The sequence below is a fragment of the Pseudazoarcus sp. NS36 genome, assembly GCF_059703705.1.
The window spans coordinates 170405-223887 of sequence record NZ_BAAKJA010000006.1 but is presented as its reverse complement, the minus strand read 5'-3'; the positions used below and the strand labels follow the sequence as shown (position 1 = coordinate 223887).

The window sequence follows — 53483 nt, the reverse complement described above, 5'->3', positions numbered from 1 at the left end:
TGCCGAAAGCTTGAGCATGGATTCGTCATTGACGACCTGCCCCGAGTTGGAGCCGCCACCGAAGCCGCCCCAGCCTTCGGGGTCGGTCAGGGTCAGCTGGCCCGTGAGTGCCATCCACGCAGACCGGATGCGGCCGGGCTTGCTGACGGCAGCAGTAGGTTTGCGGCGGGCAGTCATCACAGGATCGGGGCTCTCAAGAAGTCTTCAATCGAATCGCCATCGTCAGGCTTGGAAGCCCGCGACAGCGCCATGACCAGCGCAACCACCGGATCAATGCGCCCGCGACGCGAGCGCTTTTTGTCCGGCCTGAAGTTTCCATTGGTGTCGAACAGCAGCGAGACGTTGCCAGCGCAGTGCCGCAGCATCAGGTTGCCGCCGTGGCGCAGGCGCTTGCCATACACGAGCTCTTCCAGTTTCTTGCTGCCGGGGTACATCCCGCCGGTGTTCTGCGGGATCTCGACCATCAGCAGCCCTTCGTCTTGCAGCTCGGTCGACAGCTGCGTGGCGTTCCACACGTCGAAGCCGACCGACTCGATCTGGTACAGCTTCGACGCCTCGACAATGGCCTGCTTCACCGGGCGGTAATCGGTGACATCGCCCGGCGTGGTGGTAAGCCAGCCGGCAGCCGCGCACTTACGGTACGGCGCGGCGTCGTCCGCTTCGGCATCAAGCTTGGCCTCGGGGCACCACGTCCAGCTCAGCACGTGCCACTCGCCATCCTCAGCATCGGGCGGGAAGGCCAGCGCGAATGAGGTGAGATCGCGCACGCTGGCCAGGTCGAGCCCGCCGTAGCACTTACGGCCGAGCAGCATGTCGAGGGCAAACTTGCGCTTTCCGGCGTCCCACACGTTCAGATCAAGCCAGCCCTCGGCATCGTTGCGCCAGAGGTTCAAGTCCTTGACTTCAAAGTTCACCCGCGCGCTGGGTAGCACCCGCGCCTTGCGCGCCATGTCGCGCATGTACTGCAATGTCTTGATGGTGCCAAGACCCGGGTTGGCCTTAAGCCAGATGCGTTCATCGAACGGATCGTCCCCGGCGTCGAGCGTGTAGGCATAGCCGAAGAATGAATCGTCCTGGATATCGCCGCGCAGCAGGCGCACCAGGTAGTCTTCCATCTCCACACAGATGCCGTCCTGCACATAGCCGGCCGTGGTGATGGCCGACATGAGCGGCTGGGCGCGGGCGCCAAGACCTGATTCCAGCACGTCCCACTGCTCGCGTGATCGCTGGGCGTGCAGCTCGTCGTACAGCACGGCGCTGGGGCTGTAGCCGTCCTGCGCATCGGCGTTCTGCGCCAGCGGGCGGAACACGCTGGTGCCGAGCGTCATGCGCTCCTGGTTCATGCCCTCGAACACGCTGATGCTACGCGCCAGCTTTGGCGAGCGGCGGCGCCACCGCTTCACGTTCTCGAAGGCTGGGCTGAACACCGTCATGGCCTGGGCGCGCGTGGTGGCCACCGCATACACTTCGGCGCCCTGCTCTCCATCCATCATCCACAGGTAGTTGCCCTGCGGACCAATCCAGGTGCTCTTGCCGTTCTTGCGGGCGATGCGCTCATATGCACGGCTGAACCGGCGCAGCCAGCGCGGCGCCTCGGGCTCGCCGTGGTTGCGCATCCACCCGTACTTCACCGCCGTCCAGAACTTCTGGAACGGCTCAAGCATGATCGGCTGGCCGGCCTTGTCACCCTTGATGTGTACGTGCCACCGCTCGATGAACTCGATCACGTGCCACGCGGCAGCTACATCAAAGCGCAGGGCCCGTGCTGCACACGTCTGCAGGTCGCGGTAGTGCCGCTCGACGGCCAGCAGCACCAGCTCGCCAACGAGGATCTGCCCGCGCAGCACTGGCACGCCGTACTCAACATCCCATTGCTGCCAGTCCGCCTCTGGCGGTATCAGTGCAAGCCGGCGTTTCGTGGGCCGTTTTGGCCGTGCTCCAGAAGATCGGCGAACAGGTCGTCCTGGTCTCCGCCCTGCTGGGTCTTGCTTTCCTTGAGGCGCGCCTCGATCTCGGCCATTACCGTCAGACATGCTTCGGGCAACTCCCTCTTGATCGACTCGCGCGCGGCACGCTCGTTGTAGCTGTGCGGCAGCTCGAACCGGTTGCCGTTCTCGCTCTTGCCGTAACGGCCTTCGCTGACAACCAGCTTCATGTCTTCGGTCCAGGACACCATGGTGTGCACCAGCATCGTGATCTGGATGCCCGCCGCGTCAATCTTCCGGCCGTTGCGCAGCAGGGCTTCGCAGATCCAGCGGTACAGCCGCCGACCCGTCGTGCTCAGCTGGGCGCCAGGTGGCGGCGACGGAATCTTGACGCCATCCACCAACCAACCCGCTTCAGTGTCACCACCCTCGGGCGGCGCGCTGCTTTCGTTCTCGCCGCTCATATGCGTCTAACTCCATCAATCGGTCGACCGCAGTCCACCGGCCTCAATCAAAGCCTCTCAGCCCCTCGCCTTCTGACCCCTCCCCCCACCCCCAAACCCGCCCCATGAAAATACGACTTGGCGGCCGGTCCTAGCGCGAAAGGGTGCTGACTTTTGCACCACCCCTCCCCGCCTGGGCTTCTCGGGCGGTCTTTGCGTCGTGGCAGGTTTTGCAGATGGCACGAAGGTTCGACGGATCATCCGACCCGCCTACCGCTTTGTTGGTGATGTGATCCACGATGCGGGCCGGGCGGTAACGGCCGTCAGCCAGGCACACCTGGCACAGCCCCTTGTCTCGAGACAGGATCTGCTTTCGCAGCTTCTCCCATTCCGAGTCGTAACCGCGTTCATGCCGGGTGCCGCGTGATGGGTCAGCGAATGACCCCGGCCGCACTGCCGGCTTGTGTTTCTCGCACCAGTTTCCACCACCGCGCACCAGCACGCCGCAGCCTGGACGGCGGCAGGGCTTGGGGGCGGACGATGGCATTGGGTTCCGGAAATGACGAAGCCCGGCAGGTTTTCACCTGGCCGGGCTTCTGAATTCTCGGGGCGCACCTCTCCCCGCAGGCCGAACACTACTCGCGCGAATTTTCCATGTCAACACCCTCGCGTGCAGTTTCCTCGGCGCACGTTGAATCCGGCACGGCGATATCGAACCTCACCGCATCCGATGGCAGCTCTTCACGGGTCGGCCAGTGGTCGAACTCAATGAGCAGGGATCTGCCGTCCGGCCAAGTGGCAATGACCTGCGCCTGAATGCCCATGGTCAGAACCTCACCTGCACGCCACGCCGCGGAAGTGCTTGCAGTAGCTGATCGTGCGCCTGGTCGAGCTGCTCTGCATAGTTGTCACGCGGGAAGCGGAACACCGCCGCGAGTCCATAGCACCGATACACCGCAGCCCGCTGAGCCGGGGTCAGGTCATCGATCGCAGCATCAATGTTCCGGTGCGTATTCCCGTCGACCTGATCGTACAGCGACTGAATGTCATTGGCCCCGGCGCCCGCAATTCGTTGCGCTGCGCGAGGGAAGCCCAGCTTGAGCTGATAGCTTCGGCTCCATTCGGCCCAGCCCTGCAACAATCCCTTGAGCCGATCCAGCGGCGCCATTGGTGTCGGAACCTGAACCGCCGCCCCAACCACCCGCACCCTCACCCGCCCTGCCTCGCACGCTGCCTTCATACCCACCTCCTCACAGATCCCACATGTTCACGGTGTTGCGCCCTTTCTTGCCGCGGAACGGGCGCACCGGCTGCACGGCCACGTGCCGCGCTTGCTCCGCCGCATACACCACATCCGGCCGGGCTCTCAGCTCGGCCAGCTTCATTTGCATCCAGCCCAGGCACGCGCGCAGGCCAGCCACGTTGGCGGCGTCGCGGTGCTCACGCACCAGCGCGTTCAGCTCTTCGATGTCATCGCGACTCCAGTCATCCGCCGCAAGCAGCGGCGATAGCGCCCGGAAGGCCTCGCGCAGATCGTTGAGCAGCTGCTGAATCTCCTCGCTCATCCGTCCAACCCCTCAAAACACAGGTTGGACGGCGAGGTTAGACGGCTGAAACCCTTACCCCTACTGCATCCGTCTAACCGTCTAACCTCGTCCAAGGGAAAACAGAACAATGAAACAAGCCTGCTGCGCTCTTGCCACTCGTGCACACGTGTGCACGCGTGCGCGCGCGTGTGCGTGCGCCTGCGGGCGGCGAGGTTAGACAAGGTTGGACGGTTAGACGGGCCCAGCAACCACGCGGGTTTTCGCCGTCCAACCTCGCCGTCCAACCTTGCGCAAACAGGTTGGACGGCACCCGCCGCACACCCCACCAACCCGCCCTTTTCCGGACGCACAGCCTTACGGCGCGCACCGATCCCTGGGTGAAAGTCGGTTGAGGTGTAGCGGCGGGCGTTCATCATCAGAACCCCGGCGGCACAGGGCCGCCCGGTGCCGGCTCGTCGGCCTCAGGCTTCGCCGGCACCGGCGCAGCAGGCGCAGTGCCAGCGGGCTCCTCGGGGCGGTGGTACTTCCATTCGCGCGCACCGGACGGGTCGCGGCGGTGAGGCCAGCCCAGCTGCTGCATCAGCATGCCAATGCGCGTGCTCTCGCCTCGCGTGCCGCTGATGCGGTTGCAGTCCATGCCAATGGCGCGGGTCAGCAGGTCAAGCGACGTGAATGCGTCCTCTTTCTTCAGCACGCGCTCGGCGTCGTACAGCCACTCACGCAGCCGCACCAGCCACGGGTCTTGCACCTGGCGCGCCTCTTGTTCCGGCCGGATCACGCGAAACTCTTCCTCGCGCCCCGGTCGCGGCACATGCCCTTCGCGGTACAGGGCCAGCGCCTGGGCGTACAGCTGGTCACGCCACGCCTTGAGCTTTTCCGTATCAATCAGCCCCCGGCAGCGCACCGGCCAAAAGCGCCGAGCGCCCGTCGGGTCTTTGAAGTACTGCCCCTGGTTCGTCGTGCCCGCAAAGGCCGTCTGCCGGGGGCGCACCACCATGCGCCGGCCATATGGCGGGCGGTACTTGTCTGTCGGGCTGGTGACAAACGCCTTCACCGCCGTAGCCTCAGCGCGGTTGAAGCTGTCCATTTCGCCAATCTCATACAGCCACGAGCCATCGAGCTGCATGTAGGCGTCCTTGTCCCCCAGGTGCAGCTGCGTGTCCGAAAACCACGGCTCGGCCAGCACCCGCAGCGCGGTCGATTTGCCCCGCCCCTGCGCGCCCTCAAACACCGGCATGTAGTCCCACTTGCAGCCGGGCTGCATCACCCGGTGAATCATCCCCAGGATGAACAAGCGGCCCACCAGCGGCAGGTACTCTTCGCTCTGCGCCACCGCCCCCATGCACTCATGCAGCCAGCGGGCAAGCCGGTCGTCTCCATCCCAGGGCGGCAGGCTGCGCAGGTAATCGCGTATCGGGTGAAAGCGGTGGCGCATCGCCGCCATCTGCACGCCGGCCGTAAGCGTGCCCTCGCCCTTCACCAGAAAGCGGTGCTTCTGAGCCAGCCACAGGCCAAGCTCCAGGTCGTCCTCGCTGCTCCACTCGCCGGTCTTGCCGCCGGTGGGCGCGTCCTTCAGCTTCACCACTGCGCAGGTGAATTCGTCGTAGCCCAGCACCCCGCGCCAGTCCGGGCAGCGGGTCAGGAACAGGAACACGTTCTCCCGGCAGTCCTCCAGCGTTACCGGGAACACCTTCCAGATCAGGCTGCGCTTCCACGTTGGCAGTTTGTCATCCGCCGCTTCGGGCACATCGCCCGCGCCAGCGTGGTCGTCGGCGGGTGGCACTCCCGCCGCTGCCACCTCGGCTGCGCTGGGCCGTTGCCGCTTCAACCAGGCGCGCAGCGCATCAGCATCCGCACCCTCGCCCACCGCATCCGCCACGTCCCACCCGCCCGGCTTCTCGCCCGGCTCCGGTATCTGCACCAGGCGCACCCGCGCCGGCGGCGACAGGGCCAGCAGGTGTTGTGCAATCTTCTCCATCGCCGCCACGCCCGGCTGCTTGTGCTCGGGCAGCAGCGGCTTGCTATCGGCCGTAATGCCGGCGTCTTTCTCGTCCTTGGTCAGCTTCTCGCGCTGGGCGTCGCAGTCTGGCCACAGCGCCACCAGGCGGCCGGCCAGCGGCGTCCAATCCACCTTGTCGACGGCCTTGCTCCCGCCCGGCCAGCTCGCAAACACCGTATCCGGCAGCAGATCCACCGGCGCGTCGGCGCACTTCTCACCCTCCACCAGCACCACCGTCGCGTCAGGCTTCGCAGCCAGCCGGTCCAGCATGTACATGGGCCTCGGGTCGGCCCACTGCTGCCAGCGCCAGGCGCGCTTGCCGGTTTCCGGTGCCTCGCAAAAGGTCAGCGGCAACACCTCTTTGCCACCGTCGCTGCGCCGGAACCGGCACACATAGCCCAGCAGCAAGCCAGCGCCATCGCGGTACGTCCAGATGCTCTCCGGAACCCCGCGAAACTCATGCGCCTTCGGGCGCTCGGGCGCATCCTCCGGCACCGGTACAATCGGCACCCACACCGCCGGCTTGGCCTTCTCCGGTGCGGGCTTGGTGTCGGCCTTTTCAGGTTCGGCAGCAGGCGCCGAGGCTTTCGCTGCCGGCTTCTTCGCCGCAGCCTTGCCCCGCGCCTGCCTTCCACCCGCTTCAATCGCCTCCGGCACCCCCAGCTCTTCAGCCAGCTCCCGCGCGGCCAGGCCGTTGTCACCGCCGTGGAACAGGTACGCAAACAGCGCCACCAGATCCTTGCCCTTGTCCGGGGTCGCAAAGTCGCCCCACAGCCCGGTATTCACGTTCACCGAAAAGCTGCCGGCCTTCGAGTCCGCCCGCATCGGGTTCAGAGCCACCCACTCGGGGCCCACCCGCTTGCCATCCGGCAGCCACTCAGCAAGCAGGCTCTCCGCCTGCTGCAGCGCGCGGGCAGCAATCAGGTCAAAGTTGATTCGGTCAGCCATCAGCCCTTTGCCCCACCGTCGACACGGCCCTGCAGGTGTTCGAGCTGCTTCATGGCCTTGGCCAGCGTCATGGTCGCGTCATTGATCGCGCCCACCAGGCGCACCTGTTCATCCTCGGGCGCCTTGCGGTCCGGTCGGGCGTGCATCGTGTCGTCGCAGGCGAAGTACAGCGGGTCGTAGCGGTTGCAGAAGTTCATGGCCGCCACAATCTGGCCAAAGGTCAGCCGCTCGTCCTTGTCCGGGTTCAGGCACGCCTTGAGTCGCGCATACGCGCTCTCGGGCTTCAAGTGCGGGAACAGATACATCGCCACTTCCTTGATGCTCCGCTCGCTGTTGCTGATCATCAGCGCCAGCGCCTCGAACTCGTCGTCGTAGAACAATTTCGCCTGCATCGAACTTCCCCTAATTTCTAGGGGCACTTAGGGGTGCCCTCTTGCGGCCAAAAAAAGAGACTCCGTTCTGAGCAAAAAGAAGCGCCCGGCAGTTACCCGCCGGGCGCAAAGACTCAAAGGGAGTTCAACATGAACAGCACATTTCCGGCCATGTGCAATGGCACAACCCGCCCGCCTCGGCGAGCGCCCATCAACCCGCCCACGGAGGGAGAGCGGGTGGATTCGGTCAGGCAGCGCACGGCGTCGCCTCAAGCTCGTAAATGTCAGACAGCGAAAGTTCGCCGCCCGACGTATCAACCATCACTTTCGCAAGCTTCGGACGAGGCTGCCTCTCGCGATACCGATAGCTCTTCACGCGCCGCTCCGGCACACCCCACATTTCTGCGCAGGCGTGTATCCCGTGCTTATCGATGTAGTCAGGTAGGTCCATGCGCTCGGATTATCCACGTTTTGCGGATTTCTTCAACGAAAAAATCCACAACACGCATAAGCGCCGCTTTTTACCAAATTCCACAATGCGCGTATGGACGAGACTGAACTCAAGCGGCGGGTCGGGCAGCGACTTCTTGCTGCCATCAAGGCCGCCAAGACTACTCAGCGGGACCTGGCAGAGAATGTGCCGTGGCTCACAACGAGCACCCTTAATTCTTGGGTGAAGGGTCATCGCATGCTGCCGCTCGACAAAGCCATGATGCTGGCACCCTTACTCGGGTGCAGCGCCGCCTACCTGATGACACTGGAAGAGGCTCCGCTGGAGGATAAGAAGCTCGAGGCGCTCACGCAGCTGTACAGAAACAGCGACGAGCGCGGGAAAACGCTGATCCTCCGCGTTGCGGAGCAGGAATCGAACTACGGAATGAGCGATTCGGAGCAGGAAAAGAGCGCGTAAAATGCCAGCGCCATGCTAGGCTCCCAAGGGCAAAACCACATTTCTCAAGGGGTCACGGCACATGCCAAACGCGCGCCGAAAATCGAACCGCACAATCCAGGCGAGCTTGCCGCTGGCGACCATGATGGTCGCGCTCGCAATTCTCGCCTCGCCGCTGTCAATTCACGCTCAGCAGGCATCCCAAAAAGCAGCAGCACCCACCAACACGGCCATCGAGTTCGGAGATACCCCTCGTCAACGGCTCGGTATGGCTGTAGCAGTCATGGCCAGCATTACTATCGATGCCCGCGATTGTGAGTTCGACCTGAATGTCGGCCGCAGACTCGACCGCTGCGAGAGGTTCGCTAACAAGATCGCCAGCGGCAACGATTACAGCCAGGCGATGGAAACCCTCGAAGCACTGACAGACGCCGACGCCAACTTTGTGAGTCGCAACCCGGCCGACTTTGGCGCCGTCGTGCGCAACATTGACGAGATTGCACGCGTCAGAAACCTCCTCATTGTGCGGACCCGTTAGGGCCGCAAACCCAGCAGCGCCGCCTTCGGGCGGTTTTTTTGCGGCATACCGATCCGCGTTTTGTGTATTTTTTTATTGACACGAATACACGTTTTGTGGATTCTTGCCTCCGCAGCGTCCTAAACCGACCACCGGAGGCACCCATGCCCGACCTCATGCACCACGCGCTCCAGACCCTTGAGCGCTTCCTGGTAGCCAACCGCGCAGACGACAGCGCCCGCCGCCACGCCGAGCGCACGCTCACCAGCCGCGCCCCTGAGCTGCGCGACATCGAAGACATGCTGCGCCCCATCGTCGGCACCGGCGGGCTCGACATCGCCCAGGTCGACAGCGGTGACGACGGCGACCAGCCCCTGCAGATCCTCGCCGGCAGCACCAGCGCGCACGTCGATTACCGCCACGTCGCCGGCCTGCTGCGCGGCCTGATGATGCAGTGCTACACCCCCGCCCTCTGGAAGCACCCCAGCGGCTGGACGCTGCTCATCCACTGGCCCGACGACGCCCAGGCCCACCGCGTCATCGAGCCGGACGAGGTGGCGGCATGAACGTCATCACTCAAATCGCCGAGCGCTGCGAGCCCGCCATCAATCCCAAGCTGTGGCCCATCTTCACGCTTGATGGCACGGCGTGCGTGTGCCGCATGCATGTCATGGCCCAATACCGGCCGCTGCTCGAAGACACCCATAAGTACCCCGAGGCCACCAATGATCAGCGCCGCATGGTCGGGCGCATGTTCGACGAGCTGCAGGTCACTCGCCTCAACGGGGTGCGGCTGGAAACCCTGGACCTCGATGGGGCTCCGCAATGCACCGGGTACGAAGCTGCGGACGCACCCGCCCATGGCCCCGACTGCCATGCGTGCTGCGGCACCGGCGCAGCACGCCATCACCTAACAAAGATCGTCGGCAGCCACTTCTCCACGCGCTACCTGCGCCTACTGCGCGAACTCATGCCCAATGGCGTGATCGCGCCAGATCCTGCCCGCATTTACGCACCGGCGGTCTTCGAGTGCGGCGATGTCATCGGGCTGCTGGCCGCTTGCGTTCCTGCGGGGGTGCGTCGATGAACACCCCCCGCCTCCCCATCAGCCACCGCCGGGGCCACGACGCCAGCTACTACCACTTCCTCCGCTGCACCCCCACGGCGCAGCGGCACATCCCCTTTGCCCGCACCCGCCGCGAGCAGCTTCGGCAGCAGCTACGCCGGCAGCTGCGGCTCTTCCTCGACGCCCTGCTCGGCACGGTGCTGCTCGGGCTTTTCATCGCCCTGCTTGCGTTCGCCCCCGTGTGGGCCAGGTGGCTGCCATGACGCGCACCACCATCACCGCCGACATCCCGGCAGACATGGCTGCGCGCCTTGATCTGGTGATCGCCACCACCCTGCGCAACTACCCCGCCACCACCGCGCAAGACGTCATCAGCACCGTGCTGTGCGCCGGCATCGAAACGGTAGAGGGCAACGCCGCCATCGGCACCGCCTGCGCCCAACGCGATTCCTTCCGCCGCGCCCTGGTGCGCATAGGCAGCCTGCCCGAAGAAGCCCCCGCCCGCGAGGCCGTGTGCATCGCCCGCGCCATGGTGCCGGGGTGGTCGACATGACCTGGCGCCCCTGCCCGCCCGACTTCGACGGCCGCACACCCATCACCGTCATGGTCACGCCCGCGCAGCAAATGCGGCTTGAGCTGCACCTCGCCCAGGTGCGCGACACCGACCCCGCTGCCGACGACAACACCATCACCGACCTCATCTTTTCACGCGGCCTGGAGGCCGCAATGGAGACGCACATGGAGAGCATCAGCACCGCAGAAGCCACCACCACCGACGCCGACACCACCCCCGACGGCTTCGTGCGCCACCCGCTGCACATCCCCATCGAGCTGCACCCCGCCACACAGGATCTCATTCGCAACTTCGCCGAGGCGCTGGCCAGCAAGCTCAACGAGGCGCAGGAGAAATACGGCTGGTATGACGATTGGAGGTACGCAGACCCGGCCACTCTCAACGCCGAAATGGTGCAGCACATCAAGAAGGGCGACCCGCGCGACGTCGCCGCCTTCTGCGCGATGCTGTGGGCGCGGAAGGCCCCTTGCGAGGTGGTCGGATATGTGCCAGCTGGCGTGTACCAGGGCGACGTCAGTCAAGCATGGGCCGAGCAGAAGCGCGCCGCTGACAATTGCGGGCGGCTTGAGCGAACCCTGAAGGCCCAGCGCACAGCGATGGATAGCCTTGATCGACGGCTCGAAGCGAAGACCAGACGCATCCTGGATCTGGAGGAAGAGGCGCGCGCTGCCGGCGCCCAAATCCGAGCAGACGCCGAGCGCTGGACGGCCGACATCCAGCGCCTCACCACCGAGCTCGAAGCCGCCCGCTGCCGCTCCATCCCCGACGCCATCACCGTGCTGCAACACGCCATGTCCGAAACCGGCGCCAGCATCACCATCGACCAGCACCCACAAGCGGAAATCACCTACGCCGATGCCGCCGAATCCATCCGCGTGCCGGCCGCCGAGGTGCCCGAGGTCATCGAGTCGCTGGAATGCCTGCAGCACCACAAATGGGGCGGCGGCAAAACGCTGGCCGACATCACCGACGCGGAGGTGTGACATGGCCCATCGTGACCCCCGCGAACAGCTGCGCCAGGCGCACGTCATTGCCGCAGACCACCACTGCAAGATCGTCGAGCGCCCCACCCGCACCGGCCGCACCTACCTGCTCTACCGCATCGTCAGCGGCCGCCCCGTATTCGTCGGCAAACGCAGCAGCGAGAGCGGTATCCACTCGCTCGTCTGCAAAGCCTGCAACTTCCACTAAGCCGGAGCCCATCATGAAATTCGGTTACCACGAAATCCCCCTGCGCGAGCTGACCGGCTCGCCCACCAACCCCCGCAAGACCTTCCCGGAGAACGAGTTGGCCGAACTGGCCGACAGCATCCAGGAGAAGGGCGTCATTCAGCCCATCGTCGCACGCCCCTACCCGCACGGCGAATACAGCCACTACGGCGACCCCGGCGCGGATGTGATGTTCGAGATCGTCGCTGGCGAGCGCAGGTGGCGCGCCTCCAAGATGGCCGGGCTGGAGGCAATCCCCGTCATCGTCAAAGACCTCAGCACCCGCGACGTGCTCGAAATCCAGATCATCGAGAACCTGCAGCGTCGCGACGTCAACGAGCTGGAAGAGGCAGACGGCTACCGGCTGATGATGGATGAACATGGCTACGACGCCGACGAACTGGCCGAGAAGGTCGGCAAGTCCAAGGCCTACATCTACGCCCGCCTCAAGCTGTGCGATCTCAAACCGCACGGGCGCGAGGCATTGCTGGACGGCAAGATCAGCGCATCCGTGGCGCTTCTCATTGCCCGCATTCCCACCTTCGGCTTGCAGAAGCAAGCTGTCTCCGAGGTGGTCAAGGGCGAAATGTCGGCACGGCAGGCTGCCGAGCACATCCAGGGCCGCTACACCCTCAGGCTGGCCGAAGCGCCATGGGCGCTCGAAGACGCCACGCTCGACCCCGACGCGGGCGCCTGCGTCGGCTGCCCCCACAACACCAGCACCAACCGCGACGCCTTCGCAGACGCCCCTGCAGGCGTCTGCACCAGCCCTGACTGCTTCGCCACCAAACGCGCCGAGCACTTCAACCTCAAAGCCCAGCAGCTGGCCGCAGCCGGGCACGCCGTCATTCGCGGTGACCAGGCACGCGAGATCATGCGTTATGGGCCGGGGTGCTACATGGCGGGCTTCTCTCACATCGGGCGGCACGAGCAATGCCTGGCGGAACACCTGGTCAACGCGCCGCGCACGTACATCGAATATCACGGGGACGGGCAGCTGTACGAATGCGTCAGCTCGGAAGACATGCTCGCCGCACGCGCTGCGGCCAACGCAGCCAAACGCACCCCCGAGGAAATCGCCCAACTGCGCGCCGCGGAAGAGCAGCGCGCCCGCGAGGCCCAGGAAAAAGCAGTGTGGCGCGAACTGGAGGCGCGCTATCTTGAGATCCTGTTTGAGCGCACCCGCGCTGCCTATGTCGAAGCACATAAGGCCATCACCGGGCCCGCCAACGGGCTACGCACCCTGCTGCTGTGGCAGCTTGAAGACAGTGGCGGCACGGACGAAGCCATGCTGCCCTTCCACGCCCCCAACTACGTCGGCGGCGACAGCGCCGAGGCCGAGGAAGCAATCGATCGAGCGCTGGCGACCTACACCTTGGGCGAGCTGCTGACCTTCCAGCTCGACAGCAACCTGCTGCAAGAACTACGCGAACTACAGCAGCCCTGGCGCGCGGCTGGCGACCGCCAGATGTCGAACCCGCTGACCGACACCGCCCGAGCCTACGGCCTCGACCCCGAAGCCATCCGTGCCGAAGTGTTCCGCCCCGATCCAGCGCAGCCCCCTGCCGCCGAAGCCGCCAAAACCCCTTCTACCCCCGAACAGGCTGCGCCGGCGCCGGCCCTTCATGCGCCCGAAGAGCCCCAAACCCCCGCCACCCAACCCCCCGCGAAAAAAGCTGCGCGCGCGCCCGCCCCGAAGCCCGCAAAACCCAAGGCCAAGGCCACCCCCGCGCCGGCCAAGGCCACCGCGAAAAGCAGTAAATCGAGCAGCCGGGCAAGCCCGGCTGGAGGGAAGGGAAAAACCACCACCAGCCCTACCGCCAAGGCCAAGAAGAGCGCGGAGGTGGTGGCATGAGTACGCAGCCCGCACAAGATCTTGTCGACCACCACCTGGATGCGGTGCTGCGCGCCGCAGGGTCTGCGCTGCGCCACTACACCCTGCCGGGCCCCCTGCAGGACATGCGTGCGGCGATGGCGGGCGCGATGATGGCCGCGTGCAACAGCGCCCTGAGCGCCCAGGCTGCCGACATTGCGCACTCAGACGAAATGATCGAGGGCTTGGCTAAAACCTGCGCCGAGGCTGAGGCCGAAGTAATCGCACTCCGCCCCATCGCGGCCGCAGCGAAGGAGGCTTACGGGCACCTGTGGGCGGTCAATGAAGATCCCGGCACGCCCAACCAGTACAGCCACGTCGCGGCCATCAACGCAGCCCGCAACCTGCTACGGGACGCGCTGGACAAGCCAGACCAAGCGGGCGGCATTAAGGCTGCGCTGCAGGCGGCGGGGTTGATGGCATGAAGCGCCCGCAACTCGACACCTCCACTGGGGGCCGTTACGTCGAACGGATGCGGCTTCTCCCCCTCGCCCCGCACACGCGCCAGCGCTTCCTGCGCTGGCCACCTAATGCGGCATGCGAACCACCCGTGATCTGGCGCGGCCGCATCATCAACAGCACGCGCTGGATTCACCTGTACTGCACGCTCGGACACCCGGCGGGCGGCCATCGGGAGAGCACCCGGTCTCTGTTCCGCTACGTTTCTCGCAGGCTTCTCGGTCGGGAGTGCCGGCCCCGAGCGCCCCTCAGACCGAATCGTCGCGGCGACCTGCCGTTTTAACCAGCCACAGGAGCCTGACCATGGAAGCCCTGCTGATCATTGCGCTTGGAGCCCTCGCCGGCCTCGTCTTTTCCCTGGGGCGCCTGTTCTGGCGGTTGTACGGGCGCAGGACGCGCCTGGAAGACCATGCACTGCCAGCTGACGAGCACGAATCGTTCCCCGGCGACACAGCACGCGCGTGGCCTCCGGCGCCGCACCTCGCCTGCCGAAGCCAATTCGGCCCCGTCTGCTGTGACCGCACCCGCTGCCAGATCACCGGCATCTGCATTGCCGAAGAGGACGCCCAGCCATGAAACCTCACATCGCCGCCCTGCAACGCACACTGCTGCGCATCGTCCGCAGCACCGGCGCGGCCGGCATCAAGACCGAAGAAGCCAAATCAATCGCCGCGCTCGATCACCCCGGCTGCAGCGCCGGCACCATGGACCACACATTCACCACCATGATCCGCGCGAACCTGATCCACGGCACCGGCACCATGCGCCGCCGACGGTACGTGGCCACCATCAGCAACACCGAAGACCAGACCGCAGCGGCACAGCAAGCGCGCGCTGATATCCACGCCCCGCGCCCGCTCACCAGCTGGCCCCCGAAGTTCCAACCCCGTCCAGATCCAGACTGGATGCAATCAGCAGGGAGCCCGCGATGACCGAGCTGCTCGACGTCGCCCACAAGGCCGTGCAGCTCTATGCCGAGAGCCACCCCCGGCCGCTACCGGAACGGGCCAGGTAACGGCTACGCCACCATGCCAGCCGTCAACTACGTCACCATCGCGAAGTTCGAAGCGGAGTCGGGGTATACCGAGGACGCGGTGCGGACTAAGATTCGCGACGGCGTGTGGCAGGAAGGCGAGGTCTGGAAGAAAGCACCGGACGGCCGCGTGCTCATCAGCATCGAGGGATACAACGCATGGGTGGAGAGCGGCAGTTCGAAGGCGTTCGGGCGGCTTCGGCATCGACAATCGAGATCGACTTCTACTATTCCGGCGCGCGGAGGCGGGAGCGCATCAAGCTCAAGCCCAGCCCCGCTAACCTGAAGCGCGCGTTCCTGCACCGCGCCGCAATTCTCGACGCCATCGAAAACGGCACCTTTGACTATGCCGTGACCTTCCCCAATAGCGCAGCCGCCGCACAGTTCGCCGCCCGCGAACACCGCGCCGCCGCACTGCTGGGCGACTACCTGGACCAGTGGTGCGAGAGCAAAGCCCCGACCATCAAGGCCAGCACCGCCGAGGGATACCGCAAGATCATCAAGGGCGTGCTGCGCCCGCATGTCGGCACTATCCCCCTGGCGGACTTTCGCCGAGGCAACGCTCGAACCATGTGCGAAGCAATCGATGCAAGCAACAAGCGCATCGCCAATGTGCTCTCTGTTCTGCGTGCAGCCCTTGCCGATGCGGTCGGCGACGATCTGATCGACACCAATCCGGTGGCAGGCTGGACCTACGCGCGCAACGCACCGCCCAAGGAAGAGGATGAGGTAGATCCCTTCACGCCGGACGAACAGCGCGCCATCCTCGCGGCGCTACCGGATCAAGGCCGCAACCTGGTGCAGTTCGCCCTCTGGTCAGGCTTGCGCACGTCCGAGCTGGTCGCGCTGCAGTGGCAGGATATCGACTTCGCGCGCGGCGAAATCCGAGTCCGCCGCGCCACTACCCAAGCCTCACGCCGGCAGGTCGAGACCACCAAAACTCGCAGCGGCACCCGCACGGTCAAACTACTCGGTCCAGCTCGCGCGGCGCTTGAAGCACAGAAGGCCCACACCCTGCTGGCAGCCGCCCACATCTTCCACAACCCGAGAACCGGCGAACCTTGGGCCGGCGACCAACCCATACGCAAAACACTCTGGCAACCCGCTATGCGCCGCGCCGGCGTGCGCTACCGCGTGCCCTACCAAACCCGCCACACCTACGCCAGCATGATGCTCTCGGCCGGCGAACACCCCATGTGGGTCGCGCAGCAAATGGGGCACGCCGACTGGGCAATGATCCGCCGAATCTACGGCCGCTGGATGCCGTCCGCAGACCTCAGCGCCGGGGGCAGAGCAGAAGCCCTATTCGGTTCCGAAACGGGGAACAAAACGCCGCAGGAGCGAACTGGAAATGACTGAAGACGGTCAACATTTTGGTCAACATTCGCGAGAAACCCGCGCCGTTAAGCCAGATTCCGGGGGTTCAATTCCCCCCGGCTCCACCAATTCAAACCCCGGCCATGGCCGGGGTTTTCTTTTTGTTGCTTGCTCAGTTTCCCGCGAGCAACAACTTCAGATCAGCGGCGATGCTTTCTGCACTCTCGGCGTGCCGCACGTACAGACGCAGGCGCCCTTTCTGGTCAAAAATGTATGTTCCCGCGGAATGGTCGATGCTGTAGTTCGATCCACTGGTGTCGCCGCTCTTGGCGTAGAAGATGCGAAAGTCCTTGGCAACTGCAGCGGTTTCATCGAGCGTACCGAACAGCCCGACAAAGCGCGCATCAAAGGCAGGCACGTAATGGGCCAACAGCTCCTGCGTATCGCGCTCCGGATCGACCGTGATGAACAACACCTGTACACCGTCCGCATCCTCGCCAAGCAACTTCATCACGTCGCTCATGGTGGCCAGGGAGCTTGGGCATACGTCCGGACACTGGGTAAAACCGAAGAACACCGTGACCAGCTTGCCCTCGAAATCCGCAAGCGTACGACGCTGCCCGGTGTGATCAGTCAGCTCGAAGCCCTTCGCATAGTCAGCGCCGGTGATGTCGGTATTGCGGAACTGGGGCTTCTGTTCTGCGCCACACGCAGCGAGCAGAACTGCGGCACAGACAAACAGGGCAAGACGCAGGAAATACGGCATGTATGGCATCAGAAACGCACGTAGTGATCGACCAGCAACGCTGCGAACAGCAGGAACAGGTAGAGGATGGAGAAGCGGAATGTCTTGCGCGCCAAAGTATCGCTGTAGCTGCGGTAGAGCTTCCAGGCGTAAGCGATGAACACGCCCCCCAAAGCGACGGCCGACAGCAGGTAAATCCAGCCGCTCATGCGCGTTGCAAATGGCAACAGCGTTACGCCGAACAGAATCATCGTGTAGAGCAGCACCGACAGACGGGTGTACTCCGGCCCATGCGTGACCGGCAACATCGGCAAGCCCGCACGGGCGTAGTCTTCAGTGCGGTACAGCGCCAGCGCCCAGAAGTGCGGCGGCGTCCATGCAAAGATGATCAGAAACAGGATCAAGGCATCCGCGGTGACTTCACCGGTCGCAGCGGCCCAGCCCAGAACCGGCGGCATTGCACCTGAAGCACCGCCAATCACGATGTTCTGAGGCGTGCGCGGTTTGAGCATGACGGTATAGATCACGGCATAGCCGACGAAGGTCGCCAGCGTCAGCCACATCGTCAGCGGGTTGACCCACTGGTACAGAATCAGCAGGCCTGCCCCGCCCAGCACGGAGCCAAAAGCCAGCGTTTCACCCCCTGACAGTTCACCTGTTGAGCTTGGACGCGCACGGGTGCGGGTCATGCGCGAATCGACACCAGCTTCGAGCAGGCAATTCATGGCAGCAGCAGCACCTGCCACACAGGCAATACCAACCGTCGCAGCCAGTACGACAGCGGGATCGGGCAGCCCGGCGGGGATAGCCAGGAACATGCCGATAATTGCGCAGAACACGATGAGCGTGTTCACGCGCGGCTTGGTCAGCACATAGAAGGCTCGCAGCCGCCGACCGGCGGCCAGGCGTTCAAGCGAAAGAGCTCTCATGTCGTGCACGCTCATCCTGATGTCTCCCCTGTTCGAATACGGCCGCGCTCTGACCGACGCGGTAGTTGATGCAGACCATGATAACCACCAACAGCGCCGCCCCGGCATTATGCGCAGCAGCCAACAGCAAAGGCAGGCTCAGGAGGACGTTGGCAATCCCGAGCACGATCTGCAAGATCACAGCGCCAATCAGCAGATTTCCCAAACGCGCAGTAGCAGGCAGGCCACGCAAGGCCAGGGCTAGTCCGATCAGCGCCAGCCCGGCCACCAACGCACCGATGCGATGCATCCAGTGTATGGCCGTCAGCGCCTCGTGTGAAAGCAACTCGCCTTGCGCGGTCATGCCAAGTTCGCGAATGACGTGAAATGCATTGGAATAGTCAGCCGCCGGCCAGAAGCTTCCGTGGCAGGTCGGAAAGTCGGTACAGGCAAGTGCTGCGTAATTGGTGCTGACCCACCCTCCCAGCACGATCTGCAGCGCAAGGAGCATGAAGGAGACGCGCGCAAAGACGCGCAAGCCTGAACTCACTGGGGCTGCAGGGAGCGTATAGGCGCGGGCACACAGCCAGGCCAGGACCGCCAGCGTAGTCATGCCGCCAATCAAGTGCGCCGTGACAATGGCCGGTTTCAGCAGCAAGGTCACGGTCCACATCCCCAGCATTCCCTGAAACACCACTATTCCGATCAAGGCCGTCGATATCCCCGGAGCAGCAGCCGGGTCCTTGCGCTTGCGCCAGGCCAGGGCCGCAATCGCAATGATCAGCAATCCGACGATCGAGGCGATATAGCGGTGAATCATCTCCTTCCACGCCTTAGGCATGCTGACCGGCCCGTGCGGATTGGCCGAATGGGCTTCGAGAATCTGCTCCGAAGCATGTTTCGGCGTGATTTGGCCATAACAACCTGGCCAGTCCGGACAGCCAAGACCGGCATCGGCCAAACGCACATAGGCCCCAAAGACGACGACGACCGAAGTCAGAATCAGCGTAAAGAGAATGAGCTTGCGATAGAAATTCATGGTCACAGACGCGAATACTTCAGCAGACGTTGCAGATCCTTCATGACGCGTTTCGCATCGGGCTCGGGCGGAAAGCGCATCATCACGTTGCCCAGCGGATCGATGAGGTAAATATGGCGCCCCTGCTCACCCGCCGGCAAACGCTCCGTCCAGGCGTCGACCGATCTGGCCACCTTGAGGCCGCGCTGGTCCTCAAGGGCCTGCGGCGCCGGATCGGCCGCATCGGTCAACAACCAGAGACGATCGACACGACGCATTTCCTCCCCTTGAGCGAGCCAGCTCTGGCGCATCGTGTACAGCGCTTGCTGACAGTCCGCATCACAGGCCCCCGCGCCCGCAAACACCATCGTCCAGCGTCCGCGCAGTGAGGCGAGATCGACGTCTTCTCCACCTACTCCGCTGGCACGCGCTTCCGGCAGCGGGACAGGCCCGATCAACTGCCCGTAGTTGACGGTCTCGTCGGGCTGCCAGAAGTAGTAGGTCACGTATGAGGCGACCACCGGCAGGGTGCACACGACAATCAATGCGGTGAGGGTCAGCTTGGCGCTACGCTGCATGCTTGCGGAAACTCCTGAACACATAAAATCCGGTAAGGGCAACCGCCAGCGCGGCAAGCGAGAACCATTGCAGCGCATAACCACGGTGGGTGTCTTCTCCAAGTGCCGGCACAGGCCAGTCACGCACGAGTCCGTCGCCGACATCGGAGGTTTGCTGCACCACCCATGACGCGACAGGCACTCCGGACCACTCGCCATACGCGGCGGGGTCGACAAACTGCCACCTTGCTCCGTCTCGCGGATCGGAGCCCAGGGAGAACGGCTCATGTTCCGGCACGACCACCCTGCCCGTCAGCGCAACACTGCCGGCAGGCGTCGCCACTGCTGGCAACACATCCCGTTTCATTCCAGAAGCCACCCAACCACGATTGACCAGCACCGCCGAGCCGTCCTGCAATCGCAAAGGCATCAGCACGTGATACCCCGGGCGTCGCTCATACACGCGGTTGTCGTGATACATCACCGCTTCGGCAAGCCACTCGCCGACCAGGCTCACGCGTGACCATTCCTGAGGTGCCGCCCCCTTTACGGTCGGCAGGCGCTCGGCTTGCGACTCGGAGAATTGCGCAATACGAGCGCCGATCTCGCGTTTCTGCTCTGCGCGGCGAAGCTGCCAGTTGCCCAGTTGCACGGCAACCACGGCAACGGCCACGCCCGCAATCAGTGGGACTGGATGAATCCGGTCAAGAAAACGCATCAGGCGGCCGCTGGAAGTCCCAAAAAAACTCTGCTTCGCGCGACAATCCGGGGAAGCCTTCCGAAACCCGTCGCTGCAAGGACCTCACCCATGAAATTCATCGTCATTCTGTTCCTGGTGCTGATCGTGGCCAGTCTCGGGTCTGCCCTGTACTTTCTGATGCAGGACAAGGGGAAAGGCACTCGCACCGTCAAAGCGCTGGCGCTGCGCGTGGGCCTTTCCCTGGCCCTGTTCCTGATGCTTATGGGGGGATTCGCATCAGGGCTGATTACTACCCGTCTATAGCCAGTACACCACCACAAACAGCCCCAGCCACACCACATCGACAAAGTGCCAATACCAGGCCGCGGCCTCGAAGGCGAAATGGTTGTCGGGCGTGAAATGACCGGCAGCGGAGCGGAAGTACATCACCAGCAGCATGATCGCGCCAATCGTCACGTGCAGCCCGTGAAAGCCGGTCAGCAGGTAGAAGGTCGAGCCGTAGATGCCGCTCGACATGCGCAGGTTCAGGTCGGCATGGGCATGCACATACTCGTAGACCTGGAAGCCCATGAAGATCGCGCCGAGCAGGATGGTCAGCAGCAGGCCGGTCTTGAGCTGGCTGCGCTTGTTCTTAAGCAGGCCATGGTGGGCCCAGGTCAGGGTCACACCGGAGGTGAGCAGAATCAGCGTATTCATCGCCGGGATGCCCCAGGCGCCCATCGGCGTGAAGCCTTCAGCGTGCGGATTCGGGCCGTCGGTCGGCCACGCGGCATCGAAACCCTGCCACAGCAACGCTTCATTCTCACCTGAGCCCAGCCAGGGGACACTCAGCACGCGCGCATAGAACAGGGCACCGAAGAAGGCTGCGAAGAACATCACTTCGGAAAAAATGAACCAGCCCATCGACCAGCGGAAGGAGCGATCCACCTGCTTGCTGTATTTACCCGACTGGGACTCGCGGATGACGGTACCGAACCAGCCGAAAAGCATGTAGACCAGAATTGCGAGTCCGAGACAGAGCAGCACCGGACCGGCACTGATCTTGTTCAACCAGCTGACTGCGCCCGTACCGAACAGCAGCAAGGCGATCGAACCATAGATCGGAAACTTCGACGGCTCGGGAACGAAATACTTCTCCAGTGCGTGACTCATCGACTACCCCCCCATTGTTGAATGCCGCAGACCGCTCATGCGAACTGCTGGCAGCCTGCTGTTGTGCTTTCTGACGAAGCCCTTCTGCCGACGAACGGACCGATCATCCGTCGCCATTCTCTCTCTCCACCCTCCCTTCAGTCCGGGAGCACCAGCCTCACCACCGTCAAGATGACGAGTACGAAAACCGCGCCGGCGAACAGCCCGGCGACTACAACTGCCCGCGGGTCCAGCGAACGGGCGTCGTCCTGATACGCGCTGCGTCTGCGGATACCGACGAATGACCACAGCACTGCCCGGATCGTCGCCCAGAAGCCAGCGCGCTCATCACTCATCGCAGCAGCCCTGCCATCTTCAACTCCCGCCTGCCGCGGCCGGCGCCTGGACCGAACGGCCTGCGACACCGAAGAACGTATAGGACAGAACAATGGTATTCACGTCTTCCGGGAGCTCCGGATCAATCAGGAAGGCCACCGGCATCGTGCGGGACTCCCCGGCATTCAGGGTCTGTTGCGTGAAACAGAAACAATCCATCTTCATGAAGTAGCGCGCGGCCAGTTGGGGACCATAGCTGGGCACAGCCTGACCGGTCACCGCATGATCACGGGTATTGGAAACTTCATACTCAACTGTGACCAGCTCGCCAGGATGCACCTTGAGTACATTCTGCTTCGGCCGGAAACGCCACGGCAGTTCCTGATGGATGTTTGCGTCGAATTCGATGGTGACCAGCCTCGAACGATCCACCTGGGTGTTCGTCGGCGCGCTGTTCGCCTGCAACAGGTTGTTGATGCCGGTAACGTCGCAGATCTTCTCGTAGAACGGCACGAGCAGGAATCCGAAACCGAACATCACGACCGTTGCCAGCAACAGCCGCCGCAACATGCTGCGATTCTCGCGGACGCGATCAAGCATCACGCCAACCTGAACTTGAACAGTGCGTACATAAAGAAGAACACCGCAACCGCTGCCAGCAGCAGTCCCAATCGGAGGTTCTTCGCCCTTCTATCGTCACTCATGCGTGCATCCTGCAAGACTTCTGTTCCAGGCCTCCCGAGCGGCAGCACCGCCCGGGGGTCCCCATGCATCACTTGACGAGCGGCGGTTCCTCGAAGGTGTGATGCGGAGCGGGCGACGGAACGGTCCACTCCAGGCCATCTGCACTTTCCCAGGCCTTGGCTCCGGCCTTCTCACCACCACCACTGGCTGCCTTGATGACCACCCACAGGAAGATCAACTGGCTCAGGCCAAAACCAAAGGCGCCGATCGAGGCAAGCATGTTGAAGTCAGCAAACTGCAGCGCATAGTCCGGGACCCGGCGCGGCATGCCGGCCAAGCCAAGGAAGTGCATCGGGAAGAAGGTGATGTTGAAGAAGATCAGCGACGCCCAGAAGTGCACCTTGCCGATGCGCTCGTCAGGCATGCGGCCGGTCCACTTCGGCAGCCAGTAATAGGCCCCGGCAAACAGGGCGAACAGACTGCCGGCCACCAACACATAGTGGAAGTGCGCCACGATGTAGTAGGTGTCATGGATCTGGATATCCACCGGTGCGATCGCGCAGATCAGTCCGGTGAAGCCCCCCATCGTGAACACGAAGATGAAGCCGACCGACCACAGCATCGGCGTCTCGAAGGTCATCGAACCGCGCCACATCGTGGCGATCCAGTTGAACACCTTCACCCCGGTCGGAACCGCGATCAGCATCGTGGCGTACATGAAGTACACCTGCCCCACTGTCGGCATACCCGTCGTGAACATGTGGTGCGCCCACACGATGAAGGACAGGATCGCGATCGACGAGGTCGCATAGACCATCGATGCGTAGCCAAACAACGGCTTGCGGGCAAAGGTCGGGATGATCGCGCTGACGATGCCGAAAGCCGGCAGGATCATGATGTAGACCTCTGGGTGCCCGAAGAACCAGAAGATGTGCTGATACAGCACCGGATCACCGCCGCCTACCGCGCTGAAGAAACTGGTGCCGAAGTGACGGTCGGTCAGCAGCATGGTTACCGCCCCGGCCAGTACCGGCATCACCGCAATCAGCAGGTACGCCGTGATCAGCCAGGTCCAGGCGAACAGCGGCAGCTTCATCATGGTCATGCCCGGTGCGCGCATGTTGAGCACCGTCACGACGATGTTGATCGCGCCCATGATCGAGCTGATGCCCATGATGTGGACCGCGAAGATCGCCATGTCCATGCCCATGCCCATCTGGATCGACAGCGGCGGATACAGCGTCCAGCCTGCGGCGGTGGCGCCGCCCGGCACGAAGAACGAGCCGATCAGCAGCAGCGCCGCCGGCGGCAGGAGCCAGAAGCTCCAGTTGTTCATGCGCGCGAAGGCCATGTCGCTGGCGCCGATCATCAGCGGGATCTGCCAGTTCGCGAAGCCGACGAAGGCCGGCATGATCGCGCCGAACACCATCACCAGACCATGCAGCGTGGTGAGCTGGTTGAAGAACTCGGGCGCCACGACCTGCAGGCCGGGCTGGAACAATTCGGCCCGGATCGTCAGCGCCATCACGCCCCCCGCGAGGAACATGACGAAGCTGAAGATCAGGTACATCGTGCCGATGTCCTTGTGGTTGGTGGTCGTGATCCACCGCATCAGCCCGGTCGGGCCGTGATGATCGTGATGGTGATCGTCCGCGTGCTCTGGGGTAACCGCCGCCATGCTGCCTCCTTCTCTTGACCCCGCCGGTCTTGGTCCGGCCGGGATTGAGCTGTCGAATTCTGGATCAGGTGCGGCGCGTCGTGACTGTGCGACGCGCTCGCTCGAAGCTGGGCAAGTCAGCCCTATCGCGCTGCGGCAACGGCATCCGCGGTAACGGCGCCTGCGTCGTTACCCCAGCTGCTGCGCACGTGGGTCGCGATGGCTGCGATCTCGGCATCCGCGAGACGCCCGAAGGGTGCCATCGCAGTACCAGGCCGCCCTTTCAGAAGCACCTCGATAAGGCCGGCAGCATCTCCGACAACCACCGCGGAACCCGCCAGTGCGGGGAAGGCCGGCGGGAGACCATTCCCGTTAGGCTGATGACAGGCTGCGCAGTTGGTGGCGTAAAGCTGACTGCCGTCGGCAACCTGAGGCGCCGCTGCCGCTGCGGCCGGTGCAGTCTCCGCTGCCGGCGCTTCTGCCGTAGCAGGCGATTCCGGAGCCGACGCCACAACCTCGGCAACTGCGCTGCTGTCGCTTGAAGCCACCTCGACGGACTGCCTGGAGGCAACCCATTCGGAATAGGCTTGCTCGGACACCACATGCACTTCGATCGGCATGAAAGCGTGATCACGCCCGCACAGTTCGGCACAGACGCCGCGATACACGCCTTCCTTGTCTGCGCGGAACCAGGCGTCACGAATGAAGCCCGGCACAGCATCCTGCTTGACGCCCAGGGCCGGCACCCACCATGCGTGGATCACGTCGTTGGCCGCAAGCAGCACGCGCACCTTCTTGCCGACCGGGACAACCACCGGATGATCGACTTCAAGCAGGTAGTTGTCGCCCTTGGCCTCACGGTTCTCGATCTGGCTACGCGGGGTGGTCAGCGTGGACACGAAGCTGATGCCCTCACCCTCACCGACGACATAGTCATAGCCCCACTTCCACTGGTAGCCAGTCGCCTTGATCGTGATGTCTGCAGCAGACGCGTCACGCATGTCGATGATGGTTTTGGTCGCCGGCCAGGCCATGCCGACGAGGATGAACACCGGAATGATGGTCCAGAGTACTTCGACCGTGGTGTTCTCGTGAAAATGCGCCGCGACGGCGCCTTTGGATTTGCGGTGCGCGAAGATCGAATAGAACATCACGCCAAACACCAGGATGAAGATCACTAGACAGATGATCAGCATCAGGGTGTGCAGATCGTAGATCTGCGTCGCAACCGGTGTGACCGGTTCCTGAAGATTGTATTTCGCCTGAGCCAGCGCAGATTGCGCCGCTACAAGCATAAGGCCCGACGCTGCAAGGCGACCGAAAAGACTCATGCCCCAATTCCCCCGTGTAGACATCAACGCATTGCACGGAAACCGCTGTTCCGTTGCGTGTGATTCGTCGCCTATACGGCGGGCGGATCACAAAGAAGTACTACCGAAGCACGACCCCTAACCCACTTTCCGTCTTTCCAGGCCGTTCCCCGACTTCCTGACGCGATGGACTGGCTGCGCACCCTGTTTCGTTCGAAATCTTGTATTGGCGCGCTTTTCCGTATGCCGTGCCGGAGTGTGCCACAAGCACTTTCAGCGCGGCAAGGCGATTTTTCCAGCGCCTTCAATGATCCAGATCAAAAGTCGTGCACCTCGTCACGAACTTCCGAAATCAGCCACCAGAGCGGATCTGGCTACCGTCAAGAGGACGTTGCAGACATACGACGCCGTAACCAGCGGAAGACGACTCCAACACCTGGCAGCCGGGCATAAAGTTCCTCGGCCGGATCCCAGTAGTCGCGATGCATGATCACCTGATCGTCATTTCCGAAGAGCAGCACGCTCGCGCCATGCACTTCGAAACTGCGCCCGGACATGGCGAAGCAGAAGGTCCATTCCAGCGCCGCACGGCGGTCGGCACCCATCCGGGCCGTGACCACGAAGCGCGGCGATTCAAGATTGGCGAACATGTGCTCGAAGATGCGCGTGATGGCCTCATGGCCAACGACATCGTTGAACGGATCCTTGAAGCGGGCATCGGGTGCATACAGCGCCCGCAGCTCATCGAGCGACTCGGGCCGCAGGTTCTCGTAAAAGTTCACGAGGCGGTCAAGCGCGTCATTCATAGGCCGGTGATCTTCCGTATGAGAGGAAAGTAAAACCTGCGCGGCAGCAGCGAGAGCAACTTCAGCACCAGCGTGAAGCGGCGCGGGAAATGTATTTCGAAGCCACCCCGGGCAAAGCCCGAAATGATGCGCCGGGCCGCCTCAGCGGAAGGAATCAGGGCCGGCATGTGGAAATCGTTGTTCGCCGTCAGCGGTGTTTCGACGAAACCCGGATTCACCACGAACACGTTCACTCCGCGTGGTGCCAGATCCAGGTACAGCACTTCGGCGAAATTGATCAGCGCCGCCTTGGTCGGGCCATAGGCGGCCGCTTTCGGCAAACCGCCATAGCCCGCCACGCTGCCGACCAGGGCAATAGCCCCTTCGCCACGCTCAAGCATGCTGCCAGTCACGGCCGCCACGCCTTCCATGACGCCGATGAGATTGGTGTCGACCGTCTTGCGGATCGACTCTGAATCCAGCTCCCAGGCACGCATCGGCGTATAGGTCCCGGCATTGAAGATTGCCAGATCAATTTCGCCGAATGCACGCAAGACTTCGGCCGCAGCACGAGCGTGATCCGCGCTGACGGTGACATCCATGGGCACGACCAGCGCCCCGCCACAGCGCTCGGCGACCTCGTCGAGCGCCACCCGCGTACGGGCCGACAGTGCCAGACGCGCGCCTTGCGTCGCAAGCGCCTCGGCCAGCGCAGCACCGATACCGCTCGACGCACCGACGATCCACACCCGGCGGCCGTTCCAGTCGCGAATCGGACGGTTCAGCGACATCACGAATCCCGCTTGTAGAACGACAGCGTGACTTCGCCCAGACGCACGCCGAACTTGCTCATCACCGAGCGGTTCAGCATCACCCGCTTGTCCATCAGGAACATCCAGTCGTCGAAATCGACGTTGTACACCTTGTCACCCACCGGCAAGGCCAGAACGTAACGCCAGCGCAGAGCATTGCCGGCCGCCTCTCCGAGTGCCTCGCCGACCACATCGCCGGCCGTGCCGGTGTAGCGGCCTGCGTCGTGTCGCGTCACCGTCCACACGCGACGCTGGGTCGTGCCGTCGGAATAGGTGAAATGCTCGTCGAGCGTGCCGACGTTGCCCTCCCAGCTCGCCTCGATCAGCACGTGGAAGCGCTTCACGACTTCACCCGAACGATCCTGAAAAATGCCATGGGCATCGAGCGTACCGTTGAAATAATCGCGCAAATCGAGCACCGGCTCTTCCGCCGCGTAACGCTGCACGTCAACCGAACCGCAACCGGCCAAGCCGATCATGCCGGCCAGCATGCACAGGAGTTTCTTCATCGCAGTCGTCCTTCAAAATCGAGTTGATATCTGAGCCGCCAAAGCAAGGCCGCCGCCGCCAGCTTGGCCACGCAGGGCAAGCCGGCATACACCAGCGCGAGTGCGAACAATGACTCGCCCTGCCCGACGCCCGGCGCGTAGCCCAGCCAGCCGAGCAGCGGCAACGAAACACCGGCCGCAATCGCCAGATTCGCCTTGGTGACGAAGTTCCACCACCCGAACCAGGCCCCGGCCCGCGACGGCCCATGCCCGAAATCGCGGGCCAGCAGGTCGGCCAGCATTGCCGGCGGCAGAGCCAGATCCGCGCCCAGCGCAAAACCCGACAACACGCAGATCAGCCCATAGGCCAGCAGATCGCCGCTCCCCAGCGATGCCGCCCAGGCAAACACCAGCACCGACAGCAGCATTGACGCGAACCATGCGCTGAGCTTGCCAACGCGTCGGGCAATGCGCACCCAGAGCGGCAGACCCGCTGCTCCCGCGAGGAAGTACAGGACCAGAAAGCCCCCCGCCAGGCGCTCGGCGCCCAGCACGTCGGCAACAAAGAACAGCACCGTCGAGGCAGGAATCGCCGCAGCGATTCCGCTTGCCGCAAACACTCCGAGCAAGGCGGCGAAGGGCCGGTGGCGCAATGCGGCAAGCAAGTCCCGCAGCACGGGCGCAGAGCGGTTCGAAACGGCATCCGGTCGCGGCGCCAGCAGCAGGGTCAGCCCCGCGCACAGCGCCAGAACCGGCACGAATACCCACAGCAGACGTTGCAGGCCGGTCGCGCTGTCTTGCGCCAACACGGTCGGCAAGGCCGCCGCCAGCACCACCCCGAGCAACGCACAGGCCTCCCGGGCCGCCACCAGCCGAGTGCGATCGGCCGGCACCTCGGCCGCTTCGGCGCCCCAGGCGTTGTAGTTGATGGTGGCCAAAGAGAAACCCAGCGTAACTGCAATGATCGCGGCCGCCAGCCAACCAGCACCCGCGCCCTGTGGCGGGGAGAGCAGGGCAATCATGCCCAGGACCAACATGGGCAAGGCCAGCAAGATCAACAGCCGACGATGGGCATGGCGATCACTCAGCGCGCCGATCAAGGGGTCGGTGACCGCATCAACGGCACGCGCCAGCAACAGCACTGTGCCAACGGCGGCCAGCGACAGCCCGACCTCCCCCGCATAGAGCTGCGGGGCATGCACATAGATCGGCAAGGCGGCGAAAGCCAGCGGCAAGCCGAGCGCCCCATAGGCGACAACCCGACGCAGCGGCAGCGCCTGGGTGGCGGAAAACGGCAACTCAGCGTTCATCGGCCAGACCGAGCAGGCTCTGCCGCATGTCCGGCTCACGGGTGCGCTCGTCCAGCCAGATTGCGAAGAAGGCCTCTGCAAAGCGGGGATCGTCGATCTCGACGGTCAGCTCGCCACGATGAAAGAAGCGCACGCTCCCATCCGCCCGACGCAGCCCGATGATTGCATCGTCGCGTTCCACATCCGGAAAAGCCGCCTCGAGCAATGCGCGCCAGGACTGCACGAGGGCTTCGTCCGCCACATTCAGCCGCTGCATCTCTTCCAGGCTGACATCGACCAGACGTTGCGACTTGATTGCGCGCCCGTAACGGATCTCCAGCGCAAAGGTCGCGTCCGGCGACCAACCCGCGCCCGCCGGCACCCACAGGGCAGCGTCATAGATGCGCATGCCGAACCAGCGCATCCGCGCATCACCAAGCACCTGCCAACGCTCGGCCGCACCGGGCAGCACGGAAGGCGCGGACCACTTGCCCGATGCCGACGCGATGATCGGCACGCACGCGCACAACAAGACCAGCTCCCGGGCGAGACGGCCCATGCGCTCAAACCCGCAGGAATTCGTAGTGATGAACATCGATATCCCCCGAAGTAAAACCTGCCTCGCAGTACGAGAGATAGAAGCGCCACATGCGCATGAAACGCTCCGGGAAACCTTGCGCCCGAATCTCGTTATCGCGGGCATTGAACAGCGCGTGCCAGCGCGCCAGCGTGCGCGCGTAGTCACGCCCGAAGGCGAAATCACCGCAGGCCGCAAGGCCGGCCGCCTCGGCATGTCGCCCGACCATGACGGGGGACGGCAGCATGCCGCCCGGAAAGATGTAGCGCTGAATGAAGTCCGTACCACGCCGATACCGCGCAAACAGCTCGTCGGCGATGGTGATGGCCTGGATCACGCAACGGCCGCCCGGCTTGAGCAGTTCGGCAATGCGCGAGAAATACACCGACCAGTAGCGCTCGCCGACGGCCTCGATCATCTCGATCGACACGACGTGGTCGAACTGGCCGGCCACATCGCGGTAGTCGCACAGCTCGAAGCGCGCTCGGTCCTCGAAACCGCCCTGCTGCGCACGTTCGCGTGCAAACGCGAGCTGGGCCGGGGACAGCGTCAGGCCGTGCACATGGCAACCGTATTCGGTCGCGGCAATCTCGGCAAAACCGCCCCAACCACAGCCGATTTCCAGAATGGTCTGCCCCGGCCGTGCATCGAGCCGGTCGAGGATGCGGCGGTACTTGCGACGCTGCCCGTCAGCCAGAGACTCGTCTGCAGACTCGAACACCGCTGCCGAGTAGGTCATGGTCTCGTCGAGCCACAGTGCGTAGAAGTCGTTGCCGAGGTCGTAGTGCGCCTCGATGTTGCGGCGCGATCCGCGTCGGGTATTGGCGCGCAGCAGATGCCATGCCCGCGCGGCCATCAGTCGCAGCGCGCGGCCATACACCGCACGCCCGAGCACTGCACGATTGGACGACAGCAGTGTCAGCATGGCCGACAGATCATCGGTCTCCCACTGCCCGTCCATCCACGCTTCGGCCAAACCGATATCACCACGTGCCAGCACCGCTTCAAACACCGCGTGATCGCGCACACGCCAGTGCGCAAGCAGCCCGCCGTGGCCGACTCGCATCTGATGCCCGTCAGGCAGTTCCACCGCCAGCGCCCCACCCTGCAGGCCTTCGAGCAACTCCAGCGCCAGTCGCGTCGCGGACGGGATGCCGGCCGGTGGCGAGCGTGTATCGGCACCGATGATGTGTTCATTGGAAGTCATCGGGTCGTTTCCTCAAACGGGAGCGCGGGCTTGCGAAAGAAGGGCACGCGCTTCCACCACAATCTCATTGCCTGCCAGTGAATACGGGCGATCACGCCGAAGGTCATCAGCGGAAACCGGAGCAACCACTTGCGCATCATGGCTGCGGTGAGCGGCTCGCCGTGACCGGCGATACGGGTGGCCAGACGAAGTTCGTCATCAATCCAGTAGTCGATGGTCACGTAGCGCAGTGCGTCACGCTCACCGAAGCTGAAGCGGTATTCGCCCTCGACCTCGAAGAACGGCGAGACGTGGAACACTTTCTGGGCACGCAGACGATCACCGGACTTGATCGGACTCAGGTCGGGGTGATGAACCAGATAGTTGTGATGCTCACCAAAGGTGTTGCTGACCTCTGCCAGCACCGCTCGCAGCTGCCCCTGCTCGTCGTGGCAGTGAAAGAAGCTGACCGGGTTGAAGACGTATCCGAACAGCCGCGGCATGGTCTGCAGCACCACCTCTCCGCCCGTGCAATGCGCCAGGCCCTCGCGCGCCAGCAGTGCGCGGACCCAGGGCAGCAGCGGAGTGCCATCGCGTGGGCCGTGGTCGGCCGAGCGCAGCGAGAACACGGCGCGGCGATCAATGCCCAGCAGCGGCAGATCGCACTCGGCCAGACGCGACAGCGGCAAGCGCAACCACGCCATGCGGTAGACGAAGCGGTTGTGTGCCGGCTTCATGCGCTCGTGCATGACCGCACCGAAGTTCACGCTTGGATCAAAGGCCGCACTCATGCCACAACCGCCAACGGGGTGGTCTCAGCCACCCACGGCGCGCTGACGCCCAGGGCTTCGGCGACACGCAGCGCAGACTTGAGACCGTCCTCATGAAAGCCATAGCCCGTCCAGGCGCCGGCAAACCAGCTTCTGTTCACACCCTGAATGGCCGGCAGTGCTTCCTGTGCAGCTACCGCAGCCTGATCGAACACCGGGTGCGCATAGTCGAACTCGGCCAGGCGATGCTCGTCGCGTGGCTCGTCGAAAGGATTCAGCGACACCACCACCGGCGTACTGCACGGCAAGGGCTGCAACTGGTTGAGCAGGTAGCTGACCGCAACCGATTGCTCGCCCTGCCCACCTGCAGCGGATAGGTAGTTCCACGCCGACCACACTGCGCGGCGGCGCGGCAGCAGCGCTGCATCGGTGTGCAGCACGGCGCGGTTGCGCTGATAGCGCACGGCGCCCAGCAGTCGCCGCTCTTCGGCTGTGGCGCCGTCACCAAGAATGGCCAGCGTCTGATCCGTATGGCATGCGAATACGACCTCGTCAAAGCGCTCCTGCGCGCCATTCGAGCGAACCCAGACGCCGCCTTGGTCGCGCGTTACACGCTCGACCGGTGCATTCAATCGCGCATCGGCAATCGCCGGCAGCATGCGCTGAACGTACTCGCGTGCGCCGCCGCGCACCGTCATCCACTGCGGGCGATCCAGCACCTGCACCAGTCCGTGGTTGTGACAGAAGCGCACGAAAGTGGCCAAGGGATAGGCCAGCATTGCCTGCGTCGGGCAGGACCAGATCGCGGCCGCCATCGGCAGCAGATACCAGTCGCGGAACACCTGGCTGTAGCGCTGAGCGTCCAGATACTCGCCAAGCGACATGTCGGGAGCTGTGCCGTTGGCGGCCATGGCCGTCGCCGTGCGATTGAAACGCATGATGTCGGCCAGCATGCGCCACATCGCGGGACGCAGCAGATTGCGCCGTTGCGCGAATACCGTCCCTAGATCGGAGCCCGCCCATTCGAGATCGGGCGAACGCATGCTCACGCTGAAGGACATGTCCGAGCGCGCCACCGGAACATCGAGCAGACGGAACAGCGCGCACAGGTTCGGATAAGTGCGCTCGTTGAACACCAGAAAGCCGGTATCAACGCCAAAGCGCTTGCCGTCCACCTCGACATCAACGGTGTTGGTATGGCCGCCGAAGTAACTGCCTGCCTCGAACAGCGTGACCTGTGCCTTGCGCGACAACAGCCAGGCCGAGGTCAGCCCGGCAATGCCGGAGCCGATCACCGCAACACGCTTGTCGCCACCGCCGATCCGACCGATTTCACCCATGTCCATTCTTGTTTCTCCGCTGCGGGCAACGATCAGGCGTTGCGTCCCTCAATCAGGGCATACGCAGAATGGTTGTGGATGGATTCAAAATTCTCGGACTCGACCGTCCAGTGTTCGACGCGCTTGTCCGCCGACATGCGCAGCGCGATGTCACGCACCAGGTCTTCGACGAATTTGGGGTTGTCGTAGGCGCGCTCGGTCACCCACTTCTCGTCCGGCCGCTTGAGCAGCCCGAAGACTTCGCAGGAAGCCTCTTCTTCGGCGATACGCACCAGCTCTTCGATGTCCATGTCGTCGAGAAGCGCAGCGGTAATGGTGATACGCGAGCGCTGGTTGTGCGCGCCGTAGTCGGAAATTTTCTTGGAGCACGGGCAGAGACTGGTGACCGGCGCAGCCACCTGCAGCGTCACGGCCACCTCACCATCCTGCGCCACTTCGGCGATCCACGCCACATCGACATCCAGCAGGCTTGCCACACCCGACACCGGCGCCAGCTTCTCGATGAAATACGGAAAGCGTAGCTCCAGGCGTCCGCTTTGAGCCTCCAGCCGCGTCAGCATGTCGCGCATGATGCGGCGCAGCTCTGCCTGCGTCAGTTCACCCCGCTCGCTTTCCAGAATCTCCACAAAGCGCGACATGTGCGTGCCCTTAACGTCCGGCGCCAGCCCGACCGTCATCTCCAACGTCGCCACGGTATGCACCGCTTTGCCGGAGGCCGAGCGCACGCACAGCGGGTAGCGCAGGCCGCGCACACCGACCCGCTGGATGGCCAGCGCACGATGGTCGGGGCTGGACTGAACGTCGGGAAGAAAGGCGCGATCAGGAGCGTTCATGGCGAGAGACCTCTTGGTAAGTGCCGGTCAGGCGAATTGCGGCACGGGAACGGCCGTCACGATGAGGGCGTTGCGGTGCAGGAAGATCTTGGTATCCAGATCCATGCTCGGTTTTTTGTCCTGTACACTCGGAGCGGGATCAGGCTTGATGACCGGGGCGGTGCGCGCCTCGGCCCGCACTTCACCCTCCCACCAGAAAACGCTGGCAGCCAGCACCATTGAGGCGACCAGCAGCATCGAGGAGCGGTTTATTGCTTTGGTGGTGTTCATTTTTTGTCCTAGACAAAAGTGGTACGCAGCCCTAAGATAGAGCCGTCGATGCTTCAAGTCAAGCGTTTGTCCAGGACAAAATGGAAAAAGAAGCGCCTAAAGAAGTACTGCTCAACATCGCCGCGGTCGAACGTGACACAGGGCTGGCCAAGGACACCCTGCGCGTGTGGGAGCGCCGATACAGCTTCCCGACACCTACCCGCGATGAGCACGGCAATCGGCTCTACAGCAGCGCAGATGTCGAGAAGCTTCGTGTCATCCGTCGCCTGCTTGATCAGGGCCGTCGTCCGGCCGCGCTGATCCGGGCCACCACCGATGAACTGCTGTCGCAACTCGATCAGAATGCAGTGCGACCTGAAGTCACATCGAGCTCCGTAGACGAAACGGCTTTTCTTCAGCTCGTGCGGCTGCACCGCAACCAGGAACTACGGGCAACGATGCAGCAGATGCTGCTCAAGCAAGGCTTGCAGCGCTTCGTCGCCGAGACCGTGAGCACACTCAACGTTGCGATCGGTCAGGCCTGGATGCGTGGTGAAGTGGATGTGCCCGAAGAGCACCTGTACTCGGAACAGGTCAAGAATCTGCTGCGCAACGCCATCAGCTCACTGCCGGACGCCTCATCAAGACCGCGCGTGCTGCTGACGACCTTCCCCGACGAACAGCACGGGCTCGGCATTCTGATGGTGGAAGCCATGCTGGTACCTGAAGGCGCCAGTTGCGTGTCGCTGGGCACCCAGACTCCGCCCGGGGACATCAGCAAGGCCGCCATCGAGGGGCGCTTCGACATCGTCGCGCTGTCGTTCAGCAGCGCCTTTCCGCTGCGCCAGGCGGTTGACGGCCTCAAGTTGCTGCGCCAGCAGCTGCCGTCCACCATTTCGCTGTGGGCCGGCGGCGCGGCACTGGCCACGCGGCCTCCCAGCCTGCCGGGCATTCGCATCGTCGACTCGCTCGATGACGCTGTCGTCGCCCTGCAGGAATGGCGTGCCAGCAGCAAGGGCGGCGTGCACTGAGCGGTATCCTCACATCCAGCGCAGGCGCTACACTGCCGGCCAGCCCACTGCGATGTGAAACCCATGCCCGCCAGCCCTGACTTCGAGCGTAAATTCTGTCCGCCCCAGGAACTTGCCACACGCGGCGCGGCCCTGCCCCGCCCCATGGTGTTCACCAACGGCTGTTTCGACATCCTGCATCGAGGTCACGTCACCTACCTCGCCCGCGCCCGCGCGCTCGGCGGCGCATTGACAGTGGCGCTGAATACGGACGCCTCGGTGCGTCGCCTCGGCAAAGGTGACGATCGCCCGATCAACACCCTCGAAGACCGCATGGCCCTGATGGCTTCACTGGAATGCGTCGACCTGGTGACCTGGTTCGACGAGGACACCCCGATCCAGCGCATTCTCGAACTGCGTCCGGAAGTGCTGGTCAAGGGTGGCGACTGGGCGCCGGCCGACATCGTCGGGGCACCCGAAGTCATCGGCTGGGGAGGCGCGGTGCATTCGATCCCGTTTGAGCACGAGCGCTCGACCACCGCCTTGCTGAAAAAAATCAGGGCCGCATGACGCGGCCCTGAATTCCGACTCGGTCTGCCACCCGCTTCAGCGCGGGCCTGCCTTCCCGCCCGGATTATCCTGCCACCAAGTGATGGTGTCCGGATTGTCCAGGTGATCGAACTGCTCATCATGCTCGTTGAGCAGACGGAAGATCGTCGAGGCGTGCTCTGGCTCGAAGCCCTTGCGCGCGCCGTCGCGCGAATCGCTGAGCAATTCGAGCAGCAGCTTCCTGCATTGGGCGGTCCCCCACATTTCATCGATGCGCGAAAGATGCGGGTAGGCGGAATACAGGTCGGTGGTGTCGGTTGTTCGCTTGGAATCCATTCTATGACTCTTGGGTAAATGGCAACTACTTACATGGCACTATCGGCCATGCGCCCCCCCACCGTCAAGGACTGCACACAAGCGTAGCGGTGCAATCTCACGATGCGCGTAAAATGCCTGCCATCATGGCAAGCAGCTCATCCCCCTCCCCGCTCCACATCCTTGAACACGTCTTCGGCTTCACGGCCTTTCGTGGGCCGCAACAGGCCATCATCGAACATGTCTCAGACGGCGGTGACGCGCTCGTCCTGATGCCGACCGGCGGCGGCAAGTCGCTGTGCTACCAGATTCCGGCGCTGGTCCGACCCGGCACCGCCATCGTCATTTCGCCGTTAATTGCACTGATGCAAGACCAGGTCAGCGCGCTGTGCGAAGCCGGCGTGGCGGCGGCGTATCTGAACTCCAGTCAGTCACTCGACGAGATGAATGCCGTCGGCCGTCAGCTGCTGGCCGGTGAGCTCGATCTGCTTTACGTCGCACCTGAACGTCTGCTCACCGGCCGCATGCTGGGTACCTTCGAGCGCATGCATGCCGAAGGCCGGATCGCGCTGTTCGCCATCGACGAAGCCCACTGCGTGTCGCAATGGGGGCATGACTTCCGCCCCGAATACCTGCAACTGTCGGTACTGCATGAGCGCTTTCCGGGCGTGCCGCGAGTTGCACTGACCGCTACAGCGGACCCGGAAACGCGCGAGGAAATCGTCACCCGCCTGCAGCTGCAGTCTGCGCGCCGCTTCGTATCCAGCTTCGACCGGCCGAACATCCGCTACCGCATCGACGACAAGGACAATCCGCGCAACCAGTTGCTCGCCTTCATCCGCAGCGATCATCTGGGTGAATCCGGCATCGTGTATTGCCTGTCGCGTCGCAAGGTCGAGGAAACCGCCACCTGGCTGGTCGAGCAAGGCATCAACGCCCTGCCGTATCACGCGGGGCTCGGCAACGACATCCGCTCGGCCAACCAGACCCGCTTCCTGCGCGAAGACGGCATCGTCATGGTGGCCACCATTGCCTTCGGCATGGGCGTGGACAAGCCCGACGTGCGCTTTGTCGCACACCTCGACCTGCCCCGCTCGATCGAGGGCTACTATCAGGAAACCGGCCGGGCCGGCCGTGATGGCCTGTCGGCCGAAGTGTGGATGGCCTGGGGCGCACAGGATGTCGTGCAGCAACGCCGCATGATCGACGAATCCGAAGGCGCCGAGGACTTCAAACGCCGCGCCCGCGCGCGGCTCGACGCACTGGTCGGATTGGTCGAAACCGTCGCCTGCCGGCGCCAGCATCTGCTGTCCCACTTCGGCGAAGATTCCGGCCCCTGCGGCAACTGCGACAACTGCCTGTCCCCGCCCCGCACCTGGGACGCCACCGAATCCGCACGCAAGGCACTTTCCTGCGTGTATCGCACCGGACAGCGCTTTGGTGCCGGCCACATGATTGACGTGCTGCGCGGTGAGCGCACCGACAAGGTCGGTGAATGGCAACACCACGAAGTCAGTACCTTCGGTATCGGTGCTGAAATGGACGAAAAGACTTGGCGTACGCTGTTCCGCCAGCTTGTCGCGCGCGGTCTGCTGGCCGTGGACCACGACCGCCACAACGCGCTGATCCTGACCGACGAAGCACGCCCGCTGTTACGCGGCGAGGCCGGCTTCGAGCTGCGCATCCCGCCCGAGAAGAAGCGCGCACGCAGCCATCGCCGTCGCGTGCTCGACATCCCGGACGGCGTGCCGCAAACCCTGTTTGACCAATTGCGCGCCTGGCGCATGGAGACCGCACGCGAGCGCAACGTGCCGGCCTATGTGATCTTCCAGGACTCCACGCTGCGAGAGATCGCGATTGCGCGCCCCGCCTCGCTGAGCGAACTGGGCGCCATTTCAGGCATCGGCGACCGCAAGCTGGAAGCCTACGGCAGCGCGATTCTCGAACTCGTCGAAGCGACCGTTTGAGTGCAGCTTACTTCTTGCGACGCGCGGCGAACTTCGCGCGGAACTTGGCCAGCTTGGGCGCCACCACTGCCTGACAATACGGCTGCCCGGGGTTGTTGGCGTAGAAGCTGAAGTGATAGTCCTCAGCCGGCCAGAACGGCGCGGGCAGTTCGATCTTCGTCACGATGGGCGCGGGAAAGGCATCCTCCAGATCCGCCATCAAGGCCGCCGCGTCGTGCAACTGCTCCTCGCTGGTGGGGAAGATCGCCGAACGGTACTGGGTACCGAAGTCGTTACCCTGGTAGTTCAGCGTGGTCGGATCATGCGTGGCGAAGAAGATTTCGAGCAGGTCGCGGAATGACACCACTTCGGGGTCGAAGCTGACGCGCACGACCTCGGCATGGCCGGTGTCGCCGCCGCAGATCTGCTTGTACGTCGGGTGATCAATCGCGCCGCCGCAATAGCCGGGTTCGACCTTCAGCACCCCCTCGACCTCGTTGAACACCGCCTCGGTGCACCAGAAACAACCGCCGCCCAGAATGGCGGTTTCGGTGCGACCACCTGTCGCTGCATCGGTCATTGCGCTCTCCCTGTTGCTCCGCGGTTCAGCGGAAACTGATTGTGTAATAGATATCGGCTGCGTTGTCGCTGCCGCCGCGCGCCACGACCGAAAAGCGGCGTGTGAGCCGGTAGGTCAGCAGCACCAGACTCTCTGCGCCGCTCAGACTCTGTTCAAAGGATACGCTCAGGTCTTCGCCCAGACGCTTGCCCAGCGTCAGCACCTGCCCGCTCAACTCGCCCTCGCCGGTCACCGTGGTACCGCTGCCCACCACGCGACTGGTCTGCACCCGCCCGACGCCGGCAGCCGACTGGCCGATGCCGAATTCGTCGAGACCCAGGCTGCGCGAGAGCTGCTCCGTCATGCCCCCTCCGGGGCCACCCAGCAAGGCCTGCGCAGCGGGCAACAACAGGCTCAGATCAGCGCCGCCGCCCGCCGTGGGGGCACGCCCCAGCACGATCCACGATAGCTTTTCAGCATCCGGCACGTCCGGCTGGGACACCAGCCGCACCTGCGGGCGTCGAGCACTGCCGGTCACGGCCACACCGGCCTCCACCGCAAGCCCTTTGCGCAAGGCCACCACGTTCAAGCCCGGGTTATCGAGCGCCCCCTGGAAATTGATCACTCCGCGCTCGATCACCAGGTTCTGACCATAGCCGCGATAAATGCCACCGGCGGTTGCGATACTGCCGGTGGCCGACAGTGCGTCTCCGGGACGCATCTGCAACTGCAGGTCACCCGTCAGTCGCGTATCCAGCCCGAGTGCGCTCAGATACAGCGCGTCACCCATCGAAACCGTCACAGCGGCGCTGAGTTTGAGACCCGCGCCACCCGCCTCTTCCTCGGTACCGAGGATCACGACATCATCCGACAGGCTGGGCGGGGGCGACTCGGCAAACTCGATGTAGCCGGCATCCGCCCGGAAATAAGCCTCAATGTCGAGCGAGGTCCAGGTACTGACAGCCGAGCCCGAGCCGGACATGATCAGCCAGCGGTCGTTGCGCTGCAGGATGGGCAGGCGGTCGGCCTCGAAACTGAAGCTCCCTTCGCCGGTTTCCAGGGCAATCTCGCCGGAAGACGTCAGGCGGCCTGGCTCACGCGTCAGTGCGTCGAACGGAATACGCCGTTCTGCGGGACGCACCCGATTGGGCGAAACAAAATCGAGTTTGCGCAGATACAAGCGGTTGCGATCAAACTCGGCCAGCAGTTCGCCGCCGGACAACTGCACGCCGTGCTCAACCAGCACCATCGACAGCCCGTCGCCGCTGATACGGCCGGTGGCGACGGGCTCTGCCGGCGTACCCGTAACCGAGAACTCGGCACGCAAGGCGCCGTCCAGCACCGTTTCCTGCTGCATCAGACGCGACAGCCAGGCGATGGACGGCATGTCGAAGCGCACCGAACCGAGCAGATCGGCGTCCTGCGCCACCCCCCATCCAGTCACGTCATCACGCGCCAACAGCGCGGTAGCCGAACCGCTGACGGTGCCCATTTCGCTGCCGCGCGCATCGAGTGACGCTGCCAGCCGCTCTCCGGAGGCAACAACCACCGCTTCCAGATGCTCGAGACCGATGCGCGCGCTCAGCTCACCGGGAATCGCGATATCACCGGATTCGCGAAACACCCGCAGCCGGCCGTCTGCCTGCTCGGCCAGCTCAAGCTCCCATTCGGCACCCAAGGTCAGCGGGCCGGGCCCGCGTCGGCCGCGCGGACCCGGTTCGATCACGGCCAGGCCGGTGAGATGGCCGACCAAGCGGGTCATACCGGGAGACCACACGGTTTCGTCGAGCACCACGCGGCCTGCCTCGCCAGCCTGCAGACGCGCCGGCGCAAGCTCGGCGCGCTCAGGTGACAGATTCAGAGCAACCGGGGCCTCCAGCTGCAGCGGCAGGCGCCCTTCGATCTGCAGGTCCTGCAGCATGCCGTTCCAGGCCAGCGTGCTGTCATCCGGCTGCCCACCCTCCAGGCCGAGCCGCAAGCGGTCGCCTTCTGGCGTGGAAACATCCAGATCAAACACATGCGCGAGCCGCGTACCGCGGACCGACGCATCCAGGCGCTCCACCCAGCGCGCGTCGCCGCTACCCAACCCGGCAAGCTCAATACTCAGCTCGACCGGCCCGTCGATGCCGGTCTCCGCAACGCCCGAGGCCGTAATGCGCTCGATGCCGATCCCGTCAGGCAGCCGCAGCGCATCGCCGCGCAACTGGAAGCGCCCGGCCGGCGCCTCCAGCGTGCCGCTCAGGCGCGCATCCAGATCCGCACGGCCAGCCAGCCCCATGCCGAGGCGATCGAGTCGGCGGGCCACCAGCTTCAGGTCCATCACATCACCCGGCGCGCCCCATGCACCCTGCGCGCTCAGCTTGCTGCCCCCCAGCGCAAGGCGCAGATCGGCTTCGGGCACACGCATGCCGTCAATGCGCAAGCGCCCCTCACCACCCAGCGCCAGATCCAACAGCTGACCTTCAGCAAGCTTGAAATCCAGTTGAAGCTGATCCGGATCGGTGAAAGCCGCCTGCACATCCATGCCCACGCTCCCTTGCGGTGCCAAGGCATGCAGGCTGGACGGGTTAATGCCCGATGCGACCACCGTGGCAGAGCCGGACAGCGCTTGCAGTCCGGCCGGCAGGAGAAGCTCCGCTTCACCCGCCAGTCGACCGCCACCAACCAGGGCCACATCCACAGCGCTCAGGGAGACTTGTTGCAGCGATGCGCGCACACGGGCGCTCAACGAATCAAACGGCAGACCGCCCTCGTCCACGCGCAGCGGCCGAGCGTTGCTCACCACGACATCGCCTTCGAGCACGCCGTCCGCAACGGTCGTCAGCGTGCTGTCGATGGCAAGCTGCGCCGCCGGAGCGCCTGCCACGAAGGCCGCAGGATCAACTCCCTGCAAGGCCAGCCGCGCGCCCAATAATGGCCAGGCTTCGAACGGCGCGATCTGCGCCTGAATCTCGCCGGAAAGCAGCTCACCTGCCCCTTCGGCACGCACCTCAAGCCGCGACAGATCGCCCGCGATGCCGTACGACAGGATGAACTCGCGCTCATCGAGCACGGCCCGCGCCGTGCCGTCGGCGACCACCCCGTGCGGGAAGACGCCGGTATCGAAGCGGCCGCGCAAGCTCGCCTCGCCCCACGGCGAAGTCAGTTGCAGTGCGTCAATCGCTTGAACACCCTCCTCGCCGGAAAGGCTGGCACGAAGGTCGGAGAAGGCCAGCGGCGCAGTACCGTCATCGCTCCAGGCTTCGATCAGGACGCGTCCGAGCGCCAACTCGGCGTCGACCAGAAACGGCAACGAAATCTGAGGCATCTGTGGCGGTTCAGCCGTCTCGTCCACCGACGGACGAGTGGCGACACGCAGCGTGTCGAGCTTGAGCCCGTCAATGCGCAGGCGACCGCCAAGCAAGCTCAGCGGCTGCCAGTCGAGCTCAAGCGAAACGGCCTCAAGGCGCAGATCCGGGGTTTCGACACGCAGGGAATCGACGGCCAGCGGCCCGATCAGCCGACCGGACAGTCCCTCCGCAACCAGACTGACACCACTCACGCGCCGCGCAAGGTCAAACGCCAGGCGCGCACCGGATTCAGTGGTCAGCAGCCAACCGGCAAACAGCAATGGCAGGACGACCAGAGCGGCGAGCGCCGCCAGAACAATGCGTCGCAGGCCACCAGAGGTGTTTGGGTTCGGGCCGGCCGTCATTCTCCCCGGCCGAACAGCGCACGCAGCGCCGCGCCGGGATCGGGTGCGCGCATGAAGGCCTCGCCCACGAGGAAGGCATGCACATCATGCGAGCGCATGTGCGCCACGTCAGCCGGCGCAAGAATGCCGGATTCGGTGACGACAATGCGACCGTCCGGGATGCGGTCGAGCAGATCGAGTGTAGTAGTGAGGCTCACGTCGAAGGTGCGCAGGTTGCGGTTGTTGATGCCGATGAGGGGAGTGGACAACTGCAAGGCCTGTTCGAGTTCCGCAGCGTTGTGCACTTCGACCAGCACGCCCATGCCCAGCTCATGCGCAACGGCTTCAAACTCCTGCATTTCGGCCAGACTCAGCGCGGCCGCGATAAGCAGGATGGCGTCCGCGCCCATTGCGCGCGCCTCGTACACCTGCCACACATCAACGAGAAAATCCTTGCGCAGCACCGGCAGCGCGCAGGCCGCACGCGCGGCCTGCAAGTATTCCGGCGCGCCTTGGAAGAAGTCGCGGTCGGTCAGCACCGACAGGCAGGCCGCACCGGCCGCTTCGTAGCTCGCGGCGATCTCGGCCGGACGGAAATCGGCGCGGATCACGCCCTTGGAGGGGCTGGCCTTCTTGATCTCGGCGATCACCGCGGAATCGCCCGCAGCAATCTTTGCGCGCATTGCGGCCACAAAACCACGTACCGGCGTCGCAACTTCGGCCAGACGGCGCTGCTCGGCCAGCGACACCAGGGCTTTGCCGTGGGCAACCTCCTCGCGTTTTTTGGACAGGATGCGTTCGAGGATGTCGCTCATGCGGGAGCCTTGCAGGATTGGGTGAAACGCACGAAGGCGTCGAGCTTGGCGCGTGCCGCGCCACTGGCCAGCACCTCGCGCGCACGGGCGATGCCCGCGCCGATGTCAGGCACCAGGTTGGCGGTGTACAGCGCCACGCCAGCATTGAAAACAACGATCTCGCGCGCCGGACCTTCGCGGTTCTCCAGCGCACCGAGCAGCATCTCGCGCGAAGCGTCTGCGTCCGCAACCTGCAGGTTGCGCGTGCCGGCCATTGCCAGCCCGAAGTCCTCGGGGTGGATCTCGTACTCGGTGACTTCACCGTTCTTCAGCTCACCCACGCGGGTCGAGGCACCAAGGCTGACCTCGTCCATGCCGTCCAGACCATGCACGACCAGCACGTGATTGGCGCCCAGACGCTGCATCACACGCACCTGGATGCCGACCAGATCGGCGTGGAACACGCCCATCAGCGTATTCGGCGCGCCGGCCGGGTTGGTCAGCGGGCCGAGGATGTTGAAGATCGTGCGTACGCCCATCTCGCGGCGCACGGGTGCGACGTTCTTCATCGCGCTGTGGTGGTTGGGCGCAAACATGAAGCCCACGCCGACCTCCTCCACGCAGGCCGCAACCTGCTCGGGCGACAGCGCCAGATTGGCGCCCAGCGCTTCGAGCACGTCGGCCGCGCCGGACTTGGACGACACGCTGCGCCCGCCATGCTTGGCTACCCGCGCGCCGGCCGCAGCAGCGACGAAGATCGTCGCGGTAGAGATATTGAAGGTCTGCGAGCCATCCCCGCCGGTACCGACCACATCAAGAAAATGATCATGCGGCGGCGGCACGACCACCTTGGTCGACATCTCGCGCATCACGGTGGCAGCAGCGGTGATCTCGCCAATGGTTTCCTTCTTGACGCGCAGGCCGGTCAGGATGGCGGCCGTCATCACCGGCGAGATCTCGCCAGCCATGATCTGCCGCATCAGCGACAGCATCTCGTCAAAGAAGATCTCGCGGTGATCGATGGTGCGTTGCAGGGCTTCCTGCGCGGTGATCGTCATGGTTTCAGTCCTTCAAGCAATCAGGCCGGGACGTGTTCGTCCAGAAAATTCTTGAGCAGTCCGTGACCGCTATCGGTCAGAATCGACTCGGGGTGGAACTGCACGCCTTCCACCGCCAGCGTCTTGTGGCGCACCCCCATGATCTCGCCGTCGTCGGTCCACGCCGTGATCTCCAGGCAGTCGGGCAAACTCTCGCGCTCGATCGCCAGCGAGTGATAGCGCGTGCAGGTCAGCGGATTGGGCAGACCGCGGAACACACCCACATTGTTGTGATGCACAGGCGAAGTCTTGCCATGCATGAGCTTCTTGGCATGCACGATCTTGCCGCCAAACGCCGCCCCGATGCTCTGATGCCCCAGGCACACGCCCAGCAGTGGAATCTTGCCCGCAAACTCGCGGATCGCCGCCACCGAGATGCCGGCCTCAGCCGGCGAGCACGGCCCCGGCGAGATCACCAGCTGATCCGGCGCGAGCTGCGCAATGCCGGCCACATCGATCTCGTCATTGCGGAACACGCGCACATCGGCACCGAGTTCGCCAAAGTACTGCACGAGGTTGTAGGTGAAGCTGTCGTAGTTGTCGATCATCAACAGCATATCGCGTGTATCCTCTTGATTCTATTGGGCTTTCAGCCATTCTTTAGGGCTTGATACCCGCTTGGATACCCGCAAATTTTTTCGATACCCTAGGCCGATGATCTGGAAGCGCCCGCACTAAACAGGGCATTTTCGCACGTATCGCCTTTCGTATAAACAGTCAAGCTACCGAACCCCGCCGAAGTCGGACGAAAAAAAACCCGGCACGAAGGCCGGGCAAAAGTCCCATGGCACTGGGGTTCGGTTAGAACTGAACGCGGGTCGAAGCCTTCGCGGCAAGTGTGGGGTTGTAGAAGCTGTTTCGAACACTGTTCGCAGCCTTGGCGAACTTCGGCGCAAGTTCGGAAAGCGCAATGCTGCTAGTCATGCGCTTGTAAGCGTCGGGCAACCATTTTTCGGTCGCTTCGAAACGAAGCTTCGAATGCGTTTCGGGGTTGATGCCCACAAGGAAGCCGGGCGAATGGAAGATAACGGCGGCAACGTCCTTGCTTTCGAGCATGGCCGCACGAATCTTCGAAGGGCCGTCGGCCTTGTTCGCAAGCTCCCGAATGTACGTGCGAATTTCGCTTTCAAGCGCGGCATGGCTGGCACGGGGCGAAAACTCCCGTTCGGCCTGCGCTACGCCGTCGCTGTACAGCAGTTCGGCCCGGCGTTCGATTGCGGCTTTCGACTTTTCCAAGGCTTCCACGGTGCGCGCGGCAACAACGCCCGCGACTTCGTGCCGCTGAACTTCGTTGCGGGTTTCGTCCTTCAACAGTCGGGCGATGGTTTCGACGCCATCCCGCAGCGCGATTTGTGCGTTCAGAATGTCCGGCCCTACGTCACTGTCGAACTTTTCGGGGTCGCCAAGGAAGGCTTTTCGGCCCGTTTCGGTTGCGGCCAGTTCAAGAAAGCCGCTTGCTTGCGGCGTCTGTACAAGGCTGTTCGTGTATGCCGGGGCTGCGGCGTTGGTCGTTTGGTTCATGGTGAAATTCCTTCGAAGGTTGCGACGCGGAATGCGCCGACGCCTGAACGGTTCGCGTCATCGGCCCCCTATTCGACGAATTCGCCGGTTGTGCGGTCGAAGGTGCGACCGTCTGCCAGTTCAACGAAACGCGCGCCCTTTTCGCCTTTGCGCGTCGGTGCGGGTACGTCTTCGGCGATGGTGCCCACAACATCGGGCGCTTCGGTCGCCGGTTCGTTGGTGCGGCTGCGGGCCGTTGCCAACAGTTCCTTTTGCTGCCGTTCTGCCGCCGCTTCCCATTCCGCAGCCGAACCGAAGTCGGGCATAAGGGCAAACCGGCCCGCAAACGCGCGTAGCGGCCCGCTGGCGGGGTTTTCGCCCGCCCGCCAATACCCAACCACCCGAACGGGCAAATCGGCGCTTACGGGGCCGCCTGCAAGGTCGGCGGGGTTGTAGTGAAGAACCCGGTTCGGCGACGGCTTGCGGCGTTGCTTTTCCAGCTTCGACAGCCGGGCTTTAAGTCCGATGCGTGCCATCAGTGCAAGCCCCCGCGTTGTTCCAAGGCTTCGATGCGCGCTTCTAGTTCGCTGTCCGACAGGATGCGCGACAGAATCGAAAGCATGTTGGCAAGGCGCGAAGCGTCGGCAACGTCGATTCGACCGCTACGGGCTTCGCGGTACAGCTTGGCAAGCTCCCGGCTTACGTCGGTCGAAGTCGCCAGCTTGGCGCGGGCGTATTGCTTGGGCATGGGGGGTTCCACGTCATCTTCAACAGTGACGCGGCCTTGCCAGCCGTCGGCGTGCAAATCGGTACTATTTTTCATGGGTCTGTTCCTCAAATTTCCAGCCTTGAACTTGGCAAAGAAGCGTCGCCAGTTCGACGATGGTTTGCTGTCTTTCTTTCGCCATGCGGCCTTTGCTTATGTCTTCGATGCAGCGGCAAACGAAGTCGAAAAATTGCGACTTGGTAACGATGGTGTCGCCGCTTGCGTACCCTTCATCAAGGGCGATAATTTCAGCCGCTACGATTGGATCGTTCGGCCACTTAACCGCAATGAACGTCGCAACCTTCGTCGTTACGTCATACGGGTAAATCTTCCGCGCCGCGTTGTATGCCGCTATCTGCGGGTCAAATACGCTCTTGCGTTCGAAGTACAGGTTTGCCGCGAATTGCTTTTTCAGTGTCACTATGTCGCCGCGTTCGCGCGCTACTGCGGCCAAAGCCTTTTCGACTTCGCTAACAAATTCTGCGCTTGGTTCAAATTCGAAGTTCATACGATCACCTTTAACTGTTTGCCCACATTCCAAGCCGGACACTGCAACCGGACATAGGACAGCCCTAAAGGGCTGCTGTCCTGTCTGTCCGGGTAGTTGCAGCCCCGGACGTGTCGCGTTGTGTCCGCTGTCCGTCCGGTTGTCCGGTCTGCTGAATCACCTTTGCTATGCAGGCTTCGGCCAACTTTCCGGCCAGACCACCAAGGCGATACACGTTGTTTTCTTCGACAAGTTCGCCGCGTTCGACCAACTCTTTCCGCACGCGCTCGAATGCCTTACGGCGGGCTTCGTCGCTTGGCGCTTCGACGTGCAAGCGGTAGAACACGGGCCGCCATGCTTCGCGGTTGATGCCAAGGAAGTTCCCGCCAGCATCGACGCTTCCGTTACTTCGGCAGGCTTCGCGGAACGATTCCATCGCAAGTTTCTGAATGGCGTTCAACGGCTTGGCCCCCGGACTTGTGGGCGCTTCTTCCGGCACAACGACACAAGACGTAATCGCGTCGCCGTCTTCGTCTATTCCGATTTCAACGACGTTAAGGCGGAAGTAATGCGTTTCGCCGTCGCGCCCGTCCTTCGCCTTATCGACCTTCCAGCTTCGGGCGCTGTCGTCACGATTCACCAGAACGGCGGCATCTAGCGCGGCAAACAGGCTTGAATGCCCGCGAAGCCCCTTCGCCGAATCTTTGCCAGTGTGGGCAACAAGAACGACAAGCCCGCCGATCAAACGTTGAAGCGTCTTCGCGCCTTCGATCACTGCGCCCATATCGCGACTGCTGTTTTCGTCCATACCCGGCGCGGCCCTGTTCAGCGTGTCGATAAACACGACGCAGCCGGGCGGACAGACGGCGGCAAGGTCTGCCACGTCCTGCGCGTCGGTAAGGCGGAACGGTTGCAGCAGGAACCGCACGCTATCGGGTATGGCGCGCCCGTGGTGGCGTTGCCACGCGACAACCCGGCCCCGGTAGCCGCCTTCACCTTCAAGGCCGACATACAGCACGGCAGCGGGCTTTGTGGCGTGTTCGAAGAACGGCAACCCGTCGCCGATGGAAGCGGCCATTTCGAGCGACAGAAACGACTTGCCAGCGGTCGAAGCGCCATAAACAACGGCCAGCCCTTCGATTGGAAATACGCCCTTGATTCGCCATTGCTGCGGCGGCATTGCTTCCAAGGCTTCGACGGGTAGCGGGCTGAAACGCTGTTTCTTGCTTAGGGCTGCTACCTGCCGTTCGATAACTTCCGTCATCGCGTCGGGGTCGGCCTTCACCTTTGCCCACAAGCCTTTTGCTTTGTAGCGCCCGAACGGCGTAGCCCATTCAAAAAAGAGTTCTTCGAACTTCGGGCCGTGCGTCTTCAACGCTGCGGCAACCATCCGCACGTCATCTTCTTTCTTCGGGGCAAGGTGCGACAGAATCCCGCGCATCGCTGCCAGTTCTTCGGCAGGCGACGACGTAAAGCCGAAGTCTGGTGCGGAATTGTGGGCAGACACTAGCGAACCCCCTTCAAGCCGATGCAATCAGGGCGCGTATGTCTTCGACACGCCACGCGGTAACGCGCGGGCCAAGCTTGACCGGCTGCGGGAAGCGCCCGGTTTTGACGCCCTGCCACCAAGTCGATTTCTTGACCGGGATAAGGGGCGGCAAACCCTTGGCGGGGTCGCCGATAATCTGCGGCAAGCGCAGAAAGCCAGTTTCAGGAAGTTGGTTCATTGTGGATTGCTCCCGTCCGTTGCGGTATGGGGCAATCCTAGGTCGGCCAAGTTAGGCCATTAAGGGTTAGTTCATGCGCGAACTTAACCCTACTGAATCACAAGCCTTTTTTCCAATTGCGAAGATAGTTCTTAATCGTTTCTTCGTTCAACGACGGGTCTTCGTTTTCAACCGCTTTGATAGCGGCGTACTTCGACAACCCCTTTTCCATGTGTTCGAATACGCGATAGCAGATTGCGGCTTCCTGCCGTTGCTGCGAACGCTTCCGCCGAACTGGCGGCGGGCTGTTGCCGCGCAAGTGTTCGGCAATCATTTTGCGAATCGGCTTCGACAGCGGTTCGCCGCTTTCGATCATGTCGGCAACGCGCCGCCAGTCGCCGCTAAGTGCGTCTAGGAAAGGTTCCGCCGCCTGTTCCAGCGGTTCGCGTTTTAGCCTTGGCATTGCGCACCCCCTGCGGTCATTTCGCCGACCATATCCGCCCATTCCTGCATCATGTTTCGGCGGTCTTCCATGTACTGCGCTTGGTTGTAGCTGGCGCGAACCTTGTTGCGTTCGGCGTGTGCCAACTGGCGTTCGATCACGTCGGGCCGGTAGCCCATTTCGTTAAGGATGGTCGAAGCGGTAGCGCGGAAGCCGTGCGCGGAAAACCCGATGCTGTCTTTACCGTTGAAGCCCATACGTTCAAGCGCCCGGTTCAACGTGGTAGCGGTCATGCACTCTTTCGGGTTGCGGTAGTTCGGGAACAGGATTCCGCGCCCGCCCGTGTGGGTATGCAATTCGCGCAGCAGTTCGACGGCCTGTTTCGACAGCGGGACTACGTGCGGTTCGCGCATCTTCATTCGTTCTGCGGGTATCCGCCATTCGGCCCGGTCTAGGTCGAATTCCGACCATTCGGCTTTGCGAAGTTCGACGGTACGAACGAAGGTAAGCAACATCAGCCGCAGCGCGATAACGGTTGTTCGATACCCGCCGTATTCGTCTAGCGCCTTCGCAAAGTCGCCGATTTGTTCGCGCGAAAGCGGCTTGCGGTGTTCGACCTTCGGGCGATGAATCGCGCCCTTCAAGGCTGCGGCGGGGTCGCTGTCGGCGCGAAGCGTTGCGACGGCATAGCGGAAGATGGCCGAAGACCATTGCCGCACCAACAAGGCGACGGTTTCAGCGCCCCGGCCTTCAATGCGACGGATGATTTCGAGCAAGTGCGCCGCCGTGACGCTGCGAATCGGTAGCTTGCCCACATAGGGGAACACGTCGGCGGCCATGAAGCGTTCAACCTGCCGCAGATAGTACGGCGTCCATCCTGCCGACTTCTTCGCTATCCACTCCCGCGCGACGGCTTCGAAGGTGTTTGCGTTCGCCGTGACGTTCGCCAGCCGTTCGGCCTGTCGATTGTGGGAAGGGTGGATGCCTTGTTCGACCAATGCCCGCGCCTTGCGGTGTTCGTCGCGTGCGTCCGATAGGCCGATGGTCGGGTACTCGCCGACGGCAAAGACGTTTTCTTTGCCCGCGATGCGGTAGCGGTAGCGCCACAACTTCGCGCCGGTCGGGCGAACTTCAAGGTACAGCCCGCCGCCGTCCGCCAGCTTCTGCGGCTTGTCTGCGGGCTTCGTGTTGCGAATTTTGGCGTCGGTTAAGGACATAATGCGGGTATCCGTGTTTCGATACCCGCTAAGATACCCGCAATTTTCCCGGATGACAATGGACAATGACGGTTACTGTTGGCCGTAAATCCCCGTATTTACTAGGCTTTACCTTGGGTATCGGACAACTTTGGATTTCACTGGATGCCGATGCTAGTTATCGATCATCAGCAGCATGGCTGGTTGGCTCCATGAAACAGGGGCTGCGCGGACGGATACGCCTGACGCTTTCGATAGGCCGTATTGTCGCGCAGTTCGTCGGTCACAAAAACATTCGGGCGCTCTCAGACCTGGTCGGCGACCAATGCAGACAGATCGGTCGCCAGTTCGGCTAGCTCATCCGCATCATTGCCGGCCAAAGCACCTCCTATCCGAGTGCGATCGCCTTCATGCCCGGTTCGTTCGTACAACCTGAACGGCACGAAACGGCCGCTTTCGATATGCACACCGAGTCGCTCGAGCGCTGGTCCGATCGGCTGCGACAGCACGACTCCCCAGGAGCGCGAAACCCGCGCTCCAATGCGTCGGGTGACGGCCTCGTGGTACAGCACCTGCTCGGTGCACGCGACCAGGCGAAAATTGAGATCGAACACATACGGCCTGCCCTGCCGGGTCTCACCGATGTCGAAACCACACACGCCCACGAAGCCAGCACGTCGTGCGCGCCGCCCGATCTCCAGTGCCATCTCGCGTGTCTGCACCGAGGGCTGACTCGCCGGATCAATCAAACTGCCGGACTGACGCGCAGGCTCCGAGAACAGCTGCGAAGCGGCACCCAGATAATGCTCGGCCGTTTCGCTTACACCGATGTTGACGCACCAGCAGTCGCGCAGATCAATCTCTTCCTCGACACGCAGCACGCTCCAGTCATTCGGACGCGTCTCCAGCCATGCCCTGAAAGCGCTGCGCGCTTCCTGATCCGCGCAGTAGCGAACATCCGAACCACCTCCGCTGACACCTGGGTGGCACAGCTTCACGAACACGCCTCTCCCCGGCAGAACCGTTTCCAGATCGTCGACCCGCTGCGGCGGGATATGGACACTGGCGGGCAACCACTCGGGATCACAGAAATGTCCGATGTTGCTCTTGTCGTTGAGCCAATCGTAGAGCGTGACCGGGAGCACCACTTCACATTGCCCGATAACCCGCGGAGCCGGAGGATAGGAATAGGCAAAGCGATACCCTTGGCGCGACAGCGCCGCGACCTGCGCCGCGGCATCCTCCTCGCTGCGGTAGGTCAGCACGCCCGGCGCCTGCGGGACACCCGCCAGAACCAGAACCTCGCGGATCGAAGGCAAATAGGTGTTCTCGTGGCAGACCACGGGCAGACTGCCGCGCATGGACAGAACCGAACCAGTCACAGCGTCGACACGGAATGCGTCATACCGCTCCACCCAGCGCAGGGTACTCGCGCAGGTCTTCAGCGACAGCGCCGTACGCGCAGGGAAAATATCCGAGAGCGACATTGACGGCTGCAAAGGAGCCAACCTGCTCCCCGTCATTCGACGTATCCGAACAGCGCATCACCAACCGACATCAAGAGCGGTCGAGGCATGCTACTGGCGGCAGTCGGCGTCTTGTTGGCGTCGATCAGAACGGCCTGACCGTCGACTTCGACGTAATCGAATTTACCGAGATCCATGCCCATCTCGGCGCGCAGCACGCGCAACGACTCGGGCACCACATCGAGGATCTCGTGGCGGATCACCTTGCCTGCCTTCACGATGGGGTCCGAGCCATAGAGCTTCACGACATAGTCGCGATCACCAAAAAACAGCCATGAACGCAGCACATAAGCCCCATCCTCGATTTCCGGCAGAAACCGCTCGACCACCAGATCGTCGCGCTCCCAGACCCACGCCGGCACAGCACTCAGACTGTCGAGCACGGGGTAGGTACCGCCAGGGAGCTCGCGCATGGCCTGCCAGGGCAGATACCTGGCCAACTTGCGCCGCATGCGGCGTGAATCAAAGCGCGACAGTTGAGAGAACTCGCGGGACCCGAAACAGTTGGCGTCCGTCTTGACGATCACCGGGCCGCGGTAGTTGCACCCCGCTGTGAGCAGGTTGCTGCTGATGCGCTTCTTGGAGATATCCCGCACGCCTCCGTTGAGCAAAGGCCTGCCCTGCGGGTTGGGCGGGATGCATTCGAGCGGAACGCGGGTCAGATCGACATGCATGATGCCGATGTCTGCCTCAAGCTGCGCAGTTGGGCCAATCGTTACGCGTACGCCACGCTCCACCCAGGCCCGCACCCAATGCCCCAGCAGACTGCGGCGCGGCAACGGCCCGTCCGTTTCAGTCACGACGTGCACATGCAACTGGCTCACACGACGCAACCGAAAGCGCGCCGGACTTCATCCGGTGTAGCCACGGCGACGCCGAGCGTATCGAGCACTCCGGCCAGACGCCCGACCTGTTCGGCATTGTCCGCAAGCGGCTGGCCGTGCGCGGAAACGATGTTGTTCTCGAAGCCGACGCGGCAATGGCCGCCCGCCAGCGCGGCCTGCACGTTGCAGGCCAGTTCAGGCGGACCGAAGGCGCACAGCCCCCACGACCAGGCTTCGGGCAATTCCGGCAGGTAGCCGAGGATGTCGGCCGGACGGCTGACGCTGCCGCTGTAACGCCCCAGCACCAGCAACAGGAAGGGTTGCGCCTGCGGCAACCAGCCGCGCGCGTGCCAGTCACGCAGGGTTGCGAGCTCGGCGTGGTTGTAGACGATGTACTGCGGCACTGTGCCGCCCGCGTGCAGTTCTGCGAGGAAATCGCACGCAGCAGCGGCTTCCGCATCCGAACCGTCGCCACACAACTCGGTGAGGTTCAACGACATCATCTCGGGCGTGAGTTCGCGCCCGACGCGCATCATGTCCGCCGGCGCGAAAACGCCGACACGTTCGGTGGTGGGCTGGATGACCAGATCGCAGGTCTCGCGCACGGCCGCGATGGCCTCGCGGTAGAGGCCGGTATCGAGGCTGTGACGGGCGTTCGCATCGCGCACGTGCAGATGCAGGATGGCGGCACCGGCCTCGCGGCAGGCGCGCGCTTCGGCGGCGATCTCGGCGGGCGTCAGCGGGATGGCAAGGTGGTCGGCCTTGCCGCGACGCGCACCGTTGGGCGCGACGGTGATCGAGAGCGGCACGCTCATGCCCCCGCCTTCGGTAAGAGCTGTGCCACGGTGGCGTTGATGGACTGCACCAGCAACTCAACCAGCCGGCCGATCTGCGCCCGAGTAATGACGAAAGGCGGTGCGATCAGGGTGTGATCGCCACGTCTGCCGTCGAGCGTACCGCCCATCGGGTAGATCACCAGGCCCTTGCGGAAGGCGGTCTCGCGCAGCACGCGGTGGAAGGCCAGTTCGGGCTCGAAGGGTGTCTTGCTGTCGCGGTCCGCAACGAATTCGATGCCGACGAACAGGCCACGACCACGGATGTCACCGACGTTGGGGTGCTCACCCAGCGCCTCGCGCAGACGCTCCAGCAGTTCGTCGCCAAGACGGCGGCTGCGATCGATCAGCTTGTGCTCGTCGATGTACTTGATCACCGCCACGCCGGCCGCGGCCGCCAGCGGGTGCCCCATGTAGGTATGGCCGTGCTGGAAGATGTGACGTCGGCTGCTGAAGGTGTCGACGATGCGGTCGTGCACGAGCGTCGCGCCGATCGGCACGAAGCCCGCGGCCAGACCCTTTGCGAGGCACAGCATGTCCGGTACTACACCGAACTGACGGATCGCATACCACGAGCCGCAACGGCCCAGGCCGGTCATGACCTCGTCGGCGATGAACAGCACGTCGTACTTGTCGCAGATCTCGCGCACACGACGGAAGTAGTCCGGATGCGGTACCACCGCGCCCGCCGTGGCGCCGACCACGGGTTCGGCGA

65 protein-coding genes and 1 pseudogene (2 of these 66 running past the window's edge) are annotated in these 53483 nt (G+C 63.5%); 18 read left to right on the top strand and 48 right to left on the bottom strand.

Translation table 11 applies throughout. From position 1 onward, the window contains the following. The 10 genes from AC6H0R_RS11415 to AC6H0R_RS11370 all read right to left on the bottom strand — a co-directional run. Window positions 1–177, bottom strand: the beginning of a protein-coding gene (locus AC6H0R_RS11415; protein ID WP_497581491.1) for a phage portal protein. Its footprint begins 1137 nt before the window's first position; 177 of the gene's 1314 nt are visible here — the first part of the coding sequence; the start codon lies at window positions 175–177; its stop codon lies beyond the left edge, outside the window. After that, window positions 177–1853, bottom strand: coding sequence for a terminase large subunit (locus tag AC6H0R_RS11410; protein WP_497581490.1), 1677 nt, complete (start codon window positions 1851–1853; stop codon window positions 177–179). The genes AC6H0R_RS11415 and AC6H0R_RS11410 overlap by 1 nt, the downstream gene beginning before the upstream one ends. 44 nt (window positions 1854–1897) lie before the next feature. Beyond that, complete coding sequence (locus tag AC6H0R_RS11405) at window positions 1898–2389, bottom strand: hypothetical protein (RefSeq protein ID WP_497581489.1); 492 nt, start codon at window positions 2387–2389, stop codon at window positions 1898–1900. A 130-nt stretch (window positions 2390–2519) separates the two neighbouring features. Further along, window positions 2520–2915 (bottom strand): HNH endonuclease, encoded by a 396-nt coding sequence (locus AC6H0R_RS11400; RefSeq protein WP_497581488.1) that lies wholly within the window; start codon window positions 2913–2915, stop codon window positions 2520–2522. Between the two features lie 88 nt (window positions 2916–3003). Beyond that, window positions 3004–3192 (bottom strand): hypothetical protein, encoded by a 189-nt coding sequence (locus AC6H0R_RS11395; RefSeq protein WP_497581487.1) that lies wholly within the window; start codon window positions 3190–3192, stop codon window positions 3004–3006. 2 nt (window positions 3193–3194) lie between these two features. Continuing rightward, window positions 3195–3608, bottom strand: coding sequence for a hypothetical protein (locus AC6H0R_RS11390; RefSeq protein WP_497581486.1), 414 nt, complete (start codon window positions 3606–3608; stop codon window positions 3195–3197). A gap of 10 nt (window positions 3609–3618) precedes the next feature. Continuing rightward, window positions 3619–3933, bottom strand: coding sequence for a hypothetical protein (locus AC6H0R_RS11385; protein ID WP_497581485.1), 315 nt, complete (start codon window positions 3931–3933; stop codon window positions 3619–3621). A gap of 397 nt (window positions 3934–4330) precedes the next feature. Continuing rightward, window positions 4331–6862, bottom strand: coding sequence for a VapE domain-containing protein (locus tag AC6H0R_RS11380; RefSeq protein ID WP_497581484.1), 2532 nt, complete (start codon window positions 6860–6862; stop codon window positions 4331–4333). After that, a complete protein-coding gene (locus AC6H0R_RS11375) occupies window positions 6862–7254 on the bottom strand; it encodes a VHS/ENTH/ANTH domain-containing protein (RefSeq protein WP_497581483.1) in 393 nt (130 codons plus the stop codon). The genes AC6H0R_RS11380 and AC6H0R_RS11375 overlap by 1 nt, the downstream gene beginning before the upstream one ends. Before the next feature lie 226 nt (window positions 7255–7480). Then, on the bottom strand, window positions 7481–7684 hold the full coding sequence (locus AC6H0R_RS11370) for a hypothetical protein (RefSeq protein ID WP_497581482.1): 204 nt from the start codon (window positions 7682–7684) through the stop codon (window positions 7481–7483). 93 nt (window positions 7685–7777) lie between these two features. Here AC6H0R_RS11370 and AC6H0R_RS11365 point away from each other — a divergent pair, with 93 nt between their 5' ends. The 14 genes and pseudogenes from AC6H0R_RS11365 to AC6H0R_RS11300 all read left to right on the top strand — a co-directional run bounded on the left by AC6H0R_RS11365 (window position 7778) and on the right by AC6H0R_RS11300 (window position 16212). Further along, a complete protein-coding gene (locus tag AC6H0R_RS11365; RefSeq protein ID WP_497581481.1) occupies window positions 7778–8143 on the top strand; it encodes a helix-turn-helix domain-containing protein in 366 nt (121 codons plus the stop codon). 61 nt (window positions 8144–8204) lie between these two features. Continuing rightward, window positions 8205–8660 carry a hypothetical protein gene (locus tag AC6H0R_RS11360; protein ID WP_497581480.1) on the top strand — a complete coding sequence of 152 codons (456 nt, stop codon included), beginning with the start codon at window positions 8205–8207 and terminating at the stop codon, window positions 8658–8660. A 143-nt stretch (window positions 8661–8803) separates the two neighbouring features. After that, entirely contained in the window at window positions 8804–9205 is a 402-nt protein-coding gene (locus AC6H0R_RS11355) for a hypothetical protein (protein WP_497581479.1), read from the top strand. After that, window positions 9202–9726, top strand: coding sequence for a hypothetical protein (locus tag AC6H0R_RS11350; RefSeq protein WP_497581478.1), 525 nt, complete (start codon window positions 9202–9204; stop codon window positions 9724–9726). The genes AC6H0R_RS11355 and AC6H0R_RS11350 overlap by 4 nt, the downstream gene beginning before the upstream one ends. Further along, complete coding sequence (locus AC6H0R_RS11345) at window positions 9723–9968, top strand: hypothetical protein (RefSeq protein WP_497581477.1); 246 nt, start codon at window positions 9723–9725, stop codon at window positions 9966–9968. The genes AC6H0R_RS11350 and AC6H0R_RS11345 overlap by 4 nt, the downstream gene beginning before the upstream one ends. Then, a complete protein-coding gene (locus tag AC6H0R_RS11340) occupies window positions 9965–10258 on the top strand; it encodes a hypothetical protein (protein ID WP_497581476.1) in 294 nt (97 codons plus the stop codon). Before AC6H0R_RS11345 ends, AC6H0R_RS11340 begins: the two co-directional genes overlap by 4 nt. Then, window positions 10255–11262: a hypothetical protein gene (locus tag AC6H0R_RS11335; RefSeq protein WP_497581475.1), complete on the top strand. Its 1008-nt coding sequence runs from the start codon at window positions 10255–10257 to the stop codon at window positions 11260–11262. The genes AC6H0R_RS11340 and AC6H0R_RS11335 overlap by 4 nt, the downstream gene beginning before the upstream one ends. Window position 11263: 1 nt before the next feature. Further along, entirely contained in the window at window positions 11264–11470 is a 207-nt protein-coding gene (locus AC6H0R_RS11330; RefSeq protein ID WP_497581474.1) for a hypothetical protein, read from the top strand. A 13-nt stretch (window positions 11471–11483) separates the two neighbouring features. Then, window positions 11484–13343, top strand: a complete 1860-nt coding sequence (locus AC6H0R_RS11325; protein ID WP_497581473.1) for a ParB/RepB/Spo0J family partition protein — start codon at window positions 11484–11486, stop codon at window positions 13341–13343. Next, window positions 13340–13786 (top strand): hypothetical protein, encoded by a 447-nt coding sequence (locus AC6H0R_RS11320; RefSeq protein ID WP_497581472.1) that lies wholly within the window; start codon window positions 13340–13342, stop codon window positions 13784–13786. Before AC6H0R_RS11325 ends, AC6H0R_RS11320 begins: the two co-directional genes overlap by 4 nt. A 337-nt stretch (window positions 13787–14123) precedes the next feature. Beyond that, on the top strand, window positions 14124–14396 hold the full coding sequence (locus AC6H0R_RS11315) for a hypothetical protein (RefSeq protein WP_497581471.1): 273 nt from the start codon (window positions 14124–14126) through the stop codon (window positions 14394–14396). Next, window positions 14393–14752, top strand: coding sequence for a hypothetical protein (locus AC6H0R_RS11310; RefSeq protein WP_497581470.1), 360 nt, complete (start codon window positions 14393–14395; stop codon window positions 14750–14752). Before AC6H0R_RS11315 ends, AC6H0R_RS11310 begins: the two co-directional genes overlap by 4 nt. A gap of 39 nt (window positions 14753–14791) precedes the next feature. Further along, window positions 14792–14965, top strand: a pseudogene (locus AC6H0R_RS11305) (hypothetical protein); the annotation flags it as partial. Between the two features lie 47 nt (window positions 14966–15012). Further along, complete coding sequence (locus AC6H0R_RS11300) at window positions 15013–16212, top strand: tyrosine-type recombinase/integrase (RefSeq protein ID WP_497581469.1); 1200 nt, start codon at window positions 15013–15015, stop codon at window positions 16210–16212. Window positions 16213–16342: 130 nt separating this feature from the next. Here the strand turns inward: AC6H0R_RS11300 and AC6H0R_RS11295 are convergent, their stop codons facing one another. Genes AC6H0R_RS11295 through AC6H0R_RS11275 form a run of 5 tightly spaced genes read right to left on the bottom strand, consistent with a single transcriptional unit; the run spans window position 16343 to window position 20116 of the window. Then, window positions 16343–16945 (bottom strand): SCO family protein, encoded by a 603-nt coding sequence (locus AC6H0R_RS11295; protein ID WP_497581468.1) that lies wholly within the window; start codon window positions 16943–16945, stop codon window positions 16343–16345. Beyond that, the gene (gene cyoE, locus AC6H0R_RS11290) at window positions 16945–17844 is read right to left on the bottom strand and encodes a heme o synthase (protein WP_497581467.1); all 900 of its coding nucleotides are present in this window, start codon (window positions 17842–17844) and stop codon (window positions 16945–16947) included. Before cyoE ends, AC6H0R_RS11295 begins: the two co-directional genes overlap by 1 nt. Then, the gene (locus AC6H0R_RS11285; RefSeq protein WP_497581466.1) at window positions 17825–18862 is read right to left on the bottom strand and encodes a COX15/CtaA family protein; all 1038 of its coding nucleotides are present in this window, start codon (window positions 18860–18862) and stop codon (window positions 17825–17827) included. Before AC6H0R_RS11285 ends, cyoE begins: the two co-directional genes overlap by 20 nt. Before the next feature lie 2 nt (window positions 18863–18864). Beyond that, on the bottom strand, window positions 18865–19419 hold the full coding sequence (locus AC6H0R_RS11280) for an SCO family protein (RefSeq protein ID WP_497581465.1): 555 nt from the start codon (window positions 19417–19419) through the stop codon (window positions 18865–18867). Beyond that, entirely contained in the window at window positions 19409–20116 is a 708-nt protein-coding gene (locus AC6H0R_RS11275; protein WP_497581464.1) for an SURF1 family protein, read from the bottom strand. The genes AC6H0R_RS11280 and AC6H0R_RS11275 overlap by 11 nt, the downstream gene beginning before the upstream one ends. 90 nt (window positions 20117–20206) lie before the next feature. Here AC6H0R_RS11275 and AC6H0R_RS11270 point away from each other — a divergent pair, with 90 nt between their 5' ends. Beyond that, a complete protein-coding gene (locus tag AC6H0R_RS11270; RefSeq protein WP_497581463.1) occupies window positions 20207–20401 on the top strand; it encodes a twin transmembrane helix small protein in 195 nt (64 codons plus the stop codon). Here AC6H0R_RS11270 and AC6H0R_RS11265 read toward each other — a convergent pair. The 15 genes from AC6H0R_RS11265 to AC6H0R_RS11195 form a co-directional block, all read right to left on the bottom strand. Next, a complete protein-coding gene (locus AC6H0R_RS11265; protein WP_497581462.1) occupies window positions 20396–21250 on the bottom strand; it encodes a cytochrome c oxidase subunit 3 in 855 nt (284 codons plus the stop codon). The genes AC6H0R_RS11270 and AC6H0R_RS11265 overlap by 6 nt on opposite strands. A gap of 137 nt (window positions 21251–21387) precedes the next feature. After that, complete coding sequence (locus tag AC6H0R_RS11260) at window positions 21388–21585, bottom strand: DUF2970 domain-containing protein (RefSeq protein ID WP_497581461.1); 198 nt, start codon at window positions 21583–21585, stop codon at window positions 21388–21390. Window positions 21586–21604: 19 nt separating this feature from the next. Then, window positions 21605–22165 (bottom strand): cytochrome c oxidase assembly protein, encoded by a 561-nt coding sequence (locus AC6H0R_RS11255; protein ID WP_497581559.1) that lies wholly within the window; start codon window positions 22163–22165, stop codon window positions 21605–21607. 172 nt (window positions 22166–22337) lie between these two features. After that, a complete protein-coding gene (gene ctaD, locus AC6H0R_RS11250; RefSeq protein ID WP_497581460.1) occupies window positions 22338–23927 on the bottom strand; it encodes a cytochrome c oxidase subunit I in 1590 nt (529 codons plus the stop codon). Between the two features lie 122 nt (window positions 23928–24049). Continuing rightward, window positions 24050–25237, bottom strand: coding sequence for a cytochrome c oxidase subunit II (coxB, locus tag AC6H0R_RS11245; protein ID WP_497581459.1), 1188 nt, complete (start codon window positions 25235–25237; stop codon window positions 24050–24052). 359 nt (window positions 25238–25596) lie between these two features. Then, window positions 25597–26022: a nuclear transport factor 2 family protein gene (locus AC6H0R_RS11240; RefSeq protein ID WP_497581458.1), complete on the bottom strand. Its 426-nt coding sequence runs from the start codon at window positions 26020–26022 to the stop codon at window positions 25597–25599. Further along, a complete protein-coding gene (locus tag AC6H0R_RS11235; protein ID WP_497581457.1) occupies window positions 26019–26792 on the bottom strand; it encodes an SDR family NAD(P)-dependent oxidoreductase in 774 nt (257 codons plus the stop codon). The genes AC6H0R_RS11240 and AC6H0R_RS11235 overlap by 4 nt, the downstream gene beginning before the upstream one ends. Then, the gene (locus AC6H0R_RS11230; RefSeq protein WP_497581456.1) at window positions 26792–27322 is read right to left on the bottom strand and encodes a DUF3833 domain-containing protein; all 531 of its coding nucleotides are present in this window, start codon (window positions 27320–27322) and stop codon (window positions 26792–26794) included. Before AC6H0R_RS11230 ends, AC6H0R_RS11235 begins: the two co-directional genes overlap by 1 nt. Next, window positions 27319–28611, bottom strand: coding sequence for an MFS transporter (locus AC6H0R_RS11225; protein ID WP_497581455.1), 1293 nt, complete (start codon window positions 28609–28611; stop codon window positions 27319–27321). The genes AC6H0R_RS11230 and AC6H0R_RS11225 overlap by 4 nt, the downstream gene beginning before the upstream one ends. After that, on the bottom strand, window positions 28601–29185 hold the full coding sequence (locus tag AC6H0R_RS11220) for a chalcone isomerase family protein (RefSeq protein WP_497581454.1): 585 nt from the start codon (window positions 29183–29185) through the stop codon (window positions 28601–28603). The genes AC6H0R_RS11225 and AC6H0R_RS11220 overlap by 11 nt, the downstream gene beginning before the upstream one ends. Then, window positions 29154–30374 carry a class I SAM-dependent methyltransferase gene (locus AC6H0R_RS11215; RefSeq protein WP_497581453.1) on the bottom strand — a complete coding sequence of 407 codons (1221 nt, stop codon included), beginning with the start codon at window positions 30372–30374 and terminating at the stop codon, window positions 29154–29156. The genes AC6H0R_RS11220 and AC6H0R_RS11215 overlap by 32 nt, the downstream gene beginning before the upstream one ends. Next, window positions 30371–31144: a DUF1365 domain-containing protein gene (locus AC6H0R_RS11210; RefSeq protein ID WP_497581452.1), complete on the bottom strand. Its 774-nt coding sequence runs from the start codon at window positions 31142–31144 to the stop codon at window positions 30371–30373. Before AC6H0R_RS11210 ends, AC6H0R_RS11215 begins: the two co-directional genes overlap by 4 nt. Then, complete coding sequence (locus AC6H0R_RS11205) at window positions 31141–32469, bottom strand: NAD(P)/FAD-dependent oxidoreductase (protein WP_497581451.1); 1329 nt, start codon at window positions 32467–32469, stop codon at window positions 31141–31143. The genes AC6H0R_RS11210 and AC6H0R_RS11205 overlap by 4 nt, the downstream gene beginning before the upstream one ends. Before the next feature lie 26 nt (window positions 32470–32495). Next, the gene (gene folE2 / locus AC6H0R_RS11200) at window positions 32496–33296 is read right to left on the bottom strand and encodes a GTP cyclohydrolase FolE2 (protein ID WP_497581450.1); all 801 of its coding nucleotides are present in this window, start codon (window positions 33294–33296) and stop codon (window positions 32496–32498) included. A 27-nt stretch (window positions 33297–33323) separates the two neighbouring features. Further along, window positions 33324–33566 carry a hypothetical protein gene (locus AC6H0R_RS11195; protein ID WP_497581449.1) on the bottom strand — a complete coding sequence of 81 codons (243 nt, stop codon included), beginning with the start codon at window positions 33564–33566 and terminating at the stop codon, window positions 33324–33326. An 80-nt stretch (window positions 33567–33646) separates the two neighbouring features. On the opposite strand from AC6H0R_RS11195, the gene AC6H0R_RS11190 reads away from it, so the two are divergent. Together AC6H0R_RS11190 and rfaE2 are read left to right on the top strand one after the other, a co-directional pair. Beyond that, entirely contained in the window at window positions 33647–34576 is a 930-nt protein-coding gene (locus AC6H0R_RS11190) for a MerR family transcriptional regulator (RefSeq protein ID WP_497581448.1), read from the top strand. Window positions 34577–34639: 63 nt separating this feature from the next. Next, a complete protein-coding gene (gene rfaE2 / locus AC6H0R_RS11185; RefSeq protein ID WP_497581447.1) occupies window positions 34640–35125 on the top strand; it encodes a D-glycero-beta-D-manno-heptose 1-phosphate adenylyltransferase in 486 nt (161 codons plus the stop codon). A 36-nt stretch (window positions 35126–35161) separates the two neighbouring features. Here the strand turns inward: rfaE2 and AC6H0R_RS11180 are convergent, their stop codons facing one another. Beyond that, window positions 35162–35440 (bottom strand): hypothetical protein, encoded by a 279-nt coding sequence (locus AC6H0R_RS11180; protein ID WP_497581446.1) that lies wholly within the window; start codon window positions 35438–35440, stop codon window positions 35162–35164. Window positions 35441–35565: 125 nt separating this feature from the next. On the opposite strand from AC6H0R_RS11180, the gene recQ reads away from it, so the two are divergent. Further along, complete coding sequence (recQ, locus tag AC6H0R_RS11175; protein WP_497581445.1) at window positions 35566–37386, top strand: DNA helicase RecQ; 1821 nt, start codon at window positions 35566–35568, stop codon at window positions 37384–37386. 7 nt (window positions 37387–37393) lie between these two features. On the opposite strand, the gene msrA is transcribed toward recQ, so the two are convergent. The 17 genes from msrA to AC6H0R_RS11090 all read right to left on the bottom strand — a co-directional run. After that, window positions 37394–37945, bottom strand: a complete 552-nt coding sequence (gene msrA / locus AC6H0R_RS11170; RefSeq protein ID WP_497581444.1) for a peptide-methionine (S)-S-oxide reductase MsrA — start codon at window positions 37943–37945, stop codon at window positions 37394–37396. 25 nt (window positions 37946–37970) lie between these two features. After that, complete coding sequence (locus AC6H0R_RS11165; RefSeq protein WP_497581443.1) at window positions 37971–41618, bottom strand: translocation/assembly module TamB domain-containing protein; 3648 nt, start codon at window positions 41616–41618, stop codon at window positions 37971–37973. After that, window positions 41615–42412: an indole-3-glycerol phosphate synthase TrpC gene (trpC, locus tag AC6H0R_RS11160; RefSeq protein WP_497581442.1), complete on the bottom strand. Its 798-nt coding sequence runs from the start codon at window positions 42410–42412 to the stop codon at window positions 41615–41617. The genes AC6H0R_RS11165 and trpC overlap by 4 nt, the downstream gene beginning before the upstream one ends. Then, window positions 42409–43449 (bottom strand): anthranilate phosphoribosyltransferase, encoded by a 1041-nt coding sequence (trpD, locus tag AC6H0R_RS11155; RefSeq protein ID WP_497581441.1) that lies wholly within the window; start codon window positions 43447–43449, stop codon window positions 42409–42411. Before trpD ends, trpC begins: the two co-directional genes overlap by 4 nt. A gap of 20 nt (window positions 43450–43469) precedes the next feature. Further along, window positions 43470–44045: an aminodeoxychorismate/anthranilate synthase component II gene (locus tag AC6H0R_RS11150; protein WP_497581440.1), complete on the bottom strand. Its 576-nt coding sequence runs from the start codon at window positions 44043–44045 to the stop codon at window positions 43470–43472. 244 nt (window positions 44046–44289) lie between these two features. Next, window positions 44290–45009, bottom strand: a complete 720-nt coding sequence (locus tag AC6H0R_RS11145; RefSeq protein ID WP_497581439.1) for a hypothetical protein — start codon at window positions 45007–45009, stop codon at window positions 44290–44292. A gap of 68 nt (window positions 45010–45077) precedes the next feature. Beyond that, on the bottom strand, window positions 45078–45524 hold the full coding sequence (locus tag AC6H0R_RS11140; RefSeq protein ID WP_497581438.1) for a hypothetical protein: 447 nt from the start codon (window positions 45522–45524) through the stop codon (window positions 45078–45080). After that, a complete protein-coding gene (locus AC6H0R_RS11135) occupies window positions 45524–45811 on the bottom strand; it encodes a hypothetical protein (protein ID WP_211163661.1) in 288 nt (95 codons plus the stop codon). Before AC6H0R_RS11135 ends, AC6H0R_RS11140 begins: the two co-directional genes overlap by 1 nt. Beyond that, window positions 45801–46262, bottom strand: coding sequence for a hypothetical protein (locus tag AC6H0R_RS11130; RefSeq protein WP_497581437.1), 462 nt, complete (start codon window positions 46260–46262; stop codon window positions 45801–45803). The genes AC6H0R_RS11135 and AC6H0R_RS11130 overlap by 11 nt, the downstream gene beginning before the upstream one ends. A 64-nt stretch (window positions 46263–46326) precedes the next feature. Then, window positions 46327–47748, bottom strand: coding sequence for an AAA family ATPase (locus AC6H0R_RS11125; RefSeq protein WP_497581436.1), 1422 nt, complete (start codon window positions 47746–47748; stop codon window positions 46327–46329). Window positions 47749–47761: 13 nt separating this feature from the next. Then, a complete protein-coding gene (locus AC6H0R_RS11120; RefSeq protein ID WP_058487603.1) occupies window positions 47762–47968 on the bottom strand; it encodes a helix-turn-helix transcriptional regulator in 207 nt (68 codons plus the stop codon). A 97-nt stretch (window positions 47969–48065) separates the two neighbouring features. Further along, entirely contained in the window at window positions 48066–48410 is a 345-nt protein-coding gene (locus AC6H0R_RS11115; protein WP_483189941.1) for a hypothetical protein, read from the bottom strand. Then, a complete protein-coding gene (locus tag AC6H0R_RS11110) occupies window positions 48398–49606 on the bottom strand; it encodes a tyrosine-type recombinase/integrase (RefSeq protein ID WP_497581435.1) in 1209 nt (402 codons plus the stop codon). The genes AC6H0R_RS11115 and AC6H0R_RS11110 overlap by 13 nt, the downstream gene beginning before the upstream one ends. 284 nt (window positions 49607–49890) lie before the next feature. Next, window positions 49891–51108: a hypothetical protein gene (locus AC6H0R_RS11105; RefSeq protein WP_497581434.1), complete on the bottom strand. Its 1218-nt coding sequence runs from the start codon at window positions 51106–51108 to the stop codon at window positions 49891–49893. Beyond that, a complete protein-coding gene (locus tag AC6H0R_RS11100) occupies window positions 51105–51911 on the bottom strand; it encodes a hypothetical protein (RefSeq protein WP_497581433.1) in 807 nt (268 codons plus the stop codon). The genes AC6H0R_RS11105 and AC6H0R_RS11100 overlap by 4 nt, the downstream gene beginning before the upstream one ends. Window positions 51912–51931: 20 nt before the next feature. Continuing rightward, entirely contained in the window at window positions 51932–52750 is an 819-nt protein-coding gene (locus AC6H0R_RS11095) for a beta-keto acid cleavage family enzyme (RefSeq protein WP_497581432.1), read from the bottom strand. Next, a protein-coding gene (locus tag AC6H0R_RS11090; protein WP_497581431.1) for an aspartate aminotransferase family protein crosses the window boundary here: on the bottom strand, window positions 52747–53483 show its 3' portion. Its footprint extends 667 nt past the window's final position; only the last 737 of its 1404 coding nucleotides appear in the window; its start codon lies beyond the right edge, outside the window; its stop codon occupies window positions 52747–52749. Before AC6H0R_RS11090 ends, AC6H0R_RS11095 begins: the two co-directional genes overlap by 4 nt.

Coding starts and splice junctions, on each gene's coding strand:
- ctaD (WP_497581460.1), bottom strand. CDS start 23,927: ATGGCGGCGGTTACCCCAGAGCACGCGGACGATCACCATCACGATCAT.
- AC6H0R_RS11295 (WP_497581468.1), bottom strand. CDS start 16,945: ATGCCATACATGCCGTATTTCCTGCGTCTTGCCCTGTTTGTCTGTGCC.
- AC6H0R_RS11360 (WP_497581480.1), top strand. CDS start 8,205: ATGCCAAACGCGCGCCGAAAATCGAACCGCACAATCCAGGCGAGCTTG.
- AC6H0R_RS11390 (WP_497581486.1), bottom strand. CDS start 3,608: ATGAAGGCAGCGTGCGAGGCAGGGCGGGTGAGGGTGCGGGTGGTTGGG.
- AC6H0R_RS11095 (WP_497581432.1), bottom strand. CDS start 52,750: ATGAGCGTGCCGCTCTCGATCACCGTCGCGCCCAACGGTGCGCGTCGC.
- AC6H0R_RS11370 (WP_497581482.1), bottom strand. CDS start 7,684: ATGGACCTACCTGACTACATCGATAAGCACGGGATACACGCCTGCGCA.
- AC6H0R_RS11145 (WP_497581439.1), bottom strand. CDS start 45,009: ATGAACCAAACGACCAACGCCGCAGCCCCGGCATACACGAACAGCCTT.
- AC6H0R_RS11340 (WP_497581476.1), top strand. CDS start 9,965: ATGACGCGCACCACCATCACCGCCGACATCCCGGCAGACATGGCTGCG.
- AC6H0R_RS11215 (WP_497581453.1), bottom strand. CDS start 30,374: ATGACTTCCAATGAACACATCATCGGTGCCGATACACGCTCGCCACCG.
- AC6H0R_RS11135 (WP_211163661.1), bottom strand. CDS start 45,811: ATGAAAAATAGTACCGATTTGCACGCCGACGGCTGGCAAGGCCGCGTC.
- AC6H0R_RS11270 (WP_497581463.1), top strand. CDS start 20,207: ATGAAATTCATCGTCATTCTGTTCCTGGTGCTGATCGTGGCCAGTCTC.
- AC6H0R_RS11375 (WP_497581483.1), bottom strand. CDS start 7,254: ATGCAGGCGAAATTGTTCTACGACGACGAGTTCGAGGCGCTGGCGCTG.
- coxB (WP_497581459.1), bottom strand. CDS start 25,237: ATGAGTCTTTTCGGTCGCCTTGCAGCGTCGGGCCTTATGCTTGTAGCG.
- AC6H0R_RS11165 (WP_497581443.1), bottom strand. CDS start 41,618: ATGACGGCCGGCCCGAACCCAAACACCTCTGGTGGCCTGCGACGCATT.
- AC6H0R_RS11365 (WP_497581481.1), top strand. CDS start 7,778: ATGGACGAGACTGAACTCAAGCGGCGGGTCGGGCAGCGACTTCTTGCT.
- AC6H0R_RS11315 (WP_497581471.1), top strand. CDS start 14,124: ATGGAAGCCCTGCTGATCATTGCGCTTGGAGCCCTCGCCGGCCTCGTC.
- trpC (WP_497581442.1), bottom strand. CDS start 42,412: ATGAGCGACATCCTCGAACGCATCCTGTCCAAAAAACGCGAGGAGGTT.
- AC6H0R_RS11350 (WP_497581478.1), top strand. CDS start 9,202: ATGAACGTCATCACTCAAATCGCCGAGCGCTGCGAGCCCGCCATCAAT.
- folE2 (WP_497581450.1), bottom strand. CDS start 33,296: ATGAACGCTCCTGATCGCGCCTTTCTTCCCGACGTTCAGTCCAGCCCC.
- AC6H0R_RS11400 (WP_497581488.1), bottom strand. CDS start 2,915: ATGCCATCGTCCGCCCCCAAGCCCTGCCGCCGTCCAGGCTGCGGCGTG.
- AC6H0R_RS11235 (WP_497581457.1), bottom strand. CDS start 26,792: ATGTCGCTGAACCGTCCGATTCGCGACTGGAACGGCCGCCGGGTGTGG.
- cyoE (WP_497581467.1), bottom strand. CDS start 17,844: ATGAGAGCTCTTTCGCTTGAACGCCTGGCCGCCGGTCGGCGGCTGCGA.
- AC6H0R_RS11355 (WP_497581479.1), top strand. CDS start 8,804: ATGCCCGACCTCATGCACCACGCGCTCCAGACCCTTGAGCGCTTCCTG.
- msrA (WP_497581444.1), bottom strand. CDS start 37,945: ATGACCGATGCAGCGACAGGTGGTCGCACCGAAACCGCCATTCTGGGC.
- AC6H0R_RS11210 (WP_497581452.1), bottom strand. CDS start 31,144: ATGAGTGCGGCCTTTGATCCAAGCGTGAACTTCGGTGCGGTCATGCAC.
- AC6H0R_RS11220 (WP_497581454.1), bottom strand. CDS start 29,185: ATGTTCATCACTACGAATTCCTGCGGGTTTGAGCGCATGGGCCGTCTC.
- AC6H0R_RS11285 (WP_497581466.1), bottom strand. CDS start 18,862: ATGAATTTCTATCGCAAGCTCATTCTCTTTACGCTGATTCTGACTTCG.
- AC6H0R_RS11225 (WP_497581455.1), bottom strand. CDS start 28,611: ATGAACGCTGAGTTGCCGTTTTCCGCCACCCAGGCGCTGCCGCTGCGT.
- AC6H0R_RS11120 (WP_058487603.1), bottom strand. CDS start 47,968: ATGAACCAACTTCCTGAAACTGGCTTTCTGCGCTTGCCGCAGATTATC.
- AC6H0R_RS11345 (WP_497581477.1), top strand. CDS start 9,723: ATGAACACCCCCCGCCTCCCCATCAGCCACCGCCGGGGCCACGACGCC.
- AC6H0R_RS11380 (WP_497581484.1), bottom strand. CDS start 6,862: ATGGCTGACCGAATCAACTTTGACCTGATTGCTGCCCGCGCGCTGCAG.
- rfaE2 (WP_497581447.1), top strand. CDS start 34,640: ATGCCCGCCAGCCCTGACTTCGAGCGTAAATTCTGTCCGCCCCAGGAA.
- AC6H0R_RS11300 (WP_497581469.1), top strand. CDS start 15,013: ATGGGTGGAGAGCGGCAGTTCGAAGGCGTTCGGGCGGCTTCGGCATCG.
- recQ (WP_497581445.1), top strand. CDS start 35,566: ATGGCAAGCAGCTCATCCCCCTCCCCGCTCCACATCCTTGAACACGTC.
- AC6H0R_RS11255 (WP_497581559.1), bottom strand. CDS start 22,165: ATGCTTGATCGCGTCCGCGAGAATCGCAGCATGTTGCGGCGGCTGTTG.
- AC6H0R_RS11395 (WP_497581487.1), bottom strand. CDS start 3,192: ATGGGCATTCAGGCGCAGGTCATTGCCACTTGGCCGGACGGCAGATCC.
- AC6H0R_RS11240 (WP_497581458.1), bottom strand. CDS start 26,022: ATGAATGACGCGCTTGACCGCCTCGTGAACTTTTACGAGAACCTGCGG.
- AC6H0R_RS11230 (WP_497581456.1), bottom strand. CDS start 27,322: ATGAAGAAACTCCTGTGCATGCTGGCCGGCATGATCGGCTTGGCCGGT.
- AC6H0R_RS11265 (WP_497581462.1), bottom strand. CDS start 21,250: ATGAGTCACGCACTGGAGAAGTATTTCGTTCCCGAGCCGTCGAAGTTT.
- AC6H0R_RS11130 (WP_497581437.1), bottom strand. CDS start 46,262: ATGAACTTCGAATTTGAACCAAGCGCAGAATTTGTTAGCGAAGTCGAA.
- AC6H0R_RS11105 (WP_497581434.1), bottom strand. CDS start 51,108: ATGACGGGGAGCAGGTTGGCTCCTTTGCAGCCGTCAATGTCGCTCTCG.
- AC6H0R_RS11140 (WP_497581438.1), bottom strand. CDS start 45,524: ATGGCACGCATCGGACTTAAAGCCCGGCTGTCGAAGCTGGAAAAGCAA.
- AC6H0R_RS11190 (WP_497581448.1), top strand. CDS start 33,647: ATGGAAAAAGAAGCGCCTAAAGAAGTACTGCTCAACATCGCCGCGGTC.
- AC6H0R_RS11335 (WP_497581475.1), top strand. CDS start 10,255: ATGACCTGGCGCCCCTGCCCGCCCGACTTCGACGGCCGCACACCCATC.
- AC6H0R_RS11115 (WP_483189941.1), bottom strand. CDS start 48,410: ATGCCAAGGCTAAAACGCGAACCGCTGGAACAGGCGGCGGAACCTTTC.
- AC6H0R_RS11150 (WP_497581440.1), bottom strand. CDS start 44,045: ATGCTGTTGATGATCGACAACTACGACAGCTTCACCTACAACCTCGTG.
- AC6H0R_RS11310 (WP_497581470.1), top strand. CDS start 14,393: ATGAAACCTCACATCGCCGCCCTGCAACGCACACTGCTGCGCATCGTC.
- AC6H0R_RS11275 (WP_497581464.1), bottom strand. CDS start 20,116: ATGCGTTTTCTTGACCGGATTCATCCAGTCCCACTGATTGCGGGCGTG.
- AC6H0R_RS11205 (WP_497581451.1), bottom strand. CDS start 32,469: ATGGACATGGGTGAAATCGGTCGGATCGGCGGTGGCGACAAGCGTGTT.
- AC6H0R_RS11405 (WP_497581489.1), bottom strand. CDS start 2,389: ATGAGCGGCGAGAACGAAAGCAGCGCGCCGCCCGAGGGTGGTGACACT.
- AC6H0R_RS11280 (WP_497581465.1), bottom strand. CDS start 19,419: ATGCAGCGTAGCGCCAAGCTGACCCTCACCGCATTGATTGTCGTGTGC.
- AC6H0R_RS11330 (WP_497581474.1), top strand. CDS start 11,264: ATGGCCCATCGTGACCCCCGCGAACAGCTGCGCCAGGCGCACGTCATT.
- AC6H0R_RS11385 (WP_497581485.1), bottom strand. CDS start 3,933: ATGAGCGAGGAGATTCAGCAGCTGCTCAACGATCTGCGCGAGGCCTTC.
- AC6H0R_RS11110 (WP_497581435.1), bottom strand. CDS start 49,606: ATGTCCTTAACCGACGCCAAAATTCGCAACACGAAGCCCGCAGACAAG.
- AC6H0R_RS11195 (WP_497581449.1), bottom strand. CDS start 33,566: ATGAACACCACCAAAGCAATAAACCGCTCCTCGATGCTGCTGGTCGCC.
- AC6H0R_RS11325 (WP_497581473.1), top strand. CDS start 11,484: ATGAAATTCGGTTACCACGAAATCCCCCTGCGCGAGCTGACCGGCTCG.
- AC6H0R_RS11260 (WP_497581461.1), bottom strand. CDS start 21,585: ATGAGTGATGAGCGCGCTGGCTTCTGGGCGACGATCCGGGCAGTGCTG.
- trpD (WP_497581441.1), bottom strand. CDS start 43,449: ATGACGATCACCGCGCAGGAAGCCCTGCAACGCACCATCGATCACCGC.
- AC6H0R_RS11320 (WP_497581472.1), top strand. CDS start 13,340: ATGAGTACGCAGCCCGCACAAGATCTTGTCGACCACCACCTGGATGCG.
- AC6H0R_RS11180 (WP_497581446.1), bottom strand. CDS start 35,440: ATGGATTCCAAGCGAACAACCGACACCACCGACCTGTATTCCGCCTAC.